The sequence below is a fragment of the Leifsonia sp. 10L418 genome (assembly GCF_056395445.1).
This window is the reverse complement of the sequence record NZ_JBFTJN010000013.1, coordinates 1-46,357: the sequence shown is the minus strand read 5'-3', so window position 1 is coordinate 46,357 and position 46,357 is coordinate 1. Positions and strand designations below refer to the sequence as shown.

Annotated in this window: 43 protein-coding genes, 2 rRNA genes and 2 pseudogenes; 23 read left to right on the top strand and 24 right to left on the bottom strand. The window is 66.6% G+C overall.

Features of this window, described 5'->3' with window-relative positions; genetic code table 11:
- Window positions 1–2: 2 nt before the first annotated feature.
- From rrf (AC1DCF_RS19015) to AC1DCF_RS18985, 7 genes and pseudogenes are all read left to right on the top strand, one after another.
- A 5S ribosomal RNA gene (gene rrf / locus AC1DCF_RS19015) occupies window positions 3–119 on the top strand.
- Window positions 120–270: 151 nt separating this feature from the next.
- Window positions 271–387 (top strand): 5S ribosomal RNA (gene rrf, locus AC1DCF_RS19010).
- A 163-nt stretch (window positions 388–550) separates the two neighbouring features.
- On the top strand, window positions 551–1,315 hold the full coding sequence (locus tag AC1DCF_RS19005; RefSeq protein ID WP_477212342.1) for an alpha/beta fold hydrolase: 765 nt from the start codon (window positions 551–553) through the stop codon (window positions 1,313–1,315).
- 62 nt (window positions 1,316–1,377) lie between these two features.
- Entirely contained in the window at window positions 1,378–2,034 is a 657-nt protein-coding gene (locus AC1DCF_RS19000; RefSeq protein WP_477212341.1) for a GNAT family N-acetyltransferase, read from the top strand.
- Window positions 2,035–2,115: 81 nt separating this feature from the next.
- On the top strand, window positions 2,116–3,072 hold the full coding sequence (locus AC1DCF_RS18995; protein ID WP_477212340.1) for a DMT family transporter: 957 nt from the start codon (window positions 2,116–2,118) through the stop codon (window positions 3,070–3,072).
- A gap of 9 nt (window positions 3,073–3,081) precedes the next feature.
- Window positions 3,082–3,375, top strand: a pseudogene (locus AC1DCF_RS18990) (chorismate mutase); the annotation flags it as partial.
- A 152-nt stretch (window positions 3,376–3,527) separates the two neighbouring features.
- Window positions 3,528–4,460, top strand: coding sequence for an SDR family NAD(P)-dependent oxidoreductase (locus tag AC1DCF_RS18985; RefSeq protein ID WP_477212339.1), 933 nt, complete (start codon window positions 3,528–3,530; stop codon window positions 4,458–4,460).
- Here the strand turns inward: AC1DCF_RS18985 and AC1DCF_RS18980 are convergent, their stop codons facing one another.
- The 6 genes from AC1DCF_RS18980 to AC1DCF_RS18955 form a co-directional block, all read right to left on the bottom strand.
- Window positions 4,461–5,321, bottom strand: coding sequence for a MurR/RpiR family transcriptional regulator (locus tag AC1DCF_RS18980; RefSeq protein WP_477212338.1), 861 nt, complete (start codon window positions 5,319–5,321; stop codon window positions 4,461–4,463).
- Window positions 5,305–6,171 carry a phosphonate ABC transporter, permease protein PhnE gene (gene phnE / locus AC1DCF_RS18975; protein ID WP_477212337.1) on the bottom strand — a complete coding sequence of 289 codons (867 nt, stop codon included), beginning with the start codon at window positions 6,169–6,171 and terminating at the stop codon, window positions 5,305–5,307. Before phnE (AC1DCF_RS18975) ends, AC1DCF_RS18980 begins: the two co-directional genes overlap by 17 nt.
- Window positions 6,168–6,962 (bottom strand): phosphonate ABC transporter, permease protein PhnE, encoded by a 795-nt coding sequence (phnE, locus tag AC1DCF_RS18970; protein ID WP_477212336.1) that lies wholly within the window; start codon window positions 6,960–6,962, stop codon window positions 6,168–6,170. The genes phnE (AC1DCF_RS18975) and phnE (AC1DCF_RS18970) overlap by 4 nt, the downstream gene beginning before the upstream one ends.
- Window positions 6,959–7,714 carry a phosphonate ABC transporter ATP-binding protein gene (gene phnC / locus AC1DCF_RS18965; protein WP_477212343.1) on the bottom strand — a complete coding sequence of 252 codons (756 nt, stop codon included), beginning with the start codon at window positions 7,712–7,714 and terminating at the stop codon, window positions 6,959–6,961. The genes phnE (AC1DCF_RS18970) and phnC (AC1DCF_RS18965) overlap by 4 nt, the downstream gene beginning before the upstream one ends.
- A 162-nt stretch (window positions 7,715–7,876) precedes the next feature.
- Complete coding sequence (phnD, locus tag AC1DCF_RS18960) at window positions 7,877–8,854, bottom strand: phosphate/phosphite/phosphonate ABC transporter substrate-binding protein (protein WP_477212335.1); 978 nt, start codon at window positions 8,852–8,854, stop codon at window positions 7,877–7,879.
- 125 nt (window positions 8,855–8,979) lie between these two features.
- A complete protein-coding gene (locus AC1DCF_RS18955) occupies window positions 8,980–9,777 on the bottom strand; it encodes an HAD family hydrolase (protein ID WP_477212334.1) in 798 nt (265 codons plus the stop codon).
- A 227-nt stretch (window positions 9,778–10,004) separates the two neighbouring features.
- Between AC1DCF_RS18955 and AC1DCF_RS18950 the strand changes: the two genes are divergently transcribed.
- On the top strand, window positions 10,005–10,694 hold the full coding sequence (locus AC1DCF_RS18950; RefSeq protein ID WP_477212333.1) for an amino acid deaminase: 690 nt from the start codon (window positions 10,005–10,007) through the stop codon (window positions 10,692–10,694).
- A gap of 146 nt (window positions 10,695–10,840) precedes the next feature.
- Here the strand turns inward: AC1DCF_RS18950 and AC1DCF_RS18945 are convergent, their stop codons facing one another.
- On the bottom strand, window positions 10,841–11,737 hold the full coding sequence (locus tag AC1DCF_RS18945; protein ID WP_477212332.1) for a DUF559 domain-containing protein: 897 nt from the start codon (window positions 11,735–11,737) through the stop codon (window positions 10,841–10,843).
- A gap of 368 nt (window positions 11,738–12,105) precedes the next feature.
- Window positions 12,106–14,427 (bottom strand): phosphoribosylformylglycinamidine synthase subunit PurL, encoded by a 2,322-nt coding sequence (purL, locus tag AC1DCF_RS18940; RefSeq protein WP_477212331.1) that lies wholly within the window; start codon window positions 14,425–14,427, stop codon window positions 12,106–12,108.
- A gap of 221 nt (window positions 14,428–14,648) precedes the next feature.
- Here purL and AC1DCF_RS18935 point away from each other — a divergent pair, with 221 nt between their 5' ends.
- The 6 genes from AC1DCF_RS18935 to AC1DCF_RS18910 all read left to right on the top strand — a co-directional run bounded on the left by AC1DCF_RS18935 (window position 14,649) and on the right by AC1DCF_RS18910 (window position 21,882).
- Window positions 14,649–15,584, top strand: a complete 936-nt coding sequence (locus tag AC1DCF_RS18935; RefSeq protein WP_477212330.1) for a phosphate/phosphite/phosphonate ABC transporter substrate-binding protein — start codon at window positions 14,649–14,651, stop codon at window positions 15,582–15,584.
- A 53-nt stretch (window positions 15,585–15,637) separates the two neighbouring features.
- On the top strand, window positions 15,638–16,528 hold the full coding sequence (gene phnC, locus AC1DCF_RS18930) for a phosphonate ABC transporter ATP-binding protein (protein ID WP_477212329.1): 891 nt from the start codon (window positions 15,638–15,640) through the stop codon (window positions 16,526–16,528).
- Complete coding sequence (locus tag AC1DCF_RS18925) at window positions 16,525–18,327, top strand: PhnE/PtxC family ABC transporter permease (protein WP_477212328.1); 1,803 nt, start codon at window positions 16,525–16,527, stop codon at window positions 18,325–18,327. The genes phnC (AC1DCF_RS18930) and AC1DCF_RS18925 overlap by 4 nt, the downstream gene beginning before the upstream one ends.
- Window positions 18,324–19,595, top strand: a complete 1,272-nt coding sequence (locus tag AC1DCF_RS18920; RefSeq protein WP_477212327.1) for an FAD-dependent oxidoreductase — start codon at window positions 18,324–18,326, stop codon at window positions 19,593–19,595. Before AC1DCF_RS18925 ends, AC1DCF_RS18920 begins: the two co-directional genes overlap by 4 nt.
- Window positions 19,596–19,602: 7 nt before the next feature.
- Window positions 19,603–20,493, top strand: a complete 891-nt coding sequence (locus AC1DCF_RS18915; RefSeq protein WP_477212326.1) for a phosphonatase-like hydrolase — start codon at window positions 19,603–19,605, stop codon at window positions 20,491–20,493.
- Window positions 20,494–20,706: 213 nt separating this feature from the next.
- Window positions 20,707–21,882, top strand: a complete 1,176-nt coding sequence (locus AC1DCF_RS18910) for a zinc-binding dehydrogenase (RefSeq protein ID WP_477212325.1) — start codon at window positions 20,707–20,709, stop codon at window positions 21,880–21,882.
- A 142-nt stretch (window positions 21,883–22,024) separates the two neighbouring features.
- On the opposite strand, the gene AC1DCF_RS18905 is transcribed toward AC1DCF_RS18910, so the two are convergent.
- Complete coding sequence (locus AC1DCF_RS18905; RefSeq protein WP_477212324.1) at window positions 22,025–22,486, bottom strand: DUF3817 domain-containing protein; 462 nt, start codon at window positions 22,484–22,486, stop codon at window positions 22,025–22,027.
- 165 nt (window positions 22,487–22,651) lie between these two features.
- Window positions 22,652–24,235, bottom strand: a complete 1,584-nt coding sequence (locus AC1DCF_RS18900) for an AMP-binding protein (protein WP_477212323.1) — start codon at window positions 24,233–24,235, stop codon at window positions 22,652–22,654.
- Between the two features lie 179 nt (window positions 24,236–24,414).
- Between AC1DCF_RS18900 and AC1DCF_RS18895 the strand changes: the two genes are divergently transcribed.
- A complete protein-coding gene (locus AC1DCF_RS18895; protein WP_477212322.1) occupies window positions 24,415–25,107 on the top strand; it encodes a TetR/AcrR family transcriptional regulator in 693 nt (230 codons plus the stop codon).
- Window positions 25,104–26,765: an MDR family MFS transporter gene (locus AC1DCF_RS18890; protein ID WP_477212321.1), complete on the top strand. Its 1,662-nt coding sequence runs from the start codon at window positions 25,104–25,106 to the stop codon at window positions 26,763–26,765. The genes AC1DCF_RS18895 and AC1DCF_RS18890 overlap by 4 nt, the downstream gene beginning before the upstream one ends.
- Window positions 26,766–26,909: 144 nt before the next feature.
- Here AC1DCF_RS18890 and purQ read toward each other — a convergent pair whose 3' ends face one another.
- From purQ to kynA, 5 genes are all read right to left on the bottom strand, one after another.
- Window positions 26,910–27,608 (bottom strand): phosphoribosylformylglycinamidine synthase subunit PurQ, encoded by a 699-nt coding sequence (gene purQ, locus AC1DCF_RS18885; protein ID WP_345068046.1) that lies wholly within the window; start codon window positions 27,606–27,608, stop codon window positions 26,910–26,912.
- On the bottom strand, window positions 27,608–27,880 hold the full coding sequence (gene purS / locus AC1DCF_RS18880; protein ID WP_477212320.1) for a phosphoribosylformylglycinamidine synthase subunit PurS: 273 nt from the start codon (window positions 27,878–27,880) through the stop codon (window positions 27,608–27,610). Before purS ends, purQ begins: the two co-directional genes overlap by 1 nt.
- Window positions 27,881–28,109: 229 nt before the next feature.
- Entirely contained in the window at window positions 28,110–29,468 is a 1,359-nt protein-coding gene (locus AC1DCF_RS18875; RefSeq protein ID WP_477212319.1) for a kynureninase, read from the bottom strand.
- Window positions 29,465–30,400, bottom strand: a complete 936-nt coding sequence (locus AC1DCF_RS18870) for an amidohydrolase family protein (protein WP_477212318.1) — start codon at window positions 30,398–30,400, stop codon at window positions 29,465–29,467. Before AC1DCF_RS18870 ends, AC1DCF_RS18875 begins: the two co-directional genes overlap by 4 nt.
- Window positions 30,401–30,533: 133 nt before the next feature.
- A complete protein-coding gene (gene kynA, locus AC1DCF_RS18865) occupies window positions 30,534–31,388 on the bottom strand; it encodes a tryptophan 2,3-dioxygenase (RefSeq protein ID WP_441791875.1) in 855 nt (284 codons plus the stop codon).
- Window positions 31,389–31,639: 251 nt separating this feature from the next.
- Here kynA and AC1DCF_RS18860 point away from each other — a divergent pair, with 251 nt between their 5' ends.
- Window positions 31,640–32,341 carry a TetR/AcrR family transcriptional regulator gene (locus AC1DCF_RS18860; protein ID WP_441791876.1) on the top strand — a complete coding sequence of 234 codons (702 nt, stop codon included), beginning with the start codon at window positions 31,640–31,642 and terminating at the stop codon, window positions 32,339–32,341.
- A 33-nt stretch (window positions 32,342–32,374) separates the two neighbouring features.
- Here the strand turns inward: AC1DCF_RS18860 and AC1DCF_RS18855 are convergent, their stop codons facing one another.
- Both AC1DCF_RS18855 and AC1DCF_RS18850 read right to left on the bottom strand, forming a co-directional pair.
- Window positions 32,375–33,244, bottom strand: a complete 870-nt coding sequence (locus AC1DCF_RS18855; protein ID WP_477212317.1) for a VOC family protein — start codon at window positions 33,242–33,244, stop codon at window positions 32,375–32,377.
- Window positions 33,245–33,396: 152 nt separating this feature from the next.
- The gene (locus tag AC1DCF_RS18850) at window positions 33,397–33,771 is read right to left on the bottom strand and encodes a VOC family protein (protein WP_441791878.1); all 375 of its coding nucleotides are present in this window, start codon (window positions 33,769–33,771) and stop codon (window positions 33,397–33,399) included.
- Between the two features lie 195 nt (window positions 33,772–33,966).
- Between AC1DCF_RS18850 and AC1DCF_RS18845 the strand changes: the two genes are divergently transcribed.
- Window positions 33,967–34,830, top strand: coding sequence for a glycosyltransferase family 2 protein (locus AC1DCF_RS18845; protein ID WP_477212316.1), 864 nt, complete (start codon window positions 33,967–33,969; stop codon window positions 34,828–34,830).
- 19 nt (window positions 34,831–34,849) lie between these two features.
- Here the strand turns inward: AC1DCF_RS18845 and AC1DCF_RS18840 are convergent, their stop codons facing one another.
- A complete protein-coding gene (locus tag AC1DCF_RS18840) occupies window positions 34,850–35,821 on the bottom strand; it encodes a phosphoribosylaminoimidazolesuccinocarboxamide synthase (protein ID WP_477212315.1) in 972 nt (323 codons plus the stop codon).
- Between the two features lie 174 nt (window positions 35,822–35,995).
- Here AC1DCF_RS18840 and AC1DCF_RS18835 point away from each other — a divergent pair, with 174 nt between their 5' ends.
- Window positions 35,996–37,603 (top strand): DHA2 family efflux MFS transporter permease subunit, encoded by a 1,608-nt coding sequence (locus tag AC1DCF_RS18835; protein ID WP_477212314.1) that lies wholly within the window; start codon window positions 35,996–35,998, stop codon window positions 37,601–37,603.
- A 106-nt stretch (window positions 37,604–37,709) separates the two neighbouring features.
- On the opposite strand, the gene purD is transcribed toward AC1DCF_RS18835, so the two are convergent.
- Together purD and AC1DCF_RS18825 are read right to left on the bottom strand one after the other, a co-directional pair.
- Window positions 37,710–38,990 carry a phosphoribosylamine--glycine ligase gene (gene purD, locus AC1DCF_RS18830; protein ID WP_477212313.1) on the bottom strand — a complete coding sequence of 427 codons (1,281 nt, stop codon included), beginning with the start codon at window positions 38,988–38,990 and terminating at the stop codon, window positions 37,710–37,712.
- Window positions 38,987–39,220, bottom strand: coding sequence for a hypothetical protein (locus AC1DCF_RS18825; protein WP_477212312.1), 234 nt, complete (start codon window positions 39,218–39,220; stop codon window positions 38,987–38,989). Before AC1DCF_RS18825 ends, purD begins: the two co-directional genes overlap by 4 nt.
- A gap of 125 nt (window positions 39,221–39,345) precedes the next feature.
- Between AC1DCF_RS18825 and AC1DCF_RS18820 the strand changes: the two genes are divergently transcribed.
- From AC1DCF_RS18820 to AC1DCF_RS18810, 3 genes are all read left to right on the top strand, one after another.
- Complete coding sequence (locus AC1DCF_RS18820) at window positions 39,346–39,711, top strand: sterol carrier family protein (protein ID WP_441791884.1); 366 nt, start codon at window positions 39,346–39,348, stop codon at window positions 39,709–39,711.
- A 104-nt stretch (window positions 39,712–39,815) separates the two neighbouring features.
- A complete protein-coding gene (locus tag AC1DCF_RS18815; RefSeq protein ID WP_477212311.1) occupies window positions 39,816–40,472 on the top strand; it encodes an SAP domain-containing protein in 657 nt (218 codons plus the stop codon).
- A 23-nt stretch (window positions 40,473–40,495) separates the two neighbouring features.
- Window positions 40,496–41,089, top strand: coding sequence for a hypothetical protein (locus AC1DCF_RS18810; RefSeq protein WP_477212310.1), 594 nt, complete (start codon window positions 40,496–40,498; stop codon window positions 41,087–41,089).
- Window positions 41,090–41,181: 92 nt separating this feature from the next.
- On the opposite strand, the gene AC1DCF_RS18805 is transcribed toward AC1DCF_RS18810, so the two are convergent.
- The 4 genes from AC1DCF_RS18805 to AC1DCF_RS18790 all read right to left on the bottom strand — a co-directional run bounded on the left by AC1DCF_RS18805 (window position 41,182) and on the right by AC1DCF_RS18790 (window position 45,412).
- Complete coding sequence (locus AC1DCF_RS18805) at window positions 41,182–42,099, bottom strand: ribokinase (RefSeq protein WP_477212309.1); 918 nt, start codon at window positions 42,097–42,099, stop codon at window positions 41,182–41,184.
- Between the two features lie 205 nt (window positions 42,100–42,304).
- Window positions 42,305–43,087 carry a heme ABC transporter ATP-binding protein gene (locus AC1DCF_RS18800; protein ID WP_477212308.1) on the bottom strand — a complete coding sequence of 261 codons (783 nt, stop codon included), beginning with the start codon at window positions 43,085–43,087 and terminating at the stop codon, window positions 42,305–42,307.
- Window positions 43,084–44,274 (bottom strand): FecCD family ABC transporter permease, encoded by a 1,191-nt coding sequence (locus tag AC1DCF_RS18795; protein ID WP_477212307.1) that lies wholly within the window; start codon window positions 44,272–44,274, stop codon window positions 43,084–43,086. Before AC1DCF_RS18795 ends, AC1DCF_RS18800 begins: the two co-directional genes overlap by 4 nt.
- Entirely contained in the window at window positions 44,267–45,412 is a 1,146-nt protein-coding gene (locus tag AC1DCF_RS18790) for a heme/hemin ABC transporter substrate-binding protein (protein WP_477212306.1), read from the bottom strand. Before AC1DCF_RS18790 ends, AC1DCF_RS18795 begins: the two co-directional genes overlap by 8 nt.
- A 248-nt stretch (window positions 45,413–45,660) precedes the next feature.
- On the opposite strand from AC1DCF_RS18790, the pseudogene AC1DCF_RS18785 reads away from it, so the two are divergent.
- Window positions 45,661–46,357 (top strand): annotated as a pseudogene (locus AC1DCF_RS18785) (hypothetical protein); the annotation flags it as partial.

The following is a 46,357-nucleotide window of genomic DNA, read 5'->3' as shown; positions in this document are numbered from 1 at the left end:
GTTTCGGCGGCCATAGCGAGAGGGAAACGCCCGGTCACATTCCGAACCCGGAAGCTAAGACTCTCAGCGCCGATGGTACTGCAGGGGGGACCCTGTGGGAGAGTAGGACACCGCCGGACTTAACTTAGCAACACCAAGAAAGCCACCCCCCGGGGTGGCTTTCTTGCGTTAACCACCCGGCGCGAAAACGGGACTCGCCGGCGGTAAACGGCCGCGGTCAGAGGCCCGGCCGAAGCCGTGTAGGCTTATGACATATCAACTATGTGCTGTTTCGGTGGCCATAGCGAGTGGGAAACGCCCGGTCACATTCCGAACCCGGAAGCTAAGACACTCAGCGCCGATGGTACTGCAGGGGGGACCCTGTGGGAGAGTAGGACACCGCCGGACTAACATTGTGAGAAAGCCGCCCCTCGGGGCGGCTTTCTTGCTTTAACCGGTGGGTGTGCAGAGCTGTTGCTCCGGGCATCCGTTTCTTCTCTTCCGGTGGGGTGGCTCACTGCGTAGGGTGAGCCTGAGGAGGCTGCAGCAGCCGGCCGGAGGAGGCATCCCAATGGACCACGTCACGTCGACAGACGGAACCCGCATCGCGTTCGACCGCACGGGGAACGGCCCGGCAATCGTGATGGTTGTCGGGGCATTCTGTACCCGTCTCACGACGAAAACGCTGTCCTACGTCTTGGCGCCTCACTACACGATCTTCGAGTACGACCGACGTGGGCGCGGGGACAGCGGTGATGCACCCAGCTATGCGGTGGAGCGCGAGTATGAGGACCTGGCCGCAGTCATCGCCGAAGCAGGAGGGTCGGCCTTCGTCTACGGTCACTCCTCCGGCGCCGCGCTGGCCCTCGGGGCTGCGGCGCAAGGCGTGCCGATGAGGAAGATCGCCGTGTACGAACCTCCGTTCTTTCCGGGGCAGGAATCTCCCGGAGCCTTTACAGAGGAGGTGCGCGAGCTGCTGGCTGCCGGTGACCGCGAAGAGGCGGCGTTACGCTTCATCGTCAACACCGGTGCGCCGCGGGAGGCTGCCGAACAGATCAGGAACGCGCCATTCTGGCCGGACATGTTGGCCATTGCCCACACTCTTCCCTCTGACTTGACGCTGAGTGATCTCGGCGCCGTCGACCTGAACTGGACCGCGGGCATCCCGGAGCCGATTCTCGCCCTGTTCGGCGGCGCGAGTGCCGGCTGGGCCTCGAACGCAGCCCGGCTGATTGCGGAGACGGCCCCGGATGCGCGCGCGAGCGTTGTCGAGGGACAAGCGCACGGAGTATCAGACGAGGCGCTCGCGCCCGTGCTGAGAGATTTCTTCGTCTGAAACGGCGCAAATGACACCTGTCGGTTAACGACAGGACACCTCGTGCTGCGAGAATTTTTGGTATGAACGCCCTCCGCCCCGAGCCCACCACATTGATGGGTCAATTCATCTCGCTCGAACCGCTGACCCCGGAACTGCTGCCCGATCTGCATCGTGCGATCGCGCAGCCAGCCGTCTTCGCCGGCGGGTTCGGTGGCGGCCCTGCCGGACTCCACGTGGATCGGGATGACTTCATTGCGTGGGCGGGACGCTATTACCCGTGGGCGGGACTCCCGTTCGCGGTTCGCGTGACCGGAGGCGCACACGATGGCGAAGTGGTCGGGGCGACGGGGCTCGGCGACCTTGATCTGTATAACGAATCGGCCCAGCTCGGCTGGAGTGCCTATGACCCGCGGGTTTGGGGAACTGCGGTGAATGCGGAGGCCAAACTGATGCTGCTCAGTCTGGCGTTCGACCACGGATTCGGTCGCGTCATGATCCAGGCGGATGCGGTGAACGAGCGTTCCCGCGCGGCGATCGTCGGCATCGGTGCAACTTTCGAGGGCGTGCTGCGACGCAACCGGCAACGACCAGACGGAAGCTGGCGGGACAGCGCCATCCACTCAGTCGTCGGTGACGACTGGCCGCGGGTACGCGCCGGCTTGCTGGCCCGGCTTGACCGGTTCGACGGACAGCCGGTCGCCTACCGCACCCGGGAGTTGGCGCACTCGCTGCCCTGATTCGAGCCATTCTTCGGCACATTCCAGACAGATGGCCGCCGCTCGATCCTTGGGCCGAGTGAGCCACGATACTGTCGGATGATGAGTGAGATTCCAGTGCGACGCACGAGCACCATCACCCTTCAGTTTCTCGGCATGGGGCTCATCTGGGGTTCCAGCTTTCTTTTCATGAAGGTTGCGCTCGAGGGTGTCTCGTTCGGCCAGGTCGCCTGGTCCCGGCTGATCCTCGGCGGGCTGACGCTGGGGCTGATCGTGCTCGCCACCCGGCCTCGAGTGAATGGCGGGCCGGTGCTCCCCAGAGAGCCGGTCGTCTGGCTGCACTTCGTGCTGATCGCAATCACCGGTTGCGTCATTCCGCACCTGCTCTTCGCGTGGGCCGAGCAATACGTGTCATCGAGCCTCGCCAGCATCTACAACGCGGTGACCCCGATCACGACGGCGGTGCTCGCGACTCTCGCCTTTCGGGTCGAAAAGCTCGGTCGCAGCCAAATCATCGGCGTCTTCGTGGGCATCATGGGAGTGTTCGTGATCATCGCGCCCTGGCAGTACTCCTCACTCACCGGTGACTTCTGGGGCCAGCTCGCCTGCCTCGGGGCTGCCATCTCGTATGGAATCACCTTTGGGTACACCCGTAAGTATTTGAGCGGCCGCCCGATCGCCGGTTCCACCTTCGCCTTTCTGAACATCGGCCTGGCCGGCGCGATCATGCTCCTGCTCACTCCGGTGTTGGCACTCAGCCCAGTCAGCCTCACCTGGCCGATCGTGCTCGGTCTGCTGGCGCTCGGGGCGCTCGGTACCGGAATCGCCTACATCTGGAACATCAACGTGCTGCGCGCCTGGGGTCCGACCAACGCATCGACGGTCACCTATGTCACACCAGTCGTCGGGGTAGTGCTCGGGGTGCTCGTGCTCTCCGAACGATTCTCCTGGCATGAACCGCTCGGCGCCGGTCTCGTGCTGGTCGGCATCCTGCTCACCCAGAAACGACTGGGATTTGCTGCGCGAGGCACGGCGTCCGACCTCGCCAGGGCGCGCTAGTGTCGAGGAATGGCACAGGACGAGCATGAAGCGTTGGAACAACTGACAAGCATCAGGCAGAGCATTGACAATATCGATGCAGCTCTCATTCACCTGCTTGCTGAGCGGTTCAAGTTCACTCAACAGGTTGGCCGACTGAAAGCGGCTCATGGGCTTCCTCCGACGGATCCCGATCGCGAACGTCGGCAGACGCAACGCCTGCGCACCCTGGCCGAGGGGGCACACCTCGATCCCGCCTTTGCCGAGAAATGGTTCAACTTCGTCGTCGCCGAAGTGATTCAGCACCACGAGGAAATCGCGGGTGGCGCGGCTACCGGCAACGCCAGCACCGGCGACGTCACCAAGGGCAACAACACCAGCGCGCGACCCGCTCCGGCAACGGATGCGACCCCGCACCCGACCCCGCACCCAGGCGTGCACCCGGTGCCGCATCCGTCGCCGTCACGACCGACCTCGTGACCTGGAACCCGACCGCGCTTCCCTCCGCATCGGGTCAGACCTTCGTTGTGACCGGCGCCAATGCGGGGCTCGGCTATTTCACGTGCGAACAGCTCGCACGAACCGGCGCCCAGGTCGTGCTGGCCTGCCGCAATCCGGTGCGGGCGGATGCCGCCGTCGCTGCCATCCGCCGGCGGGTGCCCGGCGCCGCCGTGTCGAACCTGTCGATCGATGTGTCAGATCTTGCCTCGGTGCGTTCAGCCGTGGAAGCGCTGCAGGAGTTGCCGCGGATCGACGGATTGATTCTGAACGCGGGAATCGTGCATCCTCCGCGCCACCGCGAGGTCAGCGTCGACGGCAACGAACTCGTCTTCGCCACCAATTTTCTCGGCCACTTCGCACTCACCGCGGCGCTGCTGCCGCGTCTGGTGGAGACGCCCGGCAGCCGTGTGATCGCGCTCGGCTCCATGATCAGCCGGCTGATGGACTCTTCGCTCGACGACCTGCAGCTGGCCGATCGCTACAATCCGTGGACGGCGTATGCGCAGTCGAAGATTGCCATGCAGGTCTTCGGGTTCGAACTCGACCGCAGGCTTCGCGCCGCCGGTCAGGGCGGGGCAGCGGGCGTGCAAGCGCTGGTCGCGCACCCCGGCTACTCGATCTCGGGACGCACGCCCGGCATCCGTGGGGTCAACGAGCCCGGCCGTGCGAAACGATTCGTTGACAACCTGCAGGCGCCGATCACCCAGGGGAAGGATCGCGGCGCGTGGCCCATTGTGCGTGCGGTGCTCGACCCGACCGCGGTCGGCGGCCAGTACTACGGGCCGCGCTTCATGACGAAGGGGCAGCCGAGTCTGCAACAGCCCACGCGCACCTCTCGTGACCGGGAGGTTGCCGCCCGATTGTTCGCGCGTGCGGAGGATTTCGCGGGCGTCGCATACCCGGTCTAGCTACTCGCTCAGGTTGTCGCTCAGAATCTCGAGCACCGACGACCGGGTGGTGCGCGCGCGTTCACCGAGACGAACCGCGACCACCTCGACGAGCGACTCCAGCAGGATGACGTGCGGGACACGCGAGGTGTGTTCCAGCTCGTGCCGGAACGAACCGTGCGCCGGAGCGACGACGAGCGCCACATCAGCCAGGCTGACAAGTGGCGACGCCGCGAACGAGGTCACCACGATCAGCGCTGCACCCGTCTGCTGCACCGAGCGAGCAGCCTTCAAGCTGGACTCGTTGGCGCCGCTGCCGCTGATGATGAGAGCGGCATCCGTGGCACCGAGCTGGCGCGCAGCGATCTGTTGGCCGATCGAATCAGCGACAAACTCGGTCGGACGACCGACAGCGGTGAGACGCATCGCGAGGTCGGATGCGAGCGGCGACGACAATCCATTGGCCAACGCCAAGAGCCGGGTCGCGCCGGTCAGCGTGACGACGGCCTGCTCAACCGCGGTTTCGGTGAGCGCACTGGCAATCTGGGACAGCGACGCGGCGAGGGTGTCGATGTCCGAGCGGATGCGGCCGAGCGCCGATTCACCATAATCTTCGGTCCGACCACCGAACTGGGCGAGCTGCCGCGTCAGGGCGACGCGCAGCTGCGGGTAGCCGCGATAGCCCAGGCTCTGGCAAGTGCGGATGACTGTCGAGCGCGCAACACTGGCGCGATCGGCCAGCTCCTGCGCGGTGAGCTCGAGCACGCCTTCCGCATCGTCGACGATGAGTTCGACGACTCTTCGTTCGCTCGGGTTCAGCGAGTTCAACACCGTTGCGATGCGAGTCGTCACGGATGCGTCGGGGTTACCGGTCCAGCTCACGAATTTTTGCCCCTTCGGTGATGCGTCGGCGAATCGCGCCCGACACCGCGTCGAGCGCCATGGTCACGACCACGACGACGAGGAGCAGAACGCCGACCGTCGACCATTCTCGATACTGAGTGTACGAGGTGAGCATGTCGCCGATGCCGCCGACACCGATCAATCCGAGAACGGCCGATGACCGCACGTTGATCTCGAATCGGTAGAGCCAGAACGAGATGAATTCGGGGGTGACCGACGGCCAGACACCCCAGCGAATGACTTGCGAGGTCGATCCGCCTGCTGCCCGCACCGCTTCGATCGGCCCGGGGTCGGCCCCTTCGATTGACTCGTAGCCCCATTTGCCCAGCGTGCCGATGCTGTTCACCGCCAGCGCGAGCGCCCCGGTGAGCGGTGTCAGCCCGGTGACCGAGAGGATGATGATGGCGATGATGATCTCGGGGACCGCGCGGATGACGGCGAAGAGCACCCGCAGGATCCATCGGGTCGGAGCCGGGGCGAAACCCCGAGCGGAGAGGAAGCTGAGCGGCAGGGAGATCACCAGACCGATGACGGTGCCCACCCAGGCCATTTCGACGGAACGCCAGGTTTGGTACAGGGCTTCGCCGAGCTTGTCCCAGTTGGGGTTGGAGAACATCAGCCAGAGATAGCGCACGACATCGGCCGGCAAGCTCGACAGTCTGCTCCAATTGATATCGATCGACCAGAACGCGACAACGACGATCAGAGTCACGATCACGGTCGCAGCCAACCGCCCCCAGCGCGCCGGCTTGGCCGGCAGGGTCAGCGCGTGGTGCAACTCCGGAGTGGGCAGAGGCGCCGCAGGGCGCGTGGGGGTGAGGAGACTCATACGAGCCTCCGTCGGATGGCGTCGCTGACGGTGTCGATGACAAGAACCACGATGAGGATCTCCAGGATGATCAGCGAGAGCTGGTCGTAGCGGTAGAAGGTGCGTACGGCATCGATGAGCAAGCCGAGGCCGCCGGCGCCGACGAGACCGAGCACCGTCGAGGCGCGCACGTTGAGTTCGAGCACGTACAGGGTCTGATTGATGAACGCGGGCATCGCATCCGTCAGCGCAATGGCGCGATTGATCTGCAGCTGGGTGCCGCCGGCCGCACGACCGGCCTCCAGCGGTCCGGCATCGTTGGCCTCGATCGCCTCGGACACCATCTTCACGATGATGCCGACGTTGAACAGCACGAGGGCGATGATTCCGGGCAGCGCCCCGACACCGACCATGGCCACCAAAATGGATGCATAGAGCAGGTCAGGGATCGAGCGCACGGCGTTCAGGAGCGTGCGCAGCGCACCCCGGGTCCACCGGTTCGGGTTTGTCAGCCGGGCGGCCCAGAGGCTGAGCGGCAGCGAGATGACCGCACCGATGAACGTGGCGATGACCGCCATCTGCAGCGTCTCGACGAGTGGCGGAATGGTGCGGGGGAAGAAGGACCAGTCGGGCTGCAACAGCTCGACGATCTTGCCTGCACCGTTTTGCCAGTTGCGCACGATGGCGTCAAAACTGAAGGCGATGCCCCATTGCGGGCTGAGCGTGATTGTCGTGATGACGAGAACGACGGCAAGCGCAAGCCACGGCTTCCAGCGTCCGCGTGGCTTCGGAGGCAGTTCGAGCGTGCTCACGCGCCGAGCACATCCTCGTTCTGGATGGAGCGACCGTAAATCTCCTCGAAGACCGCGTCGCTCGCAGTGGCCGCCGGTCCGTCATAGACGACTTCGCCCGCGCGCAGGCCGATCAGACGCGTGCCGTACTGCCTGGCCAGGTCGAGCAAGTGCAGGTTGGTCAACACCGTGATGCCGAGTTCCTGGTTGATCTGCCGCAGGTCGCGCATCACGCCGTGAGCGGTGGGCGGGTCGAGACTGGCGACCGGTTCGTCGGCCAGCACAAGCTTCGGCTGCTGAGACAGCGCCCGTGCAATCGCCACACGCTGCTGTTGCCCGCCGGAGAGTGAGGATGCCCGGTCGTAGGCCTTCGCCAGGATCTCAACGCGGTTGAGCGCCTCGTAGGCGATCTGTTTGTCGGCTGCCGTGTACAGCCCGAGCAGGGTGCGCCAGGTCGACGTGTGAGCGAGGCGGCCGACCAAGACATTATTGAGCACGCTCGTGCGCCTCGCCAGGTTGAAGCTTTGAAAGATCATGCCGATCTCGCCGCGCAACTGGCGCAGTTCCCGGCCGCGCGCGGACTGAAGCTGGTGTCCGCCGACCTCGAGCGTGCCTGAGGTGATCGGAACGAGGCCGTTGATCGTACGAATCAGGCTGCTCTTGCCGGAACCGGAGAGCCCGACCACCGACACCATCTCTCCTGCGTTGATGTCGAGCGAGACCTTGTTGAGCGCGATGACGCCGTTGGGGTAGCGCACGGTGACGTCCCGCATCCGGATCGACCAGGGTGCGGCTCCGTCTGACGCTGGTGACGACGGCACGGAGGCGCGAGGCGAGGCGGGTGAGGCGTGTGCTGATGCGCGTGCTGAATCCGCCGGCGCGGCGGCCGGGGCGTGTGCCCCGGCCGCCGCAGTGGTGTGTTGCTGAGTCATGGATTACTGCAGACCCAGCTTCGTGGCGGCATCCGCGACAACGCTCAGCGAGTCGGGGTCGGCCGGTGCGAGCTTGGTGATCGAGTAGATCGAGGTGAGCACCTTCGAGCCCTCCTCGGTGGCGGAGTAGTCGGCGAGAGCGTTGGTGATCTTCTTCTGCAGGGCGGGCGAGAGGTCCTTCGTCACGGCGACGCCGTCATTCGGGATTTCGGTGCTGAGTGCGAAGACGACGACCTTCTGGCCGACATCCGGGGTGTCCTTCATTACGATGTCGCGGGCATCCCAGAAGCTGAAGCCGACCTCGGCGTCGCCGTTGTAGACGGCGAGTACCGAGGCGTCGTTGGCGGTGACGGGAATCTGCTGGATGTCGGTGTCGGTGTCGAGCCCGGCGTTCTTCAGGGCGAGCATCGGGTAGATGTAGCCGGCGGGCGAGCCCGGGCCGAGAACGGCAACCTTCGCGCCGGCGATCTTCGTGATCGAGTCGAGGCCGGCCGGGCCCGCGAGGGCATCCGCGCCGTTGCAGTAGAGCTTGCCGTCACGTTCGACGGGGGTGTCATCGCAGTACTTGTCGGGGTTGTTGGTCATGAACTGAGCGGGGTAGGTGATGTTTCCGTTGCGCTCGGTCTGCAGAACGACGGATGCGCCGTAGCGGTCGCTGGCCTGCCACAGCTGCAGCGACGGCAGGAAGCCGATCTGGGCCTGGCCGGCGCCCATGGCTTCGACGGCGGCCTGGTAGTCCTTCGACACGACGCCGGTGACGGGCATACCGAGTGCCTCGGTCAGCATGTCGGTGAGGGGGGCGGCGGTGTCGACGAGTCCGGCCTGGTCCTGCGACGGGACGAGGGCGAGGGTCAGCGAGGTGGGGTCGGCGGCGGCTTCGGGCGTCGCCGCCGAGTCGGTGGTCGTTGCCGAACAGCCGGCCAGGGTGACCACGGCGAACGACGCCAGCGCGACGAGTGAGAGGGCTTTCTTGGTGAACACGTGTCTACCTTTGTTTGGGGTGAGGAACAGGTGGAAGTGGTGGAGCGGGTGATGCGGGTGGGGCGTGGAGCGGGTAGTGAGGGTCGTGCGGGTGATGCGGGTTCGTGCGGGAGTGAAGTTGGTGGTTAGGGCGCTGCGACGGCGGGAACGACGGCCGGAGCGGTGAGCCAGGCGCAAAGCGCGGGGTACAGCTCCGGGAGCTGCTCGGCCTGAAATGTCGGTGTCGCGTCGGGGGCGGGACTGTCGCCGACTAGGGCAGTACTCGCGCCGCGACGGTGGGCGGGCGCCAGATCGTTCAGCCAGACGTCGCCAATGCTGAGCAGCGCGTGAGCGGGTGACACGCGGCGCTCGCTCGCGGTGGATGGGCCTGCCCCGACCCGGTCGAGCCAGGTATCGAGGATCGCGTCGAGCCCGCCCGGTTTGCCGACCGAGGGATGGATGGCGTCGAAGGCGCCGGCCAGCCCGAGGGCGTCCAGTGCCTCGTTGAGGCGGATGTCCGGGGCATTGGTCGCGAGCACCAGGTGCGCATGCTCGCGGGCCTTGGCAAGAAAGTCCGCCAGGCCGAGGGGGGCGATGACGGGTGCCGCATCCGTGGCCAGCTCGAACCGGCTCTGCAGATAGGCGGCGTCGCGATCGGCCGCCGTGACGGGAAACTGCAGCGACAGGAGCCGAACGAGGTCGTACCCGTCGATCGGCGGGGTGCCGTTGACGGTCTGGGCGGTGCCGATGAAATCTGCCCGCGCTTCAGTGACGAGGATGCCAGAGGGCCGCGCCAAGCCGCCATCGACGGCGGCGAGGAAGGCGTGCGCCTCGTCAATCGGCAGTCCTTGCGCGATGTACCGTGCATACGAACGAACCGGTCCGAGCCCGAGGGATACCGTCCCATCAAAGTCGAAAACCAGTACTCGATCGCGAAGTGTCACGCTCATCCTTTCGGTGTGGCCACGCAGCTCGTGGACGCAATGTCCACCGTAGACACGCTCTATGGACGAAATCACTATCTTTTGGTTACGGGCGGGTGAACAATTCCGTGAACGGGAGGCGTACCTGGCGCTTCGATGCCAGAGGAATGGCGGGTCGACCCGGCGTCTCCCGCGCGACCGGCGACCGCGGAGTCGGCCGTTGATCGTCGGCTGCCTAACATGGTCAGGTGATGTTCGAGCAGATTGTGCAGGATGCGCGGGTCGGACGGTTCGCAGCGTGGGGCTGGTCGACGGTCGTCGACGAGAACATCGGCGTGCCGGTCATCGAGCGTGCCGAGTTCGATCGGCTGCATGCCGCCGCGGGCGTGGACGCTCGCTGGCCGATCGGCAACGCGGGTCTGATTCACGTTTACGGCTATCTGCTGTCGCGGGTTGAAACGCCGTATGGGCTCAAGCGTGAGCGGTGGGAAGGCGGCCACTTGGCGCGCGCCTTCGGCCTGCCTGCGCAGGCGTTCCTGCTGGCGGATGCGGCCGCCGCCGGAGAGACCGTGCTGCAACGCGTGACCGACGCGGTGATGCCGCATCTGGAGAATCCGGCCCCGGAGAGTGGCGACATCCTGGTCTTCGACGACCGAGTGGCCACCGGGCGCGGGCCGTCATTCCGGACGGTCGTCGTGCACCGTGTGTTCGACGCGGCGCACCCTGTTCCCGCGGCACTTCTCTATGGCGTGCACGACGGTGAACGGATGCGGGCGATCACGACGTTCCCGCTGGCATCCGTTTCGCCGGAGTCACTCGCTGCTCTCGAGCAGGATCAGCCGCGGATGCGCTACAACGCGGCACTGCCGCTGCCGGCGCCCGACGCGCTGTCGGCGCCCGACCCGCTGCCGGCGCGCTCGCCGCTCAGCCGCGCCTAGCCGGCCCACACCTGCGACCGATGCCGACGAAGCTGGCGCGTGCGCTCGAACTGTCGGCTGCCTGCCGAGGCACGCGACGGTTTGAGCGCACGCGCGAGTATCGGCGGTGGCGATGAGTCGCCTAGAAACGCGGAGGCGGGTCGGTGTCACTCGCCGGGACGCCACCCGGCGTCAAGGAGGGCGCGGCGAATTCGCTCGGCGGTTGCGTGTGAGGCGCTCCCGAGGTGCGTCTTGTTCACCTTGATCACACGCCAGCCCTCCGCCATGAGTGCATCGAGTCGATCGATGTCGCGGTGGAATTGCACCTCGTCGTCGCGATGGTGCCCGCCGTCGTATTCGATCAGAATTTTGTACTGCCGATAGACCAGATCGCCATAAGCCAGAAACTCGCCGAATCGGTTCGTCAGGGCCGGGTTCACCTCCGGTTCGGGAAGTCCGGCCCGCACAATGAGCAGTCGAGTCTGAGTCTCTCGAGCCGAATCGGTGCGAGGGCGCACCAATGTGAGCGCCTCTCGAAGCCGTCGGGCTCCAGAGTGGCCCGTGTGACGCGTGACTGCCGCTGCGAGTTCCTCCATGGTGGCCAGCGGCTTGTGCCGACGAACGAGCGCATCGCCCAACATCACCAGTTCATCGAGGGTGAGCACGGCCGACAGCTGAGTCCAGACATCGATGGCGGATGAGACGGGGAGCTGATCGACGAGGATCACGTGCGCGTGCTCGGCCGGTATCAAATGCCCTCGCACGCCACGCCCTTTCCTGCGACGAGTTCGCAGATTCGTGCCCACGTCCACGTCGGTCTGCTCGAGGAGGCGGAGCGGCAGCGGTAGTCCGTGGAGGAGCGCGGCAGTGACATGACTGAAGAACTGGCCGGTCGGCATCCGCACCGCGTACTCGCGAGCGCGTTGCCGGGATTCGTCGCGCAGACGGAGCCACCGGGGCGACCTGCTCTCGCCGGGGGCATCGGCAACGGATCGGATGGCGGGTGCGGATGCCGTGGAAGGGACTCCGGAGATCGCGTCGACGCAATCGTTCGGCGCTGACACCCCGCATCTGAGCGAGTGCCACATCGAAAGGAACACCGTGGAGCTCGAGGGGGAGCTTTGTCGGCTTGCTCATCGCACGATGGTGGCGCGTGCCCTGCGCTCCCGCTCGGGTTATCCACACCCTTCCCATCCAGGGAAGCCTGTGCGCTCAAATCGTCGCCTGGCCGACGAGGCAAGCGACGTATTGGGCGCACGCGCGGTTGCTCGAGGGCTGCCCGATCGCGACCGTCGTCACGGCTGCGCTCAAACTGTCGGCGCCACGGAAGAGGAAGCGACGACTTGGGCGTACGCGCGAGAAAGCGCGAAGGCGAGCCCGGCCGAGGCCGAGCCCGCCTTCAGCGAGTTGCGCGAGTGTGCACGCGGAGGCGTTAGCCCCCGACGACCGGCCCGAAGTGCGCCGGCAGCGTGCCGCGGTGACGGGCCTGCAGCTCGTCGAGCGAGACGGTGAACTGGTCCTGAATCTCGATGCCGGGAGCCGTGGCATCCGTCACGCCGATGCGCAGCACCGGGTAGTTGCGGCCTTCGCAGAGTCCGAGGAACTTCACGTCGTCTTCGCGCGGAACCGAGACGATCACGCGACCGGTCGATTCCGAGAAGAGGGCGACGGATGCGTCGATCCCGTCGCGCTCGCAGATGTCACCGATCCAGACGCGGGCGCCGACACCGAAACGCAGCACGGCTTCGGCCAGGGCCTGAGCGAGCCCGCCCTCGCTGAGGTCGTGAGCGCTGTCGACGAGCGAACCCTGCGATGCGGCGTGCAGCAGACCGGCGAGGTCGGCCTCACGGCCGAGGTCGACAGCCGGCGGACGGCCACCGAGGTGGTCGTGCACGACGCCGGCCCAGGCCGAACCATCGAGTTCAACTGACGTGGTGCCCAGCAGGTAGATGTTGTGTCCGTCGTCCTGCCAGCCGCTCGGAACGCGGCGGGCGACGTCGTCGATCACGCCGAGCACGGCGATGACCGGCGTCGGGTGGATCGGCACATCGCCGGTCTGGTTGTAGAACGACACGTTGCCGCCGGTGACCGGGATCTCCAGCTCGAGACATCCGTCGGAGAGACCCTCAACGGTCTGCACGAACTGCCACATGACCTCGGGGTTCTCGGGAGAGCCGAAGTTCAGGCAGTCGCTGATGCCGACCGGCACCGCGCCGGTCGTGGCCACGTTGCGGTAGGCCTCGGCCAGGGCCAGCTGGGCGCCCTGGTACGGGTCGAGCTGGCAGTAGCGTCCGTTGGCGTCGGTGGCCACGGCGAAGCCGAGACCTGACTCCTCGTCGATGCGGATCATGCCGCCATCATCGGGGAACGACAGCGCCGTGTTGCCGAGCACGTACTTGTCGTACTGGTTGGTGATCCAGCTCGGGTCGGCCAGGTTCGGCGAGCCGAGCAGGTCGAGGAACTGCGTGCGCAGGGTCTCGGCGTCGAGGGCGCGCGGCAAAACGGATGCCGTGTCAGCCTGCAGCGCGTCGAGCCAGGTCGGGTAGGCCACGGGACGCTCGTAGACCGGGCCATCGACGGCGACGGTGCGCGGGTCGACGTTGACGATCTCTTCGCCGTGCCAGTTGATGATCAGGCGACCGGAGTCGGTGACCTCACCGAGCACGCTGGTTTCGACATCCCACTTGCTCGTGACGGCGAGGAATCCCTCGAGCTTCGACGGCTCGACGATCGCCATCATGCGCTCCTGGCTCTCCGACATCAGAATCTCTTCTGCGGTGAGGTTGGGGTCGCGCAGCAGCACCTTCTCGAGCTCGATGAACATGCCACCGTCGCCGTTGGAGGCCAGCTCGCTCGTGGCGCAGGAGATGCCAGCGGCACCGAGGTCTTGGATGCCCTCGACGAGCTTCTCGCGGTAGAGCTCGAGGCAGCACTCGATGAGCACCTTCTCGGCGAACGGGTCGCCGACCTGCACGGCCGGACGCTTGGTCGGGCCGCCCTCGCTGAAGGTGTCAGAAGCCAGAATGGATGCGCCGCCGATGCCGTCGCCGCCGGTGCGGGCACCGAAGAGAACGACCTTGTTGCCGGGGCCGGTGGCGTTGGCGAGGTGCAGGTCTTCGTGGCGGAGCACGCCGACCGAGAGCGCGTTGACGAGCGGGTTGGCCTGGTACACGGAGTCGAAGACTGTCTCGCCACCGATATTCGGCAGGCCGAGGCAGTTGCCGTAGGCGGAGATGCCGGCGACGACGCCGTGCACGACGCGAGCGGTGTCGGGATCGTCGATGGCACCGAAGCGGAGGGCATCCATCACGGCGACCGGGCGGGCGCCCATCGAGATGATGTCGCGCACGATTCCGCCGACGCCGGTTGCGGCGCCCTGGAACGGCTCAATGTAGGAGGGGTGGTTGTGGCTTTCGATCTTGAAGGTGACGGCCCAGCCCTCACCGACGTCGATGACGCCGGCGTTCTCGCCCATGCCGACCATGAGGTTCTTCTTCATGGCGGGGGAGACCTTCTCACCGAACTGGCGCAGGTACATCTTCGAGCTCTTGTAGGAGCAGTGCTCGCTCCACATCACCGAGTACATGGCCAGCTCGCCCGACGTGGGGCGGCGGCCGAGGATCTCGCGGATCTTGGCGTACTCATCGGGCTTGAGGCCGAGCGCGTCGTACGGCTGCTCTTTCTCCGGCGTGGCGATGGCGTTGGTGACGGTGTCAGGGACACCACGGACGGAGGGATTGGAAACAACGGTCACGAGTGGCGAACTCCTCAGAGAAATCGGGTGCCTGACGCGTTCAAGTGTACCCGGCTGGCATGCCTGCTTTGGAGGGGCGGTGCACGGTGGGAAATGAGTCGCGTCGTCTGGGATTCACCTGCCGGTAACCCTTTCGAGGGGCGGCGTTAGGCGCGCCTGCTTAGCGTGGGGACACGAACACAGCATTCGTATTCTCGCCCTCGTAGCTCGAAAGGCCCTTCATGAAACTCAGCATCAAGACCCTGATCGCCGCCGGTGCGGTGACTCTGCTCGCCGCCGGTCTCAGCGCCTGTTCCGCGACTCCGACGACCGGTACGGCGGATGGTGCAACTGACGACGCCAGCGCCGTCAGCTTCGCCGTCGACGAGAACACCCTCGTCTTCGGAGTCGTCCCCGACTCGGTCGACACCGAGACCAACTACCAGCCGCTGATGGACTACATCGCCAAGAAGACCGGCAAGACCGTCGAGTACCACGAGTCCACCGACTACGCCGCGCTGATCGAAGCGTCGATCGCCGGCAAGATCGACGTCGCCTCCTTCTCGGGCTTCACCTACGTCACCGCCAAGAACAACGGCGCGAAGATCACGCCGGTCTCGTCGATCGTCACCGAAGAGGGCCAGGAGCCCGGCTACTTCTCGCAGGCCATCGTGCCGGTCGGCAGCGACATCAAGACCATCGCCGACATGAAGGGCAAGAAGGTCTGCTTCGTTGACCCGTCGTCGACCTCCGGCTACCTGTTCCCGAGCTACAACCTGCTGCAGGCGGGCGTTGACCCTGAGAAGGATGTCACCCCCGTCTTCGCCGGCAAGCACGACGTCAGCGTTCAGAAGGTCGGCGAAGGCAAGGAGTGCGACGCCGGATTCGCCGAGGACAGCGAGGTCGCCAAGAGCGACAAGGTGACCGTCATCGACGAGACGATGGTTCCCGGCGCACCGGTTGTCGTCTCTGACACCCTTCCCGCCGACTTGAAGGCACAGCTGACCGAGATCCTCGCGCAGGTCAGCATCGACCAGATCATCGCTGCCGGCATCGACAGCGCCGACTCGGATGCCTTCCGCAGCGTCTTCTTCGAGACCCAGCCGGTCGACGACGCCTACTACGACACCATCCGCGACATCTGCGAGAAGACCAACGCCACCCAGTGCCAGGGCTAACCCCCTTCTCTCGCTGACCCGCTGAATCGACTCCATCCGAATTGAGACTCACCATGAACAGCACCCCGATCATCGCCGTGGCCGACGTCACGAAGACCTTTGGCCACACCGTTGCACTTGACGGGGTATCGCTCCAGGTGAATCCCGGCGAGATCGTGGTGCTGCTCGGATTGTCGGGATCGGGTAAGTCGACCCTGCTCCGGCACCTCGACGGACTCGAGGTTCCGACCAGCGGAACCGTCACCGTGCTCGGCGAGGAGGTGTCGTCGCTGTCCGGGCGACGCCTCCGCGCCCTGCGCGGTCAGGTCGGCTTCGTCTTTCAGCAGTTCGAACTGGTCGGCTCGCTGACCGTGCTCGAAAATGTGCTGACCGGCGCGCTCGGCACCCTGCGCGGGCCACGCCTCGGACTGTGGAGCTACCCGCGCGCACACAAGCTCACGGCGCTCGGTCATCTCGACCGGGTCGGCCTGCTTGCTCGCGCCTACCAGCGCGCTGACACCCTTTCCGGCGGTCAGCAACAACGGGTGGCCATCGCCCGCGCACTCATGCAAGACCCCAAGATTCTGCTCGCCGACGAACCCGTCGCCTCACTCGACCCCGAGTCGAGCGATGCGGTGATGGCACTCATCCGTCAGATCGCCACCGACCAGAACCTCACCGTTGTCTGCAGCCTGCACCAGGTGGATCTCGCGCTTTCATGGGGAGACCGTATCGTCGGCCTCCGACATGGGCAGGTCGTGCTCGATACGCCGACCCACGGGCTGTCGAAGAGCGAAGTGATGGAGATCTACGGCCGCGTCGCCACCACGACCACCGAGCTCGAAGCGATTCAAACCGAGCTCGGCATCACCGAGGACCTGACAGAACCGAGCGGCGAACTCGCCGGCGACCTCACCGCTGATCTGACCGGTGGCCGCACCCCGAGCGAGCTGTCGATCCGATGACCGCGCTGGCCCCCGCGCGCTTCGGCGCATCGGACCCGACCGGGCTGCTCGCCCGAGCGCCGCGCCGCCGGGTATCGCCCGAGCGCATCGCCGCAGGGCTGACCATCGTCGCGCTGCTCGTCGCCTCCGCCGTCTCGCTGGCCGGAATCGACATCTCGATTCCGAAGATGCTGGAGAGCGCCGCCAACGCCAGCCGCTTCTTCGCCCGCGTCGGAACGATCAGCTTTCCCGAACCCGCCGAACTGCTCTACCTCACCGCCTTGACCGTCGGCCTCGTGCTCACCGGCACCCTCCTCGCAGCAGCCGTGTCGGTTCCGATCGCCTGGATCTCGGCCTCGAACACCACGCCCGGCCCGGTCTGGCGAGTGGCGGGCCGCTTCTTCGGGGTGCTCACCCGCGCCGTTCCGGACGTCGTGTTCGCGATGGTCTTCGTGCTGATGTTCTCACTCGGTTCGCTGCCCGGCATCCTGGCCATCGGCATCCACTCGATCGGCATGATCTCGAAGATGTTCGCCGACGCGATCGAGCAGATCGACGAGGGCCCCCGTCTGGCGATCCGCGCGGCCGGCGGCACCCGGTTCCAAGAATTCTTCTCCGGCGTGCTGCCGCAGGTGTTGCCGTCGTGGGTGGCGACGGTGCTGCACCGCAACGACATCAACCTACGCGGCTCGGTCATCCTCGGCTATGTCGGGGTGGTCGGCCTCGGCATGGAAATGTCACACGCCTTCAAATCTCTGAACTACTCGCTCGGCCTCGGCATCGCCCTGGTCATCTTCGGCCTGTGCGTGCTGATGGAGATCATCTCCAGTGTGCTGCGCACCGCCATGCTCGGCAGAGCACCGACCGGGCGCGGGCTCGGCGACCGGATGCTGCGCGCGGCATCCCGGCGTCGGCAGGCAGCCGCGGGTTCGGCCACGCGGGCCCGTTCCGGATCGTCGTCTGCCGACACTGTTCAGCTGCACGCCCAGAGAACGGCCCCCGCGCCCGCGCCCCAGGGTCCGGACGCCCTCACCGCTGCCCTTCACCGTCCGTGGGATGCTGCACGCATCCGCAACACCGCCTGGGGCTGGATCGCGCTCGCCGTAGTCGTTGGCGGGGTGCTGATCTGCAACATCCAGTGGGGCGACCTGCTCACCGTCTGGGGCTACATCCCGCAGATCGCCGCGTCATTCTGGCCGCCGAGCTTCGGCAATTACGGGGCGGCCACCCTGTTCGCCGCCATGGGCCAGACCATCGCGATCGCCCTGGCCGCGACACTGCTCACCCTCGTTTTCTCACTGCTGATCGGCTCATTGGCGGCCCGCAACGTCGCCCCGAACGGCGCGGTGCACGCATCGATGCGGCTGCTACTGGTGATCATCCGCGGCATCCCGGAGATCATCCTCGCCATTGTGCTCATCGTCGTGACCGGGCTCGGCACCCAGGCCGGCACCATCGCGCTCGCCTTCGGCGGGGTGGGGCTGCTCGGCAAACTCATCGCCGACTCATTCGAAGAAGTGAAACCGGGGCCGGAGCGGGCGCTGCGAGCGACCGGGGCAAGTCGTAGCCAGGTCTACGCCGCTGCCACCGTGCCGCAGGGCATGAAAGCATTGATCGGGCACGGCTTCTACATGCTCGACACCAACATTCGCGCGGCGACGATCCTCGGAATCGTCGGCGGTGGCGGCGTCGGTTACTACTTGCTGAACGCCGGGCAGGGGTCGAAGTACGACCTCGTCACGGCTATCGTGCTGATGATTCTGGTCACCGTTCTGGTTGTCGAAGGGCTTGCAATGTGGATGCGCCGGGTATTCCGATGAGCGGGACCGCGGTGAATTCATCGCAGTTCGATGTGGCCGTCGTGGGCTCGGGAATCGTCGGCCTCGGCCACGCGCTCGCAGCGGTGCGCCGCGGGCTCCGCGTCGTCGTGATCGACCGCTCGGCCGAGATCACCGGCGCCTCGGTGCGTAATTTCGGCCATCTCTGCTTCACCCCGCAGGCCGGCCAGGCGCGCGAGTTCGCGCTCGCCTCCCGCGAGATCTGGCTGAGCGTGGCGACCGATGCCGGCATCTGGCTGCGCGAATCAGGCACGTTCGTGATCGCCCGGCACGACGACGAGATGCAGGTTTTGAGCGGCTTGGCGGAGTCGCGCGGCGCGGCCGCACGCACCGGAACCCTCGGCCCAGAATTGCCCGGCCCAGAGTTGCCCGGTGCCGACGTGCTCGGCTCCGCCGTGCCTGTGCCCGGCTCCGCGGTGCCAGGCGACCGGGCGGAGGTCGAACTCCTCACCGCGGCCGAAACCGAAGCGCGCATGCCCGTCGCACCCGGCAGCGCGGTCGGCGGAGCCTTTCTGCCGTACGACCTGCAGGCTGATCCGCGCCAGGCCGCCGGCGCGCTGGCGGCCTACCTCGCGCGCCGGGGCGTCGAATTTCGCTATCGCACGGCGGTCACCGCCGTGAGTTCGGGCCGGGTCGAGACGACGCGCGGCACGATCACCGCCGGGACCGTCTTCGTGGCGGTCAACCACGACATCGACCAGCTGTATCCCGAGATCGCCACCGATCACGGCATCCGTCGGTGCGGCCTCGACATGCTCCGCGTCGCCGCCGACCTGAGAATGCCGCTCGTCGCACCCCTGCTGACCGGCTGGTCGCTGGTGCGTTACGGAGCGTTCAACGCCACCCCGGCGGCCGCCGTGCTGCGGGAACGACTCGACCGGGAGTATCCCGAGCTGGCCGCCCTCGACCTCAACCAGATGTACACGCAGCTGCCCGACGGCTCGCTGATCGTGGGGGACACCCACTACCGGGGCGACGCGATCACGCCCTTCCAGAGCGAGCACGCGTTCGATGCGCTGCTGCGTCTCGCCGCCGAGCTGTTCGGTGTGGGGCGTCCGCGGGTGCTCGAACGCTGGCAGGGCGTGTACGCGTCGGCACCCAGTGAATTTCTGATCGAGCAACCCGAGCCGGGCGTGCACCTCGTCGCCGCGACCACCGGCATCGGCATGACCTGCGGCCTCGGCCTCGCCGAGCAGGTGAGCGCCCGCGCGCTTGACTCCACGCTTTCTTCACCCCGATCCACACTCTGAAAGGCACATGATGAGCACGTTTGACGGAATCGTTCCCGCAACCGACCAGGCCGGCGAGGCCGACGCGACCAACTCGGTCGCCCACCCCGAGAAGGCCAAGCGAGACAGTGGAGTTGCGCGTACCGGCGCTCTCGAGGTTGACGCTGTCGACATCGAAGCGCTCGTGCTCGAGGCGTTTGAGGCCAGCATCGACGACGAAGCCGACGAAGAAGGCGGAGTCACGGTTGAGGTCGAACTCGTCGTCTTCGACATGGCCGGCACCACCGTGCGCGACGATGGATTGGTCGAACGGGCATTCGTGCTCGCAGCGGATCGCACCGGCATAACGTCGAGCCCCGAACAGCGCGAAGAAGCGATCGACTATGTGCGTGAGACCATGGGGCAGTCGAAGATCGAGGTGTTTCGCGCATTGACCGGCGACGAGGATGCCGCGGTGCGCGCCAACGAAGCGTTTGAGCTCGCGTATTCCGAGCTGGTCGCATCCGTCGGGGTCGAAGCCATTCCCGGCGCCGCTGAGGTGATGCGGGAACTGCGCGAAGGCGGCGTCAAGGTGGCGCTGACGACCGGATTCTCCCGGGTCACCCTCGACGCCCTGCTCGACGCCCTCGGCTGGCACGATATCGCCGACGTGACCCTGGCGCCGTCGGATGCCGGGCGCGGCCGCCCGTTCCCGGACATGCCGCTGACCGCACTGCTCCGCACCGGAACGACGAACGTTGGCGCCATGGTCGTCATCGGCGACACCGCGAGCGACATGCTCTCGGGTGTCAACGCCGGCGCCGGCCTCGTGGTCGGCGTGCTGAGCGGTGCACACGACGAGGATGCGCTCGAGGAAGCGGGAGCGGATGCCGTGATCACGAGCGTCGCCGACCTGCCCGACCTGCTCGGGCTGCGCTAACCCGTCGCAGCCAGCTCCGTTGGTCGAGGAGCGTGCGAGCGCTAGCGAGCCCGTGTCTCGAGCGATGTACTGAGCCTGTCGAAGTGGCCCAGCGAGCCGACGTCCGGACGCAACCACGGCCCAGAGATCGGGTCACGAGGTTTCGAGACGTGTGCTCGCAAGCTCGCGCACTCCTCAACCAGCGAAGATTCAACACAAGAACCGAGGAACAAGATGCACCAGTCAACACTCACGGGCCGCAGCGTCGACGTTCTGCTGCGCCCATCTCCGCACGCGATGGTCTGGTCGGGGGTCGGCCAGCCGCACGATCAGCTTGCGGTTCCCGGAGTGTCGCTGGCCCCCGGCGATGTGCTCGTGGAAATTGAGTTGGCCACGGTGTGCGGCTCCGACCTGCACACGGTGCATGGGGATCGCGGGGCGGCGACCCCGCTGGTACTCGGCCATGAGCAGATCGGCCGCGTCGTCGCACTCGGCGAGAACGCACGCACCGCGGCGGGGCTCCCCGTGGCGCTCGGCGACCGAATCATCTGGACGGTCACCGTCAGCTGCGGCGTCTGCGACCGGTGCCGTACCGGCCTGACGCAGAAATGCCGCACGCTCGCCAAGTATGGGCACGACCGGGTGCACCGCGGCTGGGAGCTGAGCGGCGGATTCGCCACCCACGTCCACGTGCTCGCCGGATCGCCGATCGTGATCGTCGACGAGGCGCTTCCGGCCGAGGTCGCGGCGCCGGCCTCCTGCGCGACGGCGACCGTGGCGGCGGCGCTTGCCGCGGCATCCGCTCTCGTGCCGGTGGCGGGCGCCACCGTTCTGGTGTCGGGCGCCGGGATGCTGGGGCTCACGGCGTGCGCGATGGCGACGGATGCGGGCGCGACCGTCATCGTCACCGATCCCGATCCGGAACGTCGCCGCCGCGCCCTCGCGTTCGGTGCGGCGGCGGTGGCCGACCCGCTCGCGAGGCCGGCCTCACCCAGCTCGCTGGCCGCCGTGCTCGGCGGGGTGCTGGTCGGAGGCGAAATTTCCATCGCACTGGAGATGTCGGGCGCGCCGGCGGCGGTGCGCACGGCGATTGACACGGTCGGCATCGGAGGCGTCGTCATCCTGGTCGGAAGCGTCTCGCCGGGCCCGAGCATTGCGCTCGACCCGGAATCGATCGTGCGCCGGCTCGTCACGATCCGGGGCGTGCACAACTACACCGCCGTCGATCTCGAGCGGGCCGTGGCCTATTTGGCGGGCGCGTGGCGGCGCCATCCGTTTGCCGGGCTGGTCGGCGAACGCTTCGCATTGCATGACCTGGATGCCGCGCTCGCTCACGCGTCGACGGGCAAAGACGTGCGGGTGGGAATCGATCCGAGGCGGCCGGACGCAGCCGGGAATCCAGCCGAATAACCGAATCACGGCCAATCACAACGGGGGAGTGGGCCGGAACCAGGGGGAATCGCAATCGGGCACACCGAAACGGGGGGGCATACAGAAACGGCCGGGCGTTGCCGCCCGGCCGTTCGTGTTGGTCGGTAGATCAGTCGATCGGTTACTTCCAGCCGCCGGGAGGGCCGACGATCAGGAATGCGCTCATGATCACGACGATGCCGACGACGAACAGGGTGACAAGCGTCTTCGGGTGGTTCAAGAACCAGCGCAGCAGCTTGGACACCCAGGTGTGGTCGCGCGGGTGATCGGTGGCCGTCGTGCGCCAGATGCCTTCGAGCTTGCGGTTGCGGTCGAGCCAGATGTCGAACGGAATCGTGGCGTAGGGCACGATCGCGGTGAACACGGCGAAGACGATGAGCTTGACGCTCCAGCGCTGGTTGACACCGACGAGCACGGCGGTCAAGGCATACGTGATGAAGACGAAACCGTGGATCGATCCGGCGATGAGCACCGGAAGGCCGCCCATGTTGCCGACATATTTGAGCAGCATGCCCGTGATGAGCAGTGTCCAGGTCACCGCCTCAGCGATAGCGACGGTGCGGTAGAACAAGCGTGGAGACACGGGGGCATCACTCCAGAAATGGGCAAGACGGGGGAGGGGGACTCTCAATACTCGCAGCCCGGCGCTGGGAGACGCATCGAACGAAAGTTTGAACTCGTGCGCGCCGGTGGTCGAGCTTGTCGAGACCCGGTCACCCGGTCTCGACAAGCTCGACCACCGCTTCTGCTACAACGTGACCCGAACCCGCAGGTCCTTCCGCAGAATCTTGCCGGAGCTCGACTTCGGGATGACGTCGATGAACTCCACTCGGCGCACCTTCTTGTGCGGCGAGACGCGCTCCTCGACGAACGCCATCACCTCATCGCCGGTCACCGTCGCGCCGGCCACGATCACGACGAACGCCTTCGGAATCTCCTGGCCATCGTCATCCAGCACCCCGATCACGGCCGAGTCGGCAATGAGCGGATGCGTCAGCAGCAACGCTTCGAGTTCGGCGGGCGCGATCTGGTAGCCCTTGTACTTGATGAGTTCCTTGCTGCGGTCGACGATCCGCACGACGCCTTCCGCGCTGACCGTGGCGATGTCGCCGGTGTGCAGGAACCCCTCGGCGTCGAGTGTCTCGGCGGTCGCCTGCTCGTTGTTCAGGTAGCCGAGCATGACGTTCGGCCCGTGTACGAGCAGCTCGCCCGGTTCGCTCACTCCCTCGGCCGGCACCTCGATCTCCTCACCGGTCGCGGTGGAGATCAGCTTGCAGACAACGTTGGGGATGGTGAAGCCCACCGATCCAGGCGGCAGATCGAGCGCGTCTTGCGGAATCAGGTGGGTGACCGGGCTCGCCTCCGTCATGCCGTAACCCTGCAGCATCCGGCAGCCGAGACGGTGTCCGACGGCGTCGGAGAGCGCACCGTCGAGCGGTGCCGCCCCGGAGAGGATCGTGTGCACACTCGACAGATCGTAGGAGTCGACGAGCGGATGCTTCGCCAGGGCGACCGCGATCGGCGGGGCAATGAACACGTAGCTGCAGGCGTGGTCCTGAATGATGCGCAAGAACTCGGGCAGCTCGAATTTCGCCATCGTCACGAGCCGGGCCCGTTGCTTGAACGCGAGATTGAGCAACACGGTCATGCCGTAAATGTGGAAGAAGGGCAGCAGCGCGAGCAGTCGGTCATCGGCCACGACCGTGAGCAGGTTTCTGGCCTGCTCGACATTGGCGACCAGGTTGCGGTGGCTGAGCATGACGCCCTTGGGTCGCCCGGTGGTGCCCGACGAGTAGGGCAGCACAGCGACGTGGGTGGCGGGATCGAACGTGACCGCCGGGGCATCCGTTGCTTCGGCCAGCAGATCGGCGAGCGACGGATGCCCCGCCACGCTGTCGATCACGATGAGATGCTCGGCGTCGAAACCGACAGACTCGGCGGCCGGCTGGGCGGAGGGGAGCAGCGGCGAGATGGTGAACAACCAGGTGGCGCCCGAATCGACGAGCTGGTTCGCCACATCCTGGGCGGTGTAGAGCGAGTTGATGGTGGTGACGGTGGCCCCCGAGCGCAAAATGCCGTGGAAGACGCTTGCAAACGCTGGAATGTTCGGGCAGAGCAAACCGACGACCGTGCCGGGCCCGACGCCGCGATTGGCCAGTGCGCCGGCAACCCGGTCGATGTGCTCGATCAGTGTGCGATAGGTCGTGCTCGCCCCGGTCGCCCCGTCGACGATGGCCACCCGGTCGAGATCGGCGCCGACCAGATCTCCGAAAAGGTAGTCGTAGATGCTGAGTTCGGGAATCACGACATCGGGGAAGGGGCTTCTGAACACGAGCAATCTCCTTTGATTGTGGTGAGCACAGTATGCCGGTTCCTCCCCCGTCAGCCGGCTGGTCTAGCTGAAAATTCCCTGATTGTGCACTGCTGCATCGTTGCAATCATGTAATCTTGCAGTCGTGCAATAATTGATCTGCACAGAACCGCCCACCGGTCAACAAAACGAATGGCCCTATGAACACCACCGATAATCTCGGTCTCCGCGATCGCAAGCGCCGGGATACCCGCGCCCGGTTGGAGGCCGCCGCCGTCAGCCTCGTGCTGCGCGACGGGTTGGAGCAGACGACGGTTGACGCGATCAGCGAACTGGCCGACGTCTCGCCGCGCACCTTCTTCAACTATTTCGAAAGCAAAGACGCGGCGATCCTCGGAGTGCGTCATGTCGAAGTGACCGACGAACTCGTCATCGAGCACCTCGCCGACAGCGCCGGGCTCGGACCGGTCGAGTCGGTTGTGCGCTTCTTCCTCAGCCTGGTCGGTTCGCCATTGTCGCATTCGACCATCCAGCAGGATCGAATGACCGTGGTGCGGCGCTACCCGCAGCTGTTGACGAGCCAGTTTCTGCAGATGACGCAGATGGCCGAACGACTGAACCTGGCCGTGCAAGAAATTCTCGCTCAGCATCCGCAATTCAGCACCGATGCGAGCGCCGATGCGAGCGGCAACCCGAGCGCCGACACCGACGCCGCGGGCCAAGCCGCCCGGGCCGAAATCATGTTCGCCCTGTGCAGCAGCGGCGTGCGCGTCGCAATGAAGGAATGGGCGGCCGGCGAACCCGGAGCTGACTCCGATGCCGACACCGCTCGCACCGAGATTGAACACCGAGCGATCGCGCTCGTCAGAGAGATAACAGAAAGACTCACATGACCGACACCGTTACGGCGCCACCCCAGGCGTCACCAGAAACCAAACGTCACATCCTTCTCGTCTTCGCCGGGCTCATGGTCACCATGCTGCTCGCGTCGCTCGACCAGACGATCTTCAGCACCGCGCTGCCGACCATTGTCGGTGAGCTCAACGGTGTCGACCACATGCTCTGGGTCACGACCGCCTACATTCTGGCGTCGACCATCATGCTTCCCGTGTATGGCAAGCTCGGCGACCTGATCGGCCGCAAGGGCCTGTTCATCGGCGCGATCGCACTCTTCATCGCCGGTTCGGTTGTCGGTGGGCTCGCCCCCGACATGACCTGGCTGATCACCGGCCGCGCCATTCAGGGCCTCGGTGGCGGTGGCTTGATGATCCTGTCGCAGGCGATCATCGCGGATGTCGTACCGGCGCGTGAGCGTGGAAAGTACATGGGCATCATGGGCGGCGTGTTCGCGCTCTCGTCTGTGGCCGGCCCGCTGCTCGGCGGCTGGTTCACCGAAGGCATTGGCTGGCGCTGGGCGTTCTGGATGAACATTCCCCTCGGAATTCTCGCCATCGCATCCGCCATCGTCTTCCTGAAGCTGCCGAAGTACGAGCACGCCAAGCCGCGCATCGACGTCGCCGGCATGGGTCTGCTCGCCATCGCCTCCACCTGCCTCGTGCTCGTCACGACCTGGGGCGGCACGACCTATGACTGGGATTCGCTGACGATCATCGGCCTGATCGCCGGAACCGTCATTGCCGGTGTCGCGTTCGTGCTGGTGGAGCGTCGCGCCGCCGAGCCGATCATGCCGCTTCACCTGTTCAAGGACCGCAACTTCAACCTCACCACGATCGCCGGTCTGATCACCGGCGTCGCGATGTTCGGCGCGATGGCCTACATCCCCACCTACCTGCAGATGGTGACCGGGGCCAACGCCACCGAAGCCGGCTTCATGATGATCCCGATGATGGCTGCTCTCTTGATCAGCTCAATCGGTTCGGGCGCCCTCGTCAGCAAGACCGGTCGCTACAAGTGGCTGCCGATCGTCGGAACCGCCATTGTCGCCCTTTCGCTGCTGCTGATGTCGACGATGACCCCCGATCTTGAGATCTGGATCCTCTGCGCGTACCTCGCAGTGATGGGCATCGGCCTCGGAATGAGCATGCAGATCCTCATCCTGATCGTGCAGAACTCGTTCCCCGTCACCGAGGTCGGCACGGCCACCGCGTCGAACAACTACTTCCGTCAGATCGGTGCCTCACTCGGTTCCGCTGTGGTCGGCAGCCTGTTCGTCGCCCGTCTCACCGAGCTGATGACCGAACGGATGCCCGCAACCGGTGGGTCGGCGGAAGGCGGCTTGAACTCGCTCACCCCCGCTGTCGTCAAGGGGCTGCCGGAGTCGGTGCGCAACATCATCATCGGGGGCTACAACGACGCACTGACGCCGGTGTTCCTCTACATGGTGCCGCTGATCCTGGTCGCCGTGATCCTGCTCTGCTTCGTCAAGGAGATCCCGCTTGCGACCACGATCGATCGTGGGCCGAAGGCCGGGTCGCTCGAGGCCGAAGCTGAGGCGCTGATTGAAGCGGAGGCGTCGGCTCTGGCCGATGCCAACACCGGCGCCGGCAACGACACCGGCGATGCGGTGCCGGTGGGCGCCAGCGACAAGTAGTACTCATTCGGTGATCGAGCTTGTCGAGATCACACGGCCCGGTCTCGAGACCGGGTCACCGGGTCTCGACAGGCTCGACCAACGAGAGAGATAGACGAAGGGCCCGGCGCATTCGCGCCGGGCCCTTCGTCATGTCAGTGCGGGTTACGCGTTGACCAGGGTCTGCGTGATCACCGAGGTGAAGAACGCGAGGCCGTCCACGCCGGAGCGCATGGCAACATCCGTGTCGGGGCCGAAGCCGGGCTCGACCGCGTGCTCGGGGTGCGGCATCAGGCCGACGACGTTGCCGCGGGCGTTCGAGACGCCGGCGATGTCATTGAGCGAGCCGTTCGGGTTCACGTCGAGGTAGCGGAAGACGACCTGGCCTTCGCCCTCGAGGCGGGCCAGGGTGTCGGCCGAGGCGATGAATCCGCCTTCGCCGTTCTTCAGCGGGATGGTGATCTCGGCGCCGGCTTCGAAGTCGCCGGTCCAGGCGGTCGTGTTGTTCTCGACGCGCAGTTTCTGGTCGCGGCAGATGAAGGAGCCGTGGTCGTTGCGGATCAGGCCGCCTTCGAGCAGGTGCGCCTCGGCCAGCATCTGGAAGCCGTTGCAGATGCCGAGCACGGGCATCCCCTTGTTCGCCGCGTCGATGACCTCGGTCATGATCGGCGAGAGGCTTGCGATGGCGCCGCAGCGCAGGTAGTCGCCGTAGCTGAACCCGCCGGGCAGCACGAGCGCGTCGACGCCGTGCAGGTCGTGGTCGCCGTGCCAGAGGGCGACGGCTTCGGCACCGGCCAGACGGATGGCGCGCTGGGCGTCACGGTCGTCGAGCGAACCGGGGAAGGTGACGACGCCGATGCGCATTAGTTGCCAGCGGCCGCGGCCGCTTCCTCTGCAACGTGGATGCCGACGACATCTTCGATGACGGAATTCGAGAGCACGGTGTCGGCGAGTTCCTGAACTTCGGCCAGCACCGCTTCGGTCACAGCACCGTCGACGGTGATTTCGAATCGCTTGCCGACGCGCACGCCGGAGAATGTGGTCTTACCGAGGCGACCGAGGGCGCCGGCGACGGCTTTTCCCTGAGGGTCGAGCAATTCGGCCTTGGGCATAACTTCAACAACGATGGTCGGCATGGCGCACTCCGCAGGGCTCGAGAATGGGATGCCTCGATTCTACCTGCCGCCTTCGCCGTCGATGGCCGCGCTTCCGGCGGTCGAACGTTCTGGTGGTCGAACGTTCCGGTGGTCGAGCTTGTCGAGACCCGGCGAGCCGACCTCTAACACGGGTTGCGTCAGAGGAGCATCGCGCGAGGTCACTTCGACAAGCTCAGTACATCGCTCGACAAGCTCGACCCCCGGGCCACTAGTGCGCGCCGTGCTGCGCCTCGGCAGACAGGATCGCGAGCAGCGCATCGCGGATCGCCGCGACTCCGGCATACGTCTCGACGTAGCTCGTCGACAGCGGCGAGAGACCGATGCGCAGCGCCCCCGGTCCGCGGAAATCGGGGATGACGTCCTGCTCCCAGAGCACCCGGGTGACCTCGTTCATCGCCGGATGCTCAATCGTTACGTGCCCGCCGCGTCGCGCCGGATCGCGCGGTGACGCCACGACCACGCCGAGCGGCACCAGCCAATCGTCGACCAGACTCATCGCGAACTCGGTCAGGCCGACCGACTTCGTTCGCACCGCATCGATGCCTGCCGTATCGATCATCGCGATCGTGTCTTGCATCGCGAGCATGCCGACAATGGCGGGGGTTCCGCTCATGAAGCGACGGATGCCGTCGGCCGGCACATAGCCGGGGCCCATCTCGAAGATGGCCTTCGTTCCCATCCAGCCTTGGATTGGCTGCGCGAGTTCGCCCTGCAAGTCGGCGCGCACATAGCCGAACGCCGGCGAGCCTGGGCCGCCGTTGAGGTACTTGTAGGTGCAGCCGACCGCCAGGTCGGCGCCCGACGCATCGAGGTCGACGGCGACTGAACCGACCGAGTGGCAGAGGTCCCAGAGCACGAGTGCTCCGGCCTCATGAGCGATTGCGCTGATGGCCGGCATGTCGGCGAGAAAGCCGGAACGGTAGGCCACGTGGCTGAGCACGACGAGGGCGGTCTGCGGTCCGACGACCGCACGCACCTGCTCGGGCGTGACACCGCCGAAACCGTCGGGCTCGATCCAGCGCAGGGTGAGGCCGCGTTCGGCGGCGATCCCCTCCAGCACATAGCGGTCGGTCGGAAAGTTGTCGGTGTCGACGACGATCTCGGTGCGACCGGGGTACGCGGGGCCGCTGCGCGCATCGACGGCGGCCCGGGCGAGCTTGTACAGCGTGACGGTGGTCGAATCGCCGATGAAGACCTGGCCGGCGGCCGCGCCCAAGGCGGCACGACCGAGTGCGTCGCCGATCTTCAGCGGGAGCTCCATCCACTCTTCGTCCCACCCGCGGATGAGCCGGGTGCCCCAGCCATCGGTCAGGAATTCGGTGATGCGTTCGACGCTGGCGCGGGTTGGGCGACCGAGGGAGTTGCCATCGAAATAGACGATGGGCGGGGGCGCCGTGTCGGGGTCCGCGCCGTCATTCTCGATTCCGACGAACTTGCCGCGGTAGTGCGCGAGGCCGTCGATGCGGTCCTTGCGGCGCGCGAAGTCGAGGTGCGCGTCGCGGGGGCCGGGTGAGGAAGCGTTCGAGGCGGCGTGCTCGGCGAACGGGTTGGTGGAGCTGGATGTCATTGCAGGTCCTCGAGTTCGAGTCGGCTGACGGCGCGTGCGGTGCACAGCCAATCGACGAATGCAGTCGGATCGCTCGGGCGAGCGCCGGGAATGAACGTGATGCGGGCGGGGTGGGCGGAAACGACGGGCTGGTTCGGGCTTGACTCGGGGGCAGGCGAACCGCCGGGCCCCGGCCCGGTCAGCGCGCTCAGCACGTTCTCGGGGGTCAGACCGACGGCAAGCAGGGCTTCGATCTCTCGTCGATTCAGCCCGACCGGCAGTGGGCCGTTGCCAAGATCGGTGCCGTAGAGCACGCGCCCGCCGGCCCGATGAAACCGACGCAGATTGTCGGACGCGACAGCGAACTCCTCGGTGTGGTCACCCCAGCCGTGAATATCGAGGGTGCTGATCCAGGTCATCGAGAGGGCCATCGAGGCAATCATCCCGTCGGGCAGCCATGCGCTGAACGGGGTGTGCGCGAACGCATCGACCCCGGCGGCAAACGCACGCTCAGCCTGGCCGCGACCCTCGGCATGGGCGACAACCGGCAGGTCCAGTTCGTGCGCCCGCGCGACAGTCGCGGCCAACACGTCGTCTCCGGGCACCGGTCCGGATTCGGCGTTGAGCGCGATCTTGACCACGGATGCCCCCGCCGCCCATTGTGCGTCGACGGCCGCGGCGGCATCCGATGCGTTCGCGATCTCGGCGACGCTGCCGGGCGGCGTCCAGTCTTGGCGCGCCGGATAGCCGCCGGGCGCCGTGAGGAACTGGTGCGCGAATGCGATATCGGGCAGCTGAGCGTCAGCTTCCTGCGCCGCGGACGTTGCCGGGGATGCCGGCCAGCCGCCCAGATCGAGAACGCGGGCGATTCCGCCGCGCACGAGGAGCGACGGGTCGATCAGGGCTAGGTGGACATGAGCATCGAGGAAGCCAGGGAGGACCGTCGAAGTCATGTCACACGGCCGGGACGTCGGATGGCTGGGGGAAGCGTGGCACTTTTCGAGGCTTCCGGGGTCAGGGCTGCCGCCTTTCGCAACGCTTCGCGTTGCGCATGGGCGTCGAGGAAGCCAGGGAGGACCGTTGAAGTCATGTCCCGATTTCGGTGCGCACCGCGAACAGCTCGGGAAAGAAGGTGAGCTCCAGGGCCTTCTGCAAGAACGCGGCACCGCTCGACCCGCCGGTTCCGGTCTTCATACCGATGATGCGTTGCACCGTCTTCAGATGCCGAAAACGCCAGAGCTGAAAGTTGTCTTCCAAGTCGACGAGCTCTTCGCAGGCCTCATAGGCCGCCCAGTTCTCGCTCGCATTCTCGTATATGCCACGAAAGGTATGAACGAGTTCGGGGTGCAGCACCCAGGCCTCGGTGACGTCCCGCTCCAGCACGTCTGCAGAGATCTCAAACCCTGCGCGGTGCAGATAGCGCAGAAACTCGTCGTAGATGCTCGGAGCCTCAAGCACCTCGGTGAGCAGCGCGTGTGCATCCGGATCGCTTTCGAAGACGCTGAGCATGCGGCGGTTCTTGTTGCCGAGGATGAACTCGACGGCGCGATATTGGTAGGACTGAAAGCCCGAGGAATTGCCGAGGAATCCGCGGAACTCCGCATACTCGGTGGGCGTCAGTGTGGCGAGTACCGACCACTGTTCGGTCAGTGTGCGCTGGATGTGCTTGACCCGGGCGATGCTCTTCAACGCCGGGGCGAGCTGATCGGAGCGCAACCACGCGGCCGCGGCCCGCAACTCGTGAAGCACAAGTTTCAGCCAGAGTTCGGTGGTCTGGTGCTGAATGATGAACAGCATCTCGTCGTGGTGGGCCGGCTTGCTGACCGGACGTTGAGCACTGAGCAGAGTGTCGAGGTCGAGGTAGGAGCCGTAGCTCATCCGGTCACGAAAGTCGGTAACGATTTCAGGTTCGAACTCGCGTGTGTTCTTCTCGACGCCCACTGGTACTCCAATTCTGAATTCGGCACGACGCACGACGGCCCGGCCCAATTCGGTTCCCTGCATTCTTGGGCTTCCCGGCGCGAGTCGCAACATTTGGGAGAATTCCGAACAACCCCGGCCGCGGGCGATGCGTCAGATCAGGGCGGAGTCGGCGGGACGGAGCGGGCCGGAGGGGTGGCGCTGTCAGCGGGGTGGCGTAGCCTCAGGGCAAGGAACGGCCATACGCAGAAAGGCGATCTAGAATCATCCTCATGACATCGTCTGCACGCGCCGCCCAGGAACCGGCTCAGCCACGGCGCAAAGACGCCCGGTTGAACCGTGAGCGACTGGTGACCGAGGCGCGGGCTTTGATCGCCGAAAACGGTGTCGATGCTTCGCTCGAAGAAATCGCGCGCCGTGCCGATGTCGGGGTGGCCACGCTGTACCGCAACTTCCCGAGCCGCGATGACCTGGTACGTGCGCTCTACGACATCGCTTTAGCCGAACTCGGCACCGTACGTGAAGAAATCGTCGCCGCGCCGACGGCCTGGGACGGCGTCGTCGTCTATGCCGAACGCGTCGCCGAATGGTTGGTCGCCGACCCCTCCCTCCCGCCGATTCTGCGACGGATGGCGGTCATCGACCCGACCTACCGGCCCGCGGTCGAATTCGAGACATTCCTGACCTCGTTGGTGGCGCAGGCCAAGCGCGACGGCGATCTGCGCGGCGATGTCGCCGCCGTCGACGTGGCGATGATCGTGACGATGGTCGGATCTCTCGGAACCCTCGGCGACGGTTACAGCGGCCAGTGGCGCCGACAGCTGTCGATCGCCCTCGACGGACTGCGCGGGGCCGGACTCGACCGGCCGAAGCTGCCAGGACGCCCGCTCAACATGAACGAGTTTCAGGCGACGGTCTACGGCCTGACCCGGGGCGCGAAGCGCCGGGCGACCCGGGGCTCCGCGCGCGACTAGCGCGCCATTCCGCTCACCGGCTGAGGCCGTTGGCTAAGCCGTGCGCACCCGAATCACGTTGGCCCACGGGTCGTCGAAGCTGAGGGCCTGACCGTCGTGACGGGTCGCAACGCCGAAGTGGGACATCCGTTCGCCGAGCGCCCCGAGATCGTCGCTCGACGGCACCACGATGTCGACCTGGCCGAGCCCGAGGGCGAGACGGCGCTTGCCGGCGCCTGAGCTGTTCCAGGTGTTCATCGCCATGTGGTGGTGGTAGCCGCCGGCCGAGACGAACAGCGCCGAGTTGCCCATTTCGGCGGTGGAATCGAAGCCCAGCTGGTCGACGTAGAACGCGCGGGCGCTCGCCACATCGCCGACCGAGAGGTGAACGTGCCCGACGACGGCGTTGCCGAACGACGGGTCGGTCTGGCCCTGTTCGGTCAGGTGTTCGCTGATGAACGCGTTCGGGTCGAGGTAGAGGGTGGCCATTTCGACGGAGCCGTGGGTCCAGCTCCAGGCGGTGCGCTGGCGGTCCCAGTAGAGTTCGATGCCGTTGCCCTCTGGATCGGTGAAGTAGAACGCCTCACTGACGAGGTGGTCGGCGCTGCCGGTGAAGGTTCCGGGATGCTTGGTGGCGATCGAGTAGACGGCCGCGGCGAGCTGTGCCTGGGTGTCGAACAGAATTGCGGTGTGAAAGAGGCCGGCCGCGCGGGGCTCCGGCGAGGCGAGCTCTGGGGCATGCTGCAGAATCACGATCGGGGTCGTGCCGCGGCCGAGCACAGCCACCGGTCCCTCGTGGCTCAGCACGGTCAGCGTGACGGCGTCGCGGTAGTACGCGATCATCGCATCGAGATTTCCAACGCGCAGGGTTACCGCGCCCATACCGGTGTCGGCAGCCAGCAGTTCATTTGTAGATCGAGCCATGCCAGGGGTAACGGATGCCGGCGGGTGAGTATTCCGACGGAGCGTTTCTGCGGCCGGGCGTTCCGCCGAGTTTGTGTGTTGCGGTCGACTTTGCCTGGCGCAACAGGGGAACTCGACCGGAAGTGTCAAACTCGGCGGATCGCGCGGCCCGCTCAGTCTTGGTGCAGCTGGATGAAGTTTCCGCAACCGTCGTCGAAGATGGCGGTCGTGCCGGCGGCATCCGTTGACGGTTCTTGAGTGAACGGCACGCCGAGCTCGCTGAGGCGTTCGAATTCGGCCTGCACGTCGGCGGTGCCGAACACGATCGCCGGGATGCCGAGCTTATGCAGGCCCTTCTTGTAAGCCTGGGCGACTGAGTTGTCGCTCGGCTCAAGAAGCAGCCCGACGAGCGGGTCGTCGGGAGACTTTACGACGTAAAGCTGGTACTCCGGCATCGCCATTAGCTTTTCGAAGCCGAGCTTTTCGGTGTAGAAGTCGAATGCGCTCGCCGGATCGTCCACGTGGATGCTGCACATTTTGATTCGCATGTGCAGAAGCCTACGCGCACCCACCGACGGGGACCGAGATGTTGCGACGAGCCAGACGGCTCGGTGCGTCGCTGATCTTTTCGCTAGGCTCCTGCAGGGGCTCCGGGACTTCTCGCCTGCCGCAACCGTGCGCAGTCCGCCCGGTCAGTGCCGTGTCCGCACGAGCAGCTGCCTTTTCACCGTGAGGACGGCTTTGTGAACGACCCGATTCTGCCCACCGTTTCGATTGTCATCCCCGCCTACAACGAAGAGGCCGGCATCCGGCAGTGCCTCCTGGCGGCGATCGATCAGACGGTCCCCGCCCACGAGATCATCGTTGTGGACAACCGCTCGACGGATGGCACCAAGGCCCTCGTCGAGGCGATGCAGTCCGAGTTCCCGAACGCGGGCATCAGAATCATCAGCCAGGACGCCGAGCAAGGCATCACCCCCACCCGAAACGCGGGCTTCGACGCGGCCACCTCCAACGTGATCGGACGCATCGATTCCGATTCGATGATCGCGGGGAATTGGGTGGAAGAGGTCCAGCGTGCGTTCGCAGCAGGCGATTTCGCCGCGGCCAGCGGGTCGGTCGAATACTACGACATGCCGATGAAGCAATTCGGTCATCACGCTGACGACGCGTTTCGCAAGCTCCAAGTGAAGCTCGCCGGCAAGTACGTCTTCCTGTTCGGCACCAATATGGCGATCACACAGGATGCCTGGCGCGCGGTGCGCGACCAGGTCTGCGCTGACCGCGAGGATCTGATGCACGAAGACCTCGACCTCGCCGTGCACCTGGCGTTGCAGGGCTTCACCGTCGGCTACGTGTCCGCCATGGTCGCCGGAATGTCGGCCCGCCGACTCGACTCGGCGCCGCGCGACTATGTCTACTACGTGGAAAGGTTCAAGCGCACCTACGCCGCCCATGGGATCCACGACCCACGCCTTCTGACCCCGATGGTCGTGCTCCTCGCCCTCTACCCGGCACTGCATGCCGAACGACGCCTGCACGAGCACCACACCGCCCAGCTCTGGGGAGGCGTCCCTCAGACGCCAACCCTCGCCGTAGCCGACTAGTCGCGTCTGTAGATTCGGACTACTGGTCGCTGCTCCCGCTGGGCGACGAGGTCAGGCGCTCGAGCAGCTCGCGGTAACGTGCCGCCGTCTGCTCGACGATGTGCGTCGGCAGCAGCGGCGGGGTGCCGGTCTGATCCCAGTTGGCGGCGAGCCAATCGCGCACGATCTGCTTGTCGAAGCTGGCCATCCGCTCGGCCGGAGTCGTGCCGGTCTGCCAGGCTTCGGCATCCCAGTAGCGGCTCGAATCGCTCGTGAGCACCTCGTCGCCGAGCGTGATGACGCCGGTCTCGGGGTCGGCGCCGAACTCGAACTTGGTGTCGGCCAGAATCACACCGGCCTTCTCGGCGATCGCGGATGCGGTGGCGAAGATCGACAGGGAGGCGTCGCGGAGTGCCGCGGCTCCAGTCGCCCCGACCAGCTCGACGGTGCGCTCGAACGAGATGTTCTCGTCGTGCTCGCCCATCGGCGCCTTCCAGGCCGGAGTGTAGATCGGTTCGGGCAGGCGGTCGCCGTTCTGCAGTCCGGCGGGCAGCGGAATGCCGCACACCGTCTGCTCGCGTTGGTATTCCTTCCAGCCGGAGCCGGTCAGGTAGCCGCGCACGACACACTCGACCGGGAACATGTCGAGGGTCTTGCAGAGCATCGCGCGCCCGGCCACGGCGTCGGGGATGAGGCTGGCCGCGGTGCCGTTGGCGATCGCGTGGTCGGGAACCAAGTGGTTCGGAACGTCAACGAGCTGGTCGAACCACCACAGGCTGAGCGTGGTGAGCAGCTCGCCCTTGCCGGGGATGCCGGGTTCAAGCACGTGGTCGAAGGCGCTGACGCGGTCGCTGGCGACCACGAGAATCCGGCCGCCGGGCGCGGACTCTGCCGCGGCATCCGTGCCGGTGGTGTCCGGAAGATACAGATCGCGCACCTTGCCGGAGTAGCTGTGGCGCCACCCGGGCAGGTCGACGGCGACGGATGCGGGCGGCTGATTCTCGATAGTCACGTCTCCATTGTCGCGCAACTGCGCGTACGCTACTGAAGGCCCCTTCTGCGGAGGGGATGCTCCGCTCGCAGGAGGGCCCCATTCGAGGCGCACGCGAGAGTGGCAGCCGGCCCATTGTCGCCCGGCATCTGCCGGCATCAGCCCGGTATTACGCACCTCAGCAAGGACTTTTCAATGCAAAACGTCGTTAGACCCTGGCCGGCCCTCTGGGCGCTCGTGCTCGGTTTCTTCATGATTCTGGTCGACAGCACCATCGTCTCGGTGGCCACGCCGGCAATCATCGTCGGCCTCGACGCCGACATCAACTCGGTGATCTGGGTGATGAGCGCCTATCTGCTCGCCTACGCGGTGCCGCTGCTCATCACCGGGCGCCTCGGCGACCGGTTCGGCCCGAAGAACATTTACCTGATTGGTCTCGTGATCTTCACCGCGGCATCCGTCTGGTGTGGTCTGTCGGGCTCGATTGAGATGCTCATCGCCGCCCGCGTGCTGCAGGGCGTCGGCGCGGCGTTGATGACGCCGCAGACGATGGCGGTGATCACCCGCATTTTCCCGCCGGATCGTCGCGGCCAGGCGATGGGCCTCTGGGGCGCCGTTGCCGGAATCGCCGTTCTCGTCGGGCCGATCCTCGGCGGCGTGATCGTCGACAGCCTCGGCTGGGAATGGATTTTCTTCATCAACTTGCCGATCGGCGTGATCGCGTTCGTTTTCGCGTGGCGCTTGGTGCCGACGCTTCCGACGCACACACACCGCTTCGACATCCTCGGTGTCATCTTGAGCGCTGTCGGCCTGTTCCTGGTCGTCTACGGAATTCAGGAAGGCGAGAACTACGACTGGGGCACGATTGTCGGCCCGATCAGCGTCTGGAGCCTCATCGGCGCCGGTGTCCTCGTGCTCGCTGCCTTCGTCTACTGGCAGTCGATCAACAAGGGTGAGCCGCTGCTCCCGCTGAAACTCTTCCGTGAACGCAACTTCTCGCTTTCCAATGTGGCAATCACCGCCGTGGGGTTCTCGATCACCGCGATGTCGCTGCCGCTGCTGATCTACGCACAGACCGTGCGCGAACTGACCCCCACCCAGTCGGCGCTGCTCATGGTGCCGATGGCGGTCATCTCCGGCGCCCTCGCCCCGGTCTCGGGCAAGCTCGTTGACAAGGTCAACCCCAAGTGGGTCGCCCTCGTCGGGCTGCTGTGCCTGGCCGGCGGCCTGTTCTGGCTCGGCTCGATCATGTCGGCGGATGTCCCGATTTGGGTGCTGCTGTTGCCGATGGCCGTGCTCGGTGTGGCGAACGCCGGTATCTGGGCTCCGCTGTCGACCACGGCGACGCGCAACTTGGCCCCGGCGGACGCCGGTGCCGGTTCGGGCGTCTACAACACGACCCGTCAGATGGGTGCGGTGCTCGGCAGCGCCGGAATCGCCGCCATCATGCAGGCCCGTCTCATCGCCGAGCTTCCGGCCGGCGCCGGTGCGGCTGCCCAGGGTGGAGCCGGCGGGGCCGGTGGCCTGCCCGAGGTGCTGCACGAAGGATTCAGCACGGCCATGGGCCAGTCGCTGTTCCTGCCGGCGGCCGTTGCGCTGATCGGCGCGGTGGCCGTGCTGTTCTTCGTCAAGCCGGCGCCGGTGGCGTGGGGGCCGCGAGCTGCTGCGGCAGTTGTGCCCGCACCCGCTGCGGGGACCGTGGCCGCATCCGTTTCTGGCGAGGTGCCGGCATCCGTTTCCGGCGACGTGCTGGCGGACGCGTCGGAGCCGGTTTCGGAGTCGGAGCCAGTGCCCACGAAGTAGGCGCGGGCGCTGTCGCGCAATTCAGAAGAGGGGCCGGGCATTCGCACAGTGCGGATGCCCGGCCCCTCTTCCGTTACTGAGGATTCGTGCTGAGGCCTTGCCCGACTCAGTTCGCGACGCGCGCGGCGATGTCGGTGCGGAACTGCGCACCCTCGAGCGCAATCTGACTGATCGCGTCGTAGGCACGAGCCCGCGCATCGGTGAAGTCGCTGCCGACCGCGACGACGCTGAGCACGCGGCCACCGGTTGCGATGAAGGTGTCGCCGTCGAGTCGGGTCGCCGCGTGCGCGATCGAGACGCCGGGCACGGCGGATGCGGCGTCGAGTCCGGTGATCGGACGCCCGGTGATCGGGGTCTCCGGATAGTTTTCGCTGGCCAGAACCACGGTCACTGCGACATCCGTTGAAAACTCGGGGCGGGCGACGTGTGCGAGCTCACCGAGCGCGGCGGCCAGCAGCAGACCGGAGAGCGGCGTGATCAGTCGCGGCAGAACGACCTGGGTCTCGGGGTCACCGAAGCGTGCGTTGAACTCGATGACGCGGATGCCCGCATCCGTCAGAATGAGCCCGCAGTAGAGCAGCCCGATGAACGGGGTGTCTTCGGCGGCCAGCTGGCGCACGGTGGGCAGGGCGACCGTTTCGATGATCTCGTCGACGAAGGCCTGCTCGCTGCCGAACTGGGTGTCGAGCCAGGGCAGCGGGGAGTAGGCGCCCATGCCGCCGGTGTTCGGGCCGGCGTCGCCGTCGGCGAGGCGTTTGAAGTCCTGCGCGGGGGAGAGCGGCAGCACGTTGTGGCCGTCGCTGAGCAGGAAGAGGGAGACCTCCTGGCCGTCGAGGAACTCCTCGATCAGCACGCTGCCGTGCTGCAACCAGAAAGTGGAGTGGGCAAGCGCGGCGTCGCGGTCGGACGTGACGAGCACGCCCTTGCCGGCGGCCAGGCCGTCGGCCTTCACGACGTACGGGGCACCGAACTCATCGAGGGCCACCTCGGCTTCGGCGAGGGTGCCGGCGCGCACGGCGCGGCCGGTGGGAACACCGGCCTCATCCATGATGCGCTTGGCGAAGGTCTTGCTGCCTTCGAGGGCGGCGGCGGCCTTGCCCGGCCCGAAGACGGGGATGCCGCGGGTGCGGAGCGCATCGGCGACACCGGCGACGAGCGGGGCTTCCGGCCCGATCACGACGAGCTCGATGCTGTGCAGGATGGCGTAGTTGGTGACGGCTTCCGGGTCGTTCGCGTCGAGCGCGACGACGGGAACGTCGGCGGCGATTCCGGCATTGCCGGGCGCCGCGATGACCTCGTGACGAGGCTCGCCGCTTCGGGCTTCACGAAGCAGTGCGGTGATGATTGCGTGCTCGCGGGCACCAGAGCCAAGAACCAGTATTTTCACTGGTTCAGGTTACCGGATGCGGCTGTCGCCGTCCCGTCGTCGTGGGCGGGGGCATCCGTCGGCTTGCCCTGCCCGGTGGTGGCTAACTCCGGGAATTTCAGATTCTGTCTGGTTTCGGGCCCGGAATGACGCGGGTGCAGTCTGTCGACAGCGAGGATTGCCGGAGTTAGCCACACATCGGCGGGAGCAACGCGGCCAGCGGGAGCCGGTATCCGTCCGCGAGTTGTCACAGATAGCCCCTTCGAGCGAGTTCAAGGGGCTATCTGTGGCAACTCGCGAGCAACGGGCGTGCCCGGCGTGTGCACGCGAGCGCGGACCGGTAGGCCGGGGATGACGCACGGGCGACAATTGAGGCATGGCACGAGCGAGAATCGACGACCCGGCGGGACTGAGCGCAGTGCGCGAATGGGCGGGGGCACCGGATGTCGCACCGCGCGACGTGCGCGCCCTGGCCGTGCGCTACACCCTCCAGTTGCTGGCCGAGAAGGCCGAAGGCAACACCCTCGAGGTGCGGGTGCCGCCCTTCGGCGCCGTGCAGTGCATCGAGGGTCCTCGGCACACGCGGGGAACACCGCCGAACGTCGTCGAGATGGATGCCGCCACCTGGCTCGAACTCGCAACGAGCCGGCTGGTGTGGTCCGACGGGATCGCGACCGGCCGCATCCATGCCTCGGGTCAGCGGGCCGACCTGTCGGGCGAGCTACCGATCGTCGGCTTCTGAACCGGCGCGACGGCGGGGCGGCGGGGCCGGACGCGCGGGTCACACCGGACGCGCGGGTCCCACCGGACGCGCGGGTCCCGCCTGACGTGCAGGTCACGCCCGACGTGCAGATCAGGACGGACGGGGTCGCTCCCGAAGCAACGGAGCCGCCCGGCGAGCGTGAGTCGAAGCGCGCGGTGACAGATTGCCTGCCGCAGCGACCTGACCTTTCCGCGACGCTGGGCGGCCCGGAGTTCGCGCGCTGGTATTGGACGAAAGACGAGCTCGCCGCCTTCAGCCGCACCCTTGGACTTCCCACTTCCGGCGGCAAGCTCGTGCTGGCCAGCCGAATCAGCGCGTTTCTCGAGGGTCGTGCGCAGCCCGCTGCCGCCCCGCGCGCGGCGCCCGGACGGCAGCTGAAGGAACCCGTTTCTGCCCGGACCGTTGTGCCGCGCGGCCAGCGGTGCAGCCAGATACTTCGAGTCTGGTTCACCGATCAACTCGGGCCGGGCTTTCATTTCGATGCGCCGATGCGCGAGTTCTTCGCAACCGCTGACGGTACCGCGACCCTCGCCGACGCGCTCGCTCACTGGGCGAACACTCGTGACGCCGAGCCCTCCGACATCGCGCCGCAGTTCGAGCTCAACCGTTTCACTCGCGATTGGCACCGGGAGAATCCGGGCGGCGACCGTGAGCGGATGCTGCGGGCGTGGAAGCGACACCGTTCGCTCCCGGCCGACCTGCGCAGCGATGATGGGCCGAGGTGCGCCGTCGGTCGATAGCCGCCAGTCAATAGGATCGGCATATGAGCATCCGTCGCCTGGCCCCAATCGTCCTTTCCCTGGGAATTTTGCTCAGCCTTGCCGGCTGCGCTGCCGAAGCCGAACCAGGAGCGGTGGAGCCGACTGCCACAGACTCGACAGAATCGGGCCCATCGGCGACTCCGTCGGCGCCGACCCCAGCCCCCGCTGAGGCGAGCGTGGTGACCTGTGAGAGTCTTCTCGAACCTGCAAGCCTGGCGGAGTTTGCTGCGAGCACCTTCGGTCTCCCCGATCAGGCGGGCATCGATTGGTACGTGAACAAGACTCGCGACGAGAGCAGCGCTCTTGCTCTCTTCGTCGACAACGGTGGGGTGCTCTGCCCGGTGAGCAACGGAATGCGCGTCAGTGAAATATATGGATTCTCCCCGATCGACGCGGAGCAGGCATCCGTGCAGAAAGCGGCACTCGTTGCCGACGGATTCATCGCTTCGCCGAGCGGCGATGGAGAGCTGTACAGCGACACCGCAGATCGCGAGGGAGCGATCTTCGTTTACCTTTTCACAGACGGTCACTGGTTCGCAGCGTACGACACAGTCCGACTGGACGAGATCGTCGCCAATTCCCCACTCGCCGGCTAGACAAGCAGGATCTCTCCCGTGAGGTGCCAGCTTCTGCTCGTTGCGGGCGACCACGACTAGCAGAAGTTGGCGCCTCACGGCCAAGTACGGCGCTAGGCGAGGATCGCCGCGACCTCCGCGAGGGTCGGCATCGAGCTGGTCGCGCCGGCCCGCGTGACCGAGACCGATGAGGCGGTCGTCGCCCAACGCACGGCGTCGATCATCTCGTCCTCGGTCGGGGCAGCGGTCTGGTCCGCGCGCGACGCCAGGCGCGCGACGAGTGAGCCGACGAAGGTGTCACCGGCGGCCGTCGTGTCGATCGCCTTCACCGGGCGGGCCGGCGCGACGCCGAGCACGGTTCCGTTGTGCGCGATGACCGAGCCCTGCGATCCGAGGGTCACGATCGCCCAGGTGTTGCCGGCGCTCAGCGCTTCGGCGGCCGCCACAGGGTCGCTCTCGCCGGTCAGTTCGGCGGCTTCAATTTGGTTCGGCACGATCAGGTCGACCGAGGCCAGAAAACCGTCGGGCAGCGGCATGACCGGCGCCGGCGTGAGCACGGTGAAGACGCCGGCGGCGCGGGCGATCGCGATTCCCTCGACGAGCACCGACAACGGCAGCTCGCACTGCATCACGAGATAGCCGCTGCCTTCGATGGATGCGCGCTGCGGCTCGCTGAGTGAGGTGACGGTTGCGTTCGCGCCCGACACCACCACGATCGAGTTCTCGCCGGAGTCGACAACCGAGATGTGCGCGGTGCCGGTGGGGGCATCCGTCGTGGCCAGGCCCTCGGTGCGCATGCCTTCGGTCGTCATCAGCGCGCGGAGTTCAGAACCGTAGGAGTCGCTGCCCACCGCCCCCAGAAACTCAACGGAACCGCCGAGTCGCGCCGCTGCGACCGCCTGGTTCAATCCCTTGCCGCCGGGAACCGTGCTGAAGCCCGATCCGAATATCGTTTCGCCCGGGAGCGGAAGTCGAGATTGACGAACAACAAGGTCCATATTGGCGCTGCCGAGCACCGCGATCGTAGTCATCCGCACAGTCTGCCAGTCCACGCGAGCTGTTCGCATCTCGAGGCTTGCTCGGCTCGGCGCCGCCGCCTCCGGCGGCTTCGAAGCGTGACGCGGGCGCCTCGCACGTCGCACGCATCCGAGGCAACACCGCGCTGAGGGGTCGCACATCGACCCTCGTTGACCCCGGGAAGGTCGATATGCGACCCCTCACGGCGAAAATACGGTGCTAGCCGGCCCGCCGCACCGGAACCACGAGCAGTGCATCGCTCGACGGATGCCGAATCACCTCGACCGGATGCCGGTAGACGGCGCTGATCCGCTCGGCGGTGAGCACCTCGTCGGGGGTTCCACTGGCCACCACCCGCCCCTGCTCCAGCAGGGTGATCCGGTCGGACCAGGCCGCGGCAAGGGTCAGATCGTGCAGCACCACGACCACCGCGTGGCCGGCCCTGGCGCGGTCGCGCGCCACCTGCAGCACGGCCTCCTGATGGCCGAGATCGAGCGCGGCCGTCGGCTCGTCGAGCAGCAGGATGCCGGTGTTCTGCGCCAGCACCCGGGCGAAAGCCGCCCGGGCACGCTCGCCGCCGGAGAGCGACGGGATGCGGCGCTGCTCGAGGTGCCGAACGTCGGCGGCGGAGAGCGCCGCCGCCACCAGGGAGTCGTCGTCGTCTTCCTGAGCGGTGCGCGCCCAGGGGGCCCGGCCCATTTCGACGACTTGGCGCACGGTGAATCCGAAGAACACCGTGTGGTCCTGCAGCAGCACGGCGCGCTGGCGGGCGAGTTCCCGCAACGACACCTCCTCCAACGGAAGGCCGTTGATTCTCACGCCGCCGGCGGATGCCGCCTGGTCGCCGGCGATCACGCCGAGGAGGGTTGATTTTCCGGCACCGTTCGGCCCGATCAACGCATGCACCTCGCCGGCGCGGGCGATGAAGCTGACCGCGTCGATGATGCGACGTCCGTCGATCTCGACGGTGACGGCCTCCGTTTCCAGAGCGGGCGCGCTCACGCCCAGCCCCCTTCGCGCTGCCGGGTGCGTCGCAGCAGCCAGAAGAAGAACGGGCCGCCGACGAGCGCGGTGAGCATGCCGATCGGCAGATCGGCCATCGGTACCGCGGTGCGCGCCACGAGATCGGCCGTGACGAGCAGCAGGGCGCCGCCGAGCACGCTCGCGATCAGCAGAGGCAGGTGGGCCGGGCCGATGATCATGCGCATGAGGTGCGGAATGACGAGGCCGACGAAGCCGATGATCCCGGCGAACGAGACCGCGGCGCAGACCAGGAGGGCCACGACGACGATCACGACGATGCGCACGAGCTCCACATTGACGCCGAGGTGACGGGCGCTGCGCTCGCCGAGCGAGAACAGGTCGAGCGTGCGGGCGAGCAGAAAGGCCACGATCAGACCGACCGAGATCAGCGGCAGCATCACCCCGACCTGCTCCCAGCGGGCGCCGTTCAGGCTGCCGAGTTGCCAGAACACGATCTGCTCGCGCGCGCCGGTGTCGCCGAGAAAGGTGAGCAGGGCGAGCCCGGCGCCGGCCACCGCATTGACGGCGATGCCGGTGAGCACCAGGGTCACGATCTCGGTGCGGCCACTCGACCGGCTGGACAGATAGATCACCAGCGTAGTCACGAGTCCGGCGACGAACGCGACGGCCGCGATGGTCCATTCGCCGATGAAGGTCCAGCCGAAGACGATGCTGACGGATGCCCCGAGCGCGGCACCCGAGGACACCCCCACCACGCTCGGTTCGGCCAGCGGGTTGCCGAACACCGCTTGCATGAGCAGGCCGGCCGCGGCCAGGGCGGCGCCGATCAGCAGGGCCATCACGATGCGCGGAAAGCGGATCGTCCAGAGCGCGGCATCCGTCAGTTGGGTGGAGGAGTTCTGCGCGGTGTCGAGGCCGAGCGCCCGCCCGATCGAGGCGATCACGTCGGCGGGGGAGACCTGAACTTGCCCGCTCCCGGCCGCGACGAGCACGACGAGCAAAAGAGCCGAGCTGAGGCCGGTGTATAGCCACGCGCGCCGGGCGGCGCCGGGCGCGCGTCGGACCGCACGGGGGTTGGCGTTCGGCTTGAGGGGAGGCGAACCAGGCGCCGAACCAGGCGCCGAACCGGGCGCCGAACCGGGCGGCGGGCCGATCGTCGAGTCTTGCGCCGAATCAGGCGGCGTGCCGGCGAGCGTCTCAGTCATGGCTTGCCCCGTCCGCGCCCGGCGCGTAGATGGCCCGGGCGAGGGCATCGAGCACCTCGGGCGTGCGCGGGCCGAACGCCAGCACCTGGTCGTCGGCCATGTTGACGATGCGGCGGTTCTGCCCGGCCGGGGTCGCCGCAATCGCCGGGATGCTCTCGAGCAGGCCGTCGACGCCGCCGACGGATTCGAGGCCGGTCGTCATCACCAGCAGCAGGTCGGGCGCCGTCGCGACGAGGGCCTCCGCCGTGAGCGGCTTCATCCCCTGCCAGCCGATCTTCGACGCCACGTCGATCCCGCCGAGGCTGTCGATCAAGGAATCGGCACCGGATTCGGCCCCGAAAATGTAGTAGATGCTCGCCGCCCCGCGCATGTAGAGAAAGAGGATGCGGGGGCGATCCGCGACTGCGGTCGGGGCCAGGGTTGCGATGTCGGCGATGGTGGTGGCCGTGTCGGCGGCGAGCCGTGCGTTCAGTTTCTGCCCGACCTCCGGAACGCCGAGCGCCGTGGCAACCTGATCGATCAGGATTTCGTTGTCACCGATGCTGCGCTGTGCCGTGATCACGACGATCGGGATGCCCGCCTCACGCAGTTGGGTGAGCACATCACGCGATCCCACCGTGCGGTCGGTGAGGATGAGGGTCGGAGTCAGACTGAGCACCGCCTCCGCCGCGAGCTCGTGTCCGTTCTGGGTCACCAGGGGGAGGTCGGCCGCGCCGGGGAACTCGGTCGAGTTGTCGCGGGCGACCACCCGGTCGCCGAGCCCCAGCGCGAAGACCGTGGCGGCCAGGGTGCCCGACCGGTCGATCGCGATGATGCGGTCGACATCCGTCACCGTGACGGAATTGCCATCGTTGTCGGTCACCGCGACGGGCAGTGCCGGCACCGGATTCTTCACGATCGGCTCGACGGCACGAGTGGGCAGGCAGGCGGTGGATTCCCCGATCAGTGATGTCGGCGGGCCGGCCGCCGTCACCTCGGAAAGTGGAACGTCAGCACCCGGGCAGTCGGGAGCGGAGCTTGAAGCGGAGGAATCACTCGGCTTGACGGTGGCGATCGCGCTGCAGCCGACGAGAGATATGGCGACGATGACGGCGAAAAAAGCGCTGGTCAGACGGCTTTGCGAAGAGGAGAGGGGCACAATTATTTAGGATAGCCTATCCTCAGCTTGACAGCATCTTCGCGCAGCCCCTACGGTAAGCATAGCCTCACCTAACCTGGCGGGGCTTCCCTTGTTCTGGTTCTCGCGCAGCGCCGCGACGCATCTTTCGGTGCGCTCGTCGTCGGTCGTGCGGCCTGCCGGTGGCGTTCCTGCCGGCGTGCCCTCGACGTGCCTTCGGCGTGCCTGTCGGCGTGCGCGAACTTCACCATGTCTGGAGTTTTCGTTCCATGATCCACACGTCCCCGCCGGCGAACCGGTTCCGCACGATACTGGCGACTCTTGTCGTCGGCCTTCTCGTCGGCGGTGCATCCGTCGGGACGGCAGCGCCGGCGCTCGCCGCTGAAGCAGCCGCGACACCGACCGTCACCGCAACCGAGGCCCCGGGCGGCGGCGGCCAGGTCACCGTCTCGGGAAGCGGGTTCGCGGCGGTGGATCCGGGGTTTTACCTGGCGCTGGCACCGGCCGGACTGGCCGGCTTCTACCCCGCTTCCGGGCAGATGCTCGGAACCCAGGTGATTGTCCCGGCCACTGACGGCACGTTCACCGCCACCATGACCGTGCCGGCTCCCGTCGAGGGCGGCTTCGCTTTCTACACCTCCAAGGCCCATGGCATCGGAATTTCTGACAAGAGCGAGGACACCGTCACGCCGGTGCGGTTCGCTGCGCCTCCAACGCCGGAGCCAACGCCGGAGCCGACTGTGGAGCCCACACCGGAACCCACACCGGAACCCACCGTAGAGCCGACTCCGGTGCCGTCGCCCGAGCCACCGGTGACGCCGGCCCCGGTTCCGACGGTGACGGTGTCGAAGACGACCGGTCTGAACGCCGATGGCGAGACCGTCACCGTGCGTGGCACCGGCTTCTTGCCGTCCGCCCCGGCGACGTCGGGCACGCGCCCGCCGCTGGCCGGAACGTTCACCGGCA

Bases quoted from the DNA above. Each gene is read 5' to 3' on its own strand.
- AC1DCF_RS18995 (WP_477212340.1), top strand. From the start codon at position 2,116: ATGAGTGAGATTCCAGTGCGACGCACGAGCACCATCACCCTTCAGTTT.
- AC1DCF_RS19005 (WP_477212342.1), top strand. From the start codon at position 551: ATGGACCACGTCACGTCGACAGACGGAACCCGCATCGCGTTCGACCGC.
- AC1DCF_RS18860 (WP_441791876.1), top strand. From the start codon at position 31,640: ATGACATCGTCTGCACGCGCCGCCCAGGAACCGGCTCAGCCACGGCGC.
- phnE (WP_477212337.1), bottom strand. From the start codon at position 6,171: ATGAGTCTCCTCACCCCCACGCGCCCTGCGGCGCCTCTGCCCACTCCG.
- AC1DCF_RS19000 (WP_477212341.1), top strand. From the start codon at position 1,378: ATGAACGCCCTCCGCCCCGAGCCCACCACATTGATGGGTCAATTCATC.
- AC1DCF_RS18795 (WP_477212307.1), bottom strand. From the start codon at position 44,274: ATGACTGAGACGCTCGCCGGCACGCCGCCTGATTCGGCGCAAGACTCG.
- purS (WP_477212320.1), bottom strand. From the start codon at position 27,880: ATGCCGACCATCGTTGTTGAAGTTATGCCCAAGGCCGAATTGCTCGAC.
- AC1DCF_RS18890 (WP_477212321.1), top strand. From the start codon at position 25,104: ATGACCGACACCGTTACGGCGCCACCCCAGGCGTCACCAGAAACCAAA.
- AC1DCF_RS18915 (WP_477212326.1), top strand. From the start codon at position 19,603: ATGATGAGCACGTTTGACGGAATCGTTCCCGCAACCGACCAGGCCGGC.
- AC1DCF_RS18875 (WP_477212319.1), bottom strand. From the start codon at position 29,468: ATGACATCCAGCTCCACCAACCCGTTCGCCGAGCACGCCGCCTCGAAC.
- AC1DCF_RS18820 (WP_441791884.1), top strand. From the start codon at position 39,346: ATGGCACGAGCGAGAATCGACGACCCGGCGGGACTGAGCGCAGTGCGC.
- AC1DCF_RS18920 (WP_477212327.1), top strand. From the start codon at position 18,324: ATGAGCGGGACCGCGGTGAATTCATCGCAGTTCGATGTGGCCGTCGTG.
- AC1DCF_RS18895 (WP_477212322.1), top strand. From the start codon at position 24,415: ATGAACACCACCGATAATCTCGGTCTCCGCGATCGCAAGCGCCGGGAT.
- AC1DCF_RS18855 (WP_477212317.1), bottom strand. From the start codon at position 33,244: ATGGCTCGATCTACAAATGAACTGCTGGCTGCCGACACCGGTATGGGC.
- AC1DCF_RS18935 (WP_477212330.1), top strand. From the start codon at position 14,649: ATGAAACTCAGCATCAAGACCCTGATCGCCGCCGGTGCGGTGACTCTG.
- AC1DCF_RS18805 (WP_477212309.1), bottom strand. From the start codon at position 42,099: ATGACTACGATCGCGGTGCTCGGCAGCGCCAATATGGACCTTGTTGTT.
- AC1DCF_RS18850 (WP_441791878.1), bottom strand. From the start codon at position 33,771: ATGCGAATCAAAATGTGCAGCATCCACGTGGACGATCCGGCGAGCGCA.
- AC1DCF_RS18925 (WP_477212328.1), top strand. From the start codon at position 16,525: ATGACCGCGCTGGCCCCCGCGCGCTTCGGCGCATCGGACCCGACCGGG.
- phnC (WP_477212343.1), bottom strand. From the start codon at position 7,714: ATGCGGGACGTCACCGTGCGCTACCCCAACGGCGTCATCGCGCTCAAC.
- phnC (WP_477212329.1), top strand. From the start codon at position 15,638: ATGAACAGCACCCCGATCATCGCCGTGGCCGACGTCACGAAGACCTTT.
- AC1DCF_RS18870 (WP_477212318.1), bottom strand. From the start codon at position 30,400: ATGACTTCGACGGTCCTCCCTGGCTTCCTCGATGCTCATGTCCACCTA.
- AC1DCF_RS18835 (WP_477212314.1), top strand. From the start codon at position 35,996: ATGCAAAACGTCGTTAGACCCTGGCCGGCCCTCTGGGCGCTCGTGCTC.
- purQ (WP_345068046.1), bottom strand. From the start codon at position 27,608: ATGCGCATCGGCGTCGTCACCTTCCCCGGTTCGCTCGACGACCGTGAC.
- AC1DCF_RS18910 (WP_477212325.1), top strand. From the start codon at position 20,707: ATGCACCAGTCAACACTCACGGGCCGCAGCGTCGACGTTCTGCTGCGC.
- AC1DCF_RS18810 (WP_477212310.1), top strand. From the start codon at position 40,496: ATGAGCATCCGTCGCCTGGCCCCAATCGTCCTTTCCCTGGGAATTTTG.